46 protein-coding genes and 1 tRNA gene (1 of these 47 running past the window's edge) are annotated in these 57671 nt (G+C 32.8%); 27 read left to right on the top strand and 20 right to left on the bottom strand.

The annotated features are described in order from the left end of the window. Positions 1 to 2674: the 5' portion of an alpha-L-rhamnosidase gene (locus E1J38_RS04860; RefSeq protein ID WP_133356052.1), read on the bottom strand. 158 nt of this gene lie to the left of the window's left edge; the window shows 2674 of its 2832 coding nt (coding positions 1–2674); its start codon is at positions 2672 to 2674; its stop codon lies off the left edge, out of view. Between the two features lie 457 nt (positions 2675 to 3131). Between E1J38_RS04860 and E1J38_RS04855 the strand changes: the two genes are divergently transcribed. The 4 genes from E1J38_RS04855 to E1J38_RS04840 all read left to right on the top strand — a co-directional run bounded on the left by E1J38_RS04855 (position 3132) and on the right by E1J38_RS04840 (position 15846). Further along, entirely contained in the window at positions 3132 to 4664 is a 1533-nt protein-coding gene (locus E1J38_RS04855; protein WP_133356051.1) for a sulfatase, read from the top strand. A gap of 359 nt (positions 4665 to 5023) precedes the next feature. Next, on the top strand, positions 5024 to 6070 hold the full coding sequence (locus E1J38_RS04850) for a GntR family transcriptional regulator (protein WP_186525820.1): 1047 nt from the start codon (positions 5024 to 5026) through the stop codon (positions 6068 to 6070). A 303-nt stretch (positions 6071 to 6373) separates the two neighbouring features. Continuing rightward, positions 6374 to 10636 (top strand): hybrid sensor histidine kinase/response regulator transcription factor, encoded by a 4263-nt coding sequence (locus E1J38_RS04845; protein WP_133356050.1) that lies wholly within the window; start codon positions 6374 to 6376, stop codon positions 10634 to 10636. A gap of 287 nt (positions 10637 to 10923) precedes the next feature. After that, positions 10924 to 15846, top strand: a complete 4923-nt coding sequence (locus tag E1J38_RS04840; RefSeq protein WP_133356049.1) for a DUF8202 domain-containing protein — start codon at positions 10924 to 10926, stop codon at positions 15844 to 15846. Here E1J38_RS04840 and E1J38_RS04835 read toward each other — a convergent pair. Both E1J38_RS04835 and pruA read right to left on the bottom strand, forming a co-directional pair. Further along, a complete protein-coding gene (locus E1J38_RS04835) occupies positions 15843 to 16799 on the bottom strand; it encodes a tetratricopeptide repeat protein (protein ID WP_133356048.1) in 957 nt (318 codons plus the stop codon). The two genes, E1J38_RS04840 and E1J38_RS04835, sit on opposite strands and share 4 nt — an antisense overlap. A 131-nt stretch (positions 16800 to 16930) precedes the next feature. Next, positions 16931 to 18556: an L-glutamate gamma-semialdehyde dehydrogenase gene (pruA, locus tag E1J38_RS04830; protein ID WP_133356047.1), complete on the bottom strand. Its 1626-nt coding sequence runs from the start codon at positions 18554 to 18556 to the stop codon at positions 16931 to 16933. Between the two features lie 151 nt (positions 18557 to 18707). On the opposite strand from pruA, the gene E1J38_RS04825 reads away from it, so the two are divergent. Further along, complete coding sequence (locus E1J38_RS04825; RefSeq protein ID WP_133356046.1) at positions 18708 to 19433, top strand: NRDE family protein; 726 nt, start codon at positions 18708 to 18710, stop codon at positions 19431 to 19433. Continuing rightward, positions 19426 to 20418, top strand: a complete 993-nt coding sequence (locus E1J38_RS04820) for a DUF6695 family protein (protein WP_133356045.1) — start codon at positions 19426 to 19428, stop codon at positions 20416 to 20418. The genes E1J38_RS04825 and E1J38_RS04820 overlap by 8 nt, the downstream gene beginning before the upstream one ends. On the opposite strand, the gene apaG is transcribed toward E1J38_RS04820, so the two are convergent. Both apaG and E1J38_RS04810 read right to left on the bottom strand, forming a co-directional pair. After that, on the bottom strand, positions 20415 to 20801 hold the full coding sequence (gene apaG, locus E1J38_RS04815; RefSeq protein ID WP_133356044.1) for a Co2+/Mg2+ efflux facilitator ApaG/CorD: 387 nt from the start codon (positions 20799 to 20801) through the stop codon (positions 20415 to 20417). The genes E1J38_RS04820 and apaG overlap by 4 nt on opposite strands. An 86-nt stretch (positions 20802 to 20887) precedes the next feature. Then, positions 20888 to 22138, bottom strand: coding sequence for a type IX secretion system plug protein (locus E1J38_RS04810; protein WP_133356043.1), 1251 nt, complete (start codon positions 22136 to 22138; stop codon positions 20888 to 20890). A gap of 155 nt (positions 22139 to 22293) precedes the next feature. Here E1J38_RS04810 and E1J38_RS04805 point away from each other — a divergent pair, with 155 nt between their 5' ends. From E1J38_RS04805 to nqrF, 6 genes are all read left to right on the top strand, one after another. Beyond that, positions 22294 to 23649 carry a Na(+)-translocating NADH-quinone reductase subunit A gene (locus E1J38_RS04805; RefSeq protein WP_133356042.1) on the top strand — a complete coding sequence of 452 codons (1356 nt, stop codon included), beginning with the start codon at positions 22294 to 22296 and terminating at the stop codon, positions 23647 to 23649. A 36-nt stretch (positions 23650 to 23685) separates the two neighbouring features. Next, entirely contained in the window at positions 23686 to 24894 is a 1209-nt protein-coding gene (locus tag E1J38_RS04800; RefSeq protein ID WP_133356041.1) for an NADH:ubiquinone reductase (Na(+)-transporting) subunit B, read from the top strand. Between the two features lie 3 nt (positions 24895 to 24897). Beyond that, complete coding sequence (locus E1J38_RS04795) at positions 24898 to 25701, top strand: Na(+)-translocating NADH-quinone reductase subunit C (RefSeq protein ID WP_133356040.1); 804 nt, start codon at positions 24898 to 24900, stop codon at positions 25699 to 25701. A 3-nt stretch (positions 25702 to 25704) separates the two neighbouring features. Then, positions 25705 to 26352, top strand: a complete 648-nt coding sequence (locus tag E1J38_RS04790) for an NADH:ubiquinone reductase (Na(+)-transporting) subunit D (protein WP_133356039.1) — start codon at positions 25705 to 25707, stop codon at positions 26350 to 26352. A 72-nt stretch (positions 26353 to 26424) separates the two neighbouring features. Next, the gene (gene nqrE, locus E1J38_RS04785) at positions 26425 to 27177 is read left to right on the top strand and encodes an NADH:ubiquinone reductase (Na(+)-transporting) subunit E (RefSeq protein WP_133356038.1); all 753 of its coding nucleotides are present in this window, start codon (positions 26425 to 26427) and stop codon (positions 27175 to 27177) included. A 1-nt stretch (position 27178) separates the two neighbouring features. After that, entirely contained in the window at positions 27179 to 28489 is a 1311-nt protein-coding gene (nqrF, locus tag E1J38_RS04780) for an NADH:ubiquinone reductase (Na(+)-transporting) subunit F (protein WP_133356037.1), read from the top strand. Between the two features lie 154 nt (positions 28490 to 28643). Here nqrF and E1J38_RS04775 read toward each other — a convergent pair whose 3' ends face one another. Beyond that, positions 28644 to 29099: a Na(+)-translocating NADH-quinone reductase subunit F gene (locus E1J38_RS04775; RefSeq protein ID WP_133356036.1), complete on the bottom strand. Its 456-nt coding sequence runs from the start codon at positions 29097 to 29099 to the stop codon at positions 28644 to 28646. A 79-nt stretch (positions 29100 to 29178) separates the two neighbouring features. On the opposite strand from E1J38_RS04775, the gene E1J38_RS04770 reads away from it, so the two are divergent. Continuing rightward, positions 29179 to 29556, top strand: coding sequence for a DUF8840 domain-containing protein (locus E1J38_RS04770; RefSeq protein WP_133356035.1), 378 nt, complete (start codon positions 29179 to 29181; stop codon positions 29554 to 29556). 1 nt (position 29557) lies between these two features. Further along, positions 29558 to 30532, top strand: a complete 975-nt coding sequence (locus E1J38_RS04765) for an FAD:protein FMN transferase (protein WP_133356034.1) — start codon at positions 29558 to 29560, stop codon at positions 30530 to 30532. A 4-nt stretch (positions 30533 to 30536) separates the two neighbouring features. Here E1J38_RS04765 and E1J38_RS04760 read toward each other — a convergent pair whose 3' ends face one another. From E1J38_RS04760 to gpmI, 5 genes are all read right to left on the bottom strand, one after another. Continuing rightward, complete coding sequence (locus E1J38_RS04760; protein WP_133356033.1) at positions 30537 to 30902, bottom strand: DUF423 domain-containing protein; 366 nt, start codon at positions 30900 to 30902, stop codon at positions 30537 to 30539. A gap of 2 nt (positions 30903 to 30904) precedes the next feature. After that, positions 30905 to 31672: a class I SAM-dependent methyltransferase gene (locus tag E1J38_RS04755; protein ID WP_133356032.1), complete on the bottom strand. Its 768-nt coding sequence runs from the start codon at positions 31670 to 31672 to the stop codon at positions 30905 to 30907. Between the two features lie 5 nt (positions 31673 to 31677). Continuing rightward, entirely contained in the window at positions 31678 to 32496 is an 819-nt protein-coding gene (gene map, locus E1J38_RS04750) for a type I methionyl aminopeptidase (protein WP_133356031.1), read from the bottom strand. A gap of 65 nt (positions 32497 to 32561) precedes the next feature. Then, positions 32562 to 32966, bottom strand: a complete 405-nt coding sequence (locus tag E1J38_RS04745) for a BT0820 family HAD-type phosphatase (protein WP_133356030.1) — start codon at positions 32964 to 32966, stop codon at positions 32562 to 32564. Positions 32967 to 33118: 152 nt separating this feature from the next. Then, positions 33119 to 34636: a 2,3-bisphosphoglycerate-independent phosphoglycerate mutase gene (gene gpmI / locus E1J38_RS04740; protein WP_133356029.1), complete on the bottom strand. Its 1518-nt coding sequence runs from the start codon at positions 34634 to 34636 to the stop codon at positions 33119 to 33121. A gap of 251 nt (positions 34637 to 34887) precedes the next feature. Here gpmI and E1J38_RS04735 point away from each other — a divergent pair, with 251 nt between their 5' ends. Then, positions 34888 to 35292: an ankyrin repeat domain-containing protein gene (locus tag E1J38_RS04735; protein WP_133356028.1), complete on the top strand. Its 405-nt coding sequence runs from the start codon at positions 34888 to 34890 to the stop codon at positions 35290 to 35292. A gap of 150 nt (positions 35293 to 35442) precedes the next feature. Here the strand turns inward: E1J38_RS04735 and E1J38_RS04730 are convergent, their stop codons facing one another. Further along, positions 35443 to 35892: a GNAT family N-acetyltransferase gene (locus E1J38_RS04730; RefSeq protein ID WP_133356027.1), complete on the bottom strand. Its 450-nt coding sequence runs from the start codon at positions 35890 to 35892 to the stop codon at positions 35443 to 35445. Between the two features lie 73 nt (positions 35893 to 35965). On the opposite strand from E1J38_RS04730, the gene E1J38_RS04725 reads away from it, so the two are divergent. Both E1J38_RS04725 and E1J38_RS04720 read left to right on the top strand, forming a co-directional pair. Further along, a complete protein-coding gene (locus tag E1J38_RS04725) occupies positions 35966 to 36394 on the top strand; it encodes a GNAT family N-acetyltransferase (protein WP_133356026.1) in 429 nt (142 codons plus the stop codon). 49 nt (positions 36395 to 36443) lie between these two features. Continuing rightward, positions 36444 to 36516 (top strand) — tRNA-Gly (locus E1J38_RS04720). Positions 36517 to 36548: 32 nt separating this feature from the next. Here the strand turns inward: E1J38_RS04720 and pepE are convergent. Next, a complete protein-coding gene (gene pepE / locus E1J38_RS04715) occupies positions 36549 to 37256 on the bottom strand; it encodes a dipeptidase PepE (protein ID WP_133356025.1) in 708 nt (235 codons plus the stop codon). Between the two features lie 104 nt (positions 37257 to 37360). On the opposite strand from pepE, the gene E1J38_RS04710 reads away from it, so the two are divergent. The 4 genes from E1J38_RS04710 (at position 37361) to E1J38_RS04695 (ending at position 41669) form a co-directional block, all read left to right on the top strand. Further along, positions 37361 to 38200, top strand: a complete 840-nt coding sequence (locus E1J38_RS04710; protein ID WP_133356024.1) for a carboxypeptidase-like regulatory domain-containing protein — start codon at positions 37361 to 37363, stop codon at positions 38198 to 38200. 140 nt (positions 38201 to 38340) lie between these two features. Continuing rightward, a complete protein-coding gene (locus E1J38_RS04705) occupies positions 38341 to 38841 on the top strand; it encodes a DUF6702 family protein (RefSeq protein ID WP_133356023.1) in 501 nt (166 codons plus the stop codon). Between the two features lie 147 nt (positions 38842 to 38988). Beyond that, positions 38989 to 41295, top strand: a complete 2307-nt coding sequence (locus E1J38_RS04700; protein WP_133356022.1) for a M1 family metallopeptidase — start codon at positions 38989 to 38991, stop codon at positions 41293 to 41295. Between the two features lie 86 nt (positions 41296 to 41381). Then, positions 41382 to 41669, top strand: a complete 288-nt coding sequence (locus tag E1J38_RS04695; protein WP_133356021.1) for a Sec-independent protein translocase subunit TatA/TatB — start codon at positions 41382 to 41384, stop codon at positions 41667 to 41669. Here E1J38_RS04695 and E1J38_RS04690 read toward each other — a convergent pair whose 3' ends face one another. Continuing rightward, positions 41670 to 42314, bottom strand: a complete 645-nt coding sequence (locus E1J38_RS04690; protein WP_133356020.1) for an O-methyltransferase — start codon at positions 42312 to 42314, stop codon at positions 41670 to 41672. It lies immediately after the preceding gene. 138 nt (positions 42315 to 42452) lie between these two features. On the opposite strand from E1J38_RS04690, the gene E1J38_RS04685 reads away from it, so the two are divergent. After that, entirely contained in the window at positions 42453 to 45323 is a 2871-nt protein-coding gene (locus E1J38_RS04685) for a M16 family metallopeptidase (RefSeq protein ID WP_133356019.1), read from the top strand. Positions 45324 to 45385: 62 nt separating this feature from the next. Here the strand turns inward: E1J38_RS04685 and E1J38_RS04680 are convergent, their stop codons facing one another. The 5 genes from E1J38_RS04680 to kynU form a co-directional block, all read right to left on the bottom strand. Further along, positions 45386 to 46471 (bottom strand): amidohydrolase family protein, encoded by a 1086-nt coding sequence (locus tag E1J38_RS04680; protein ID WP_133356018.1) that lies wholly within the window; start codon positions 46469 to 46471, stop codon positions 45386 to 45388. Between the two features lie 79 nt (positions 46472 to 46550). Then, positions 46551 to 47081 (bottom strand): 3-hydroxyanthranilate 3,4-dioxygenase, encoded by a 531-nt coding sequence (locus tag E1J38_RS04675; RefSeq protein ID WP_133356017.1) that lies wholly within the window; start codon positions 47079 to 47081, stop codon positions 46551 to 46553. Between the two features lie 134 nt (positions 47082 to 47215). After that, positions 47216 to 47998 carry an SDR family oxidoreductase gene (locus E1J38_RS04670; RefSeq protein ID WP_133356016.1) on the bottom strand — a complete coding sequence of 261 codons (783 nt, stop codon included), beginning with the start codon at positions 47996 to 47998 and terminating at the stop codon, positions 47216 to 47218. A 5-nt stretch (positions 47999 to 48003) separates the two neighbouring features. Beyond that, a complete protein-coding gene (locus E1J38_RS04665) occupies positions 48004 to 49404 on the bottom strand; it encodes an FAD-dependent oxidoreductase (protein ID WP_133356015.1) in 1401 nt (466 codons plus the stop codon). A gap of 83 nt (positions 49405 to 49487) precedes the next feature. Next, positions 49488 to 50753, bottom strand: coding sequence for a kynureninase (gene kynU / locus E1J38_RS04660; RefSeq protein WP_133356014.1), 1266 nt, complete (start codon positions 50751 to 50753; stop codon positions 49488 to 49490). A 171-nt stretch (positions 50754 to 50924) separates the two neighbouring features. Between kynU and E1J38_RS04655 the strand changes: the two genes are divergently transcribed. Beyond that, the gene (locus tag E1J38_RS04655) at positions 50925 to 51344 is read left to right on the top strand and encodes a (4Fe-4S)-binding protein (protein ID WP_133356013.1); all 420 of its coding nucleotides are present in this window, start codon (positions 50925 to 50927) and stop codon (positions 51342 to 51344) included. Positions 51345 to 51562: 218 nt separating this feature from the next. Here E1J38_RS04655 and E1J38_RS04650 read toward each other — a convergent pair whose 3' ends face one another. After that, entirely contained in the window at positions 51563 to 53224 is a 1662-nt protein-coding gene (locus E1J38_RS04650) for a sodium/sugar symporter (protein WP_133356012.1), read from the bottom strand. Positions 53225 to 53371: 147 nt separating this feature from the next. On the opposite strand from E1J38_RS04650, the gene E1J38_RS04645 reads away from it, so the two are divergent. From E1J38_RS04645 to E1J38_RS04630, 4 genes are read left to right on the top strand one after another with little or no spacing between them, the layout of a single operon-like run. Beyond that, on the top strand, positions 53372 to 54364 hold the full coding sequence (locus E1J38_RS04645) for a GntR family transcriptional regulator (protein ID WP_133356011.1): 993 nt from the start codon (positions 53372 to 53374) through the stop codon (positions 54362 to 54364). Positions 54365 to 54372: 8 nt separating this feature from the next. Beyond that, the gene (locus E1J38_RS04640) at positions 54373 to 55257 is read left to right on the top strand and encodes an aldose 1-epimerase (protein WP_133356010.1); all 885 of its coding nucleotides are present in this window, start codon (positions 54373 to 54375) and stop codon (positions 55255 to 55257) included. A gap of 14 nt (positions 55258 to 55271) precedes the next feature. Then, positions 55272 to 56420, top strand: coding sequence for a galactokinase (galK, locus tag E1J38_RS04635; protein ID WP_133356009.1), 1149 nt, complete (start codon positions 55272 to 55274; stop codon positions 56418 to 56420). A gap of 21 nt (positions 56421 to 56441) precedes the next feature. Next, on the top strand, positions 56442 to 57461 hold the full coding sequence (locus E1J38_RS04630) for a UDP-glucose--hexose-1-phosphate uridylyltransferase (protein ID WP_133356008.1): 1020 nt from the start codon (positions 56442 to 56444) through the stop codon (positions 57459 to 57461). Positions 57462 to 57671: the final 210 nt, after the last annotated feature.

The raw sequence follows: 57671 nt of genomic DNA, 5'->3' as shown, positions 1-57671 counted from the left end.
TGTTTACTGGTATATCTAATTCTAGATTAAAACTTGAACCATCAATTGACCAAGAAGAAACAATATCCCCATTGATAGAAGCGTATTTAGCGTTAACACTTGTCAATGCCTTATTACCTAATTTTGGCTTTATTACTATGTTGCTAAAACCAGCATCTTTTGTATTGATTCCTGCTATATCACTAAATAAGAATTGAGAAAAAGCACCAAAAGCATAGTGATTAAAAGAGTTCATTTCGGCATTCATTTCTCCGTTAAAACCATTTTCTGGTGTGTAGCTATTCCATCGTTCCCAAATTGTTGTAGCGCCATTTTTTACTTGGAATCCCCAACTAGGATAATCCTTTTTTAACAGAATTTCATAAGCCAAATCAGAGCGTCCGATAGAGGATAACGCTGGTAATAATTGCCTGATCCCTAAAATACCTGAAGATGGCAGATTATTGTTTTTAGCTAATAAATCCACAAGATGTTTTCCTGCTTTTTCTTTTAGTTCTAGAGGTAATAAATCAAAATAAATAGCTGTTGCATACGCTGATTGTGTATGACCTGTAAAGCCTCTTTCTCCTTCAAAATAGCCTTTCGCTTTTCCGTAAACAGCTTCATCTATTTGAAACTTTCCATCTTCATCTATATAGTGCTTTATAAATGCGCTAACCGATTCGTTATATAAGGCCTCATAATAGTTTGCCTTTTCTTGCTTGCCAATAGCACCACTCATTTCAGACATAATCTTTAACGCATATTGATAATGCATAGATGCAAGTATATCATGTGAAAGGTGCTTGTCCGTCATAGACAACCAATCTCCAAAACCACCTTCAGGTTTTGCGTCTGCCCAAGAATGCTCTGGGTAAAACTTATGCGCTTTACTTTTTTCTATGTGATAATCCATGAATCGGGTCATAGATTCATAATGGCTTTCTATAATTTTTGTGTCATTGTAGAATTTATACGTGTTGTAAGGCACCATTACACCAGCTTCCATCCACCCTGGAGAATACCAAACCAACTTAGGGTATGGTCGAGGCGCAAAAACAGCATAAGGCCCATTATCATATTGCGCGTCACGAACATCTGCAAACCATTTTGTATTAAACGCACCTATGTTAGCATTGTAAAGTGCAGACCTAGAGAAGATTTGTACGTCTCCGAGCCACCCCAAACGCTCATCGCGTTGCGGACTATCTGTAGGTACTTCCATAAAATTAGAATGTTGTGTCCATACCACATTTTGATACATTTTATTTAAAACCTCATCAGAAGAAGTGAACGAACTTTCAAAAGGGATTGATGACCCAAAAGGGATACCTGTAATTGTTTTTTTACTAGGTTTTGTTTTAAGACCTGTAACTTCAACATATTGAAACCCATGATATGTAAATTTAGGCTCCCAAACTTCAGTGCCTTCGCCTTTTAAAATATAGGTGTCTGTAGCGCGCGCAAACCTTAAATTTTCGGTCATTAATCTACCATCATCATGTAACCTTTCTCCAAAACGGATAACTATGGTATCGTTTTTGTTTCCTTTAACTTGTAGTCTTGCATGTCCTGCAAAGTTTTGACCTAAATTAAAAATGTACGTGTCTTTTTTAGGCTCGGTAATTTCAATGGGTTCAATTTCATTATATACTTGTATGCTGTTCCCTGAGTAGGCCTGAATAACACCTTCTGTGCCTTTGTGGATGAACACAGGTTTCCAATCTTTATCATCGTAATTGGTAGTATTCCAATTTGGAAGTTCTAAATTAGCGTTATAGGCTACCCCCATAAGTAAATCGGCATAAATGAGAGGCCCTTCATTAGCTTTCCAACTTTCATCAGAAGTTATAATATCTTTTTCGCCATTATCGTATTCAATTTCTAGTTGTGAAAGCAATCCAGGATGCAAACCATATAACTCTCTGTTTCTAGGTTTAGATAATACTTTTGGACCTACATAACCAGCATACCAAGCATCTCCTAATATAGCACCTATGGTATTTTCTCCTTCGTTTAAATGAGAAGTTACGTTGTAAGTTTTATAATAAATACGTTTATTGTAGTCACTCCAACCAGGTGTTAAAAAATCTTCACCTATTTTTTTACCATTCAAAGACATCTCAAAAGCACCAAGTGCCGTTACGTAAAGCGTAGCATTTTTTAGGTTGGCTTTGGTGGTAAATGATTTTCGTAAATATGGCGGAGGCGGTAAATGTAAAGTGTCTTTTTTGTTTTTATCAGTTGTTTTATAACCAATCCATTTTGCTTTCCAATCAGACTTATTTAGTAATCCCATGGTCCATATACTTACTTCACTCCAAGATGAAGCAACATCATTTTCATCCCAAATTCTAACTTTAAAATAGCAATGTTGTCCAGATTGCAATTCTTTACCTGCATAGCGTACTTGTGAATTTTGTGCTGACACTAATTTCCCAGTATCCCAGAGTGTGTTGTCGTCAGTATTTAATGATTCCTTTAAACTTGCTACTTTAATTTGGTAGGCAGTTTGTTTTTTGTTTCTTCCGTTAGATGACATTGTCCAACTAATACTAGGATTTGGATCATCAATACCTATTGGACTTTCAAAATAATTAACAGTTATTTTGCTTATTGAAATGTTATCCTCTGCTTCTTTTGAACAAGAATGAAGCAGAATTATTGATAGAAATATGAGTGTGATTTTTTTCATTTATCTTTTTTAATTAATTACTAAAGAATTATTAAGAAATGATTTTAGTTCAACAAACTTATTACTAAAAATAGATTTTTGCATCCTGTCGTTTCTGTTGGAAATTCATATAAATAGGCGCTTTTTGATGCTAGGAGAAAGAAATTTTATTTCTATAAAACCTACAGAAAATAGATACTTTACAAAATATACACTAAAGATGAAATGGGGTATATCACTAAATTAAACTCAACAGGGATACCTATAAGTACTTTGTGAAACACTTAAGTTTTGATGTCAGTAAAAATCATGATTTAAGATTTCAAGATTAAATCTTTACCTAAACCAAAAAATAAAAAGACATGTTCTTCTCACAGAAGCAACAGGATGCTTTTTCATTTCATTTATATTAATATTGTTACAGCTAAATTGTAAAGATTAATGAATGGATTTAGTTGAGATTTTTAAAAATGACATAATGAAAAAACTATTTTTTTTACTTTTTGTATTCATCTTAACTGTAAATTCTAATGCACAAGATAAACCAAATGTTGTATTTATTTTAGCCGATGATTTAGGGTGGAGCGATGTAACCTTATACGGAAATACTAAATTCTACGAAACGCCAAATTTAGAACGATTAGCAGCAAGAGGCGTAACGTATACTAATGCCTATGCCGCAAGCCCTTTGTGTTCTCCAACTAGGTCTAGTATTTTAACAGGGCAAACACCTTTACGAACAGGTATTACCGCGCCAACAGCACACCTAGAAAAAGAATTGCTTAAGGCATCGCTTGAAGAAAACCCAAATAGTGAGAATAAGGCAGTAAATTGTATTTCGGTATCGCGATTAGATAATAAACTCCCCACTTTAGTAAAGCAATTTAAAAAGGCAGGCTATTCTACGGCACATTTTGGAAAGTGGCATTTAGGAAGAGAACCGTATTCTCCGTTGCAACATGGTTTTGATATTGATATACCGCATTGGCCAGGTCCTGGGCCTGCAGAGAGTTTTGTGGCTCCTTGGAAATACCCTAGTTTTAAAGAAAAATATGCCCAAGAACATATAGAGGATAGAATGGCAGAGGAAGCTGTTTCTTGGTTAAGAAATGTAGATAAGTCTAAACCTTTTTTTATGAACTACTGGCAATTTTCTGTACATGCCCCTTTTGATGCCAAAGAAACCTTAAAAAAATATTATAGTTCTAAAGTAGACCTAACAGATTTGCAACATTCTTCTACATATGCAGCTATGATACATTCTTTAGACCAAGCAGTAGGGAGATTGTTAGATGAGATTGACAGATTAGGTCTTGCAGATAATACCATTATTGTTTTTACAAGTGACAACGGTGGAAACATGTATAATGGCATCATTGATTTTTTACCCTCAGGAGAAAAATATATTACTCCACCAACAAGTAATAGGCCTTTACGAGGGGGGAAAGCAACCTTGTATGAGGGCGGTATTAGAGTACCAACTATAATATCTTGTCCAGGTGTAGCAACTCCTAGAACAAAATCAGATCAAATAATCCAATCTATAGATTTTTATCCAACACTTTTAAATCTAACAAATATACCTCTGCCCAAAGATCATATTGTTGATGGTATGGATATAACACCTACGTTAAAAGGAGAAACCATCGAAAGAGATGGGATTATTACATTTTTTCCTCATCAACCAAAGGTACCAGATTGGTTGCCGGCTTCAATTTCTGTTCGTTCAGGAGATTGGAAATTAATTCGAATCTTTCACTTAGGTAAAGATTTTAAACACGGTTATCGACTTTATAACTTAAAATGGGATATTGGCGAACAAAATGACCTTTCTGAGGTATACCCTGAAAAAATAATCGAACTAGATAAAATAATTGAAAATCGTATAGCTGAATCTAATGCTGTAATACCTATACCAAATAAGACATTTGACCCTTCCAAATTCGCTCTAGAAAGTATTGGTGTACAAGCAGGGGGTTATAAAGGTGTAAAAAAGATAGAACTTAATTAAAACATACTCTTTTTTAATCTATTTATTAGACTAATAAATAAACACTCAAGATTATTTAGATACTACAAACAACTAGCATTTCAGTCGTTAATTAAAGTCATAGAGAGAGATATTAGTTTCTTTATAAACCCTTCTAGATAGTTGATTTCTTAATCATAAAGGTTGCTAGACTTACACATTTACCCCCTAAATTAAAAACATATACCCCTGTAAAAGTAGCCATTTACCCCCTTATCAAAAACATATCTCCTTAAGGAAGCAGCAAGAACATTATAATATTGTAGTAAACATTTTTCACTAGAACGCAACATGTTTACCAACTAAATATTCTAACACTCTAACTTTTAAACTTTAATAAAATGGAAATAGCAGAATTTATTAAAATCGATGACCAATCAAGAGAATCTAAATATGAGCAAATTGTTAAATCTATAATTCATAATATTTCCGTTGGAAATTTAGTTATGGATCAAAAAATTCCATCAATCAATAGTTTTAGCGAAAATTTATTTGTGTCTCGTGACACCGTTGAAAAAGCATATAATATTTTAAAAGAGCGCAATGTCATTTCTTCTATAAGGGGCAAAGGTTTTTACATAGCAAGAACAGAACTTATATCTAAGATTAATATTTTATTTTTAATTAATAAGTTGAGTGCTTATAAAATGAAAATATATAATGCCTTTGCTGATTCTATTGGAGAAAATGCACATACAGATATCCATATTTATAATGGAGATGAAACACTATTTTTAAACCTACTGGACAAGCACAAATTGTCTTATGATTATTATGTGATTATGCCTCATTTTAAAACAGAGAATTTGGAGCACACTAGCATGACTCCAAAAGTTTCTAATGCTTTAAAGAAAATACCAGAGAACAAACTCATTTTAATGGATAATGCGTTAGAATCAAATCAAAACCAGATTATAACAGTATATCAAGATTTCGAGAAGGATATATACGGTGCATTGACAGAAGGGCTACACATATTAAAAAAATACCAAAAAATAATATTGGTATATCCCCAAGAATCAATTTACCCATATCCTAGAAGAATTTTTTATGGCTTTAGAAGGTTTTGTGACACACATCAATTTGATTTTGAGATAATAGACGAAGTATCTCTTGACATGAACATAAATAAAGGAGATTTATACATTATTATCGAAGAGTCGGAATTGGTTACTTTTGTAGAACAAGCGAGAGAGAAAGAATTTAAACTTGGAGAAGACATTGGTGTTATTTCTTATAACGATACACCTCTTAAAAATCTTTTTGGAATTTCAGTAGTATCTACAGACTTTAATGTTATGGGAGATATGGCGGCCAAAATGATTTTAAACAAGGAAAGAGGAAAATATAAAGTACCTTTCAATTTTATCCATAGAGCATCTGCATAAAATAGTTGTTTCAAATTTTTACTAAAAGATAAAACTTATTTATCATACTTTAATTGGGCATTAGGTTAGTTCTATTCTTTTACTTTTTAAAATCACATCTTAAGTTGTTTTTTGGAGCATTAACTTAAATCTAAATATATAGTTTTAGACACACGAATGATTGTTTTATGATTTTAGTTTATAAGCTCAGATTCAATATTTCAAATTAAAACGACTTGATAGAATTTGTGTTTTATCAAGGTAAATTAGAAATTGTTTATACTTATATTTAGCAAAGTATTTAACAAAGGTTTTTAACTATAAATGATTTTATCCATAAGAAAGTTTTACTTTACGGTCTTTTTTTTACTCATTTATACCTCTATGTTTTCGCAATGGCGGTTACATCAAACGGGTGCAGAAGAAGGGTTATCCCATAATAGGGTTACTAGCATTATTCAAGACAAGAACGGTTACTTGTGGTTTGCTACTTTAAATGGAGTTAATAAGTACGATGGCTATTCCATGAAGTTATATAACTATGGTGTAGACGATAAGGGTTTAAGTAGTAGTGTTATACTTAAGCTGTTTGAAGATAAAGATGGATATATATGGGTAGGAACCATAGCGGGTCTTAATAGAATAAATCCAGATACAGGAATTATTAATACTTATTTTGAGACAGGTGCTAACCCTGTATTTACTGGTAAAAACAGTATATATCAGTCTGAATCGGGAATTTTCTTTATTGATTCTCTAGATGGTATAAAGCTTTTTGAAATTGATGATCAAGGTAAATTAAAATATGAGTTTTTCTTGAATAAATATGGTGGGTTTAAACTAGATATTAAAAACATTAAACCATCTGCAAATGGTAAATTTTGGTTTTTAACACCATCTAAGACTGTTAAGCTACATCAAATTGACATTGTAAGAGATGGGACAACCCCAAAACTATCTATTGATGCTACAGATTATACAGAATCATTGTTTGATAGTGAACGTACTGCTCTTGATATCTTAGAATATCCGAATAATACGTTATGGATTATAAATGAAGACCTTGAGTTGTTAAAAATAAAATTAAACGACAATTTAAAAGTTATTGAATCCAAAACAATAAATCTTAAAAACAGTATAGCTCTTAACCAATTAAAAGAGCAACGGCTTGTTAATATGTCTGGTGATAAAGAAGGTAGAATATGGATAGCAGGAAACGGATTGCTTTTAAACTATAATGATGAATCTGGAGAAATTCAAAATTTATCAAAAAACAAACAATTAAAAAACCTAATAGATAATCAAGATATTCAAAAAATCTTCATTGACAACTCCAATGTGTTGTGGTTGTGCGCTTTAACTAATGGTTTGTTTAAAATGGATTTAGAAAGTCATTCTTTTTACAATTCAACCGAGTATTTAAGTACTGAGTATTCATCACAGTTATTTAAATCTCAAATAGTTACCCTCTGCGAAGATAAAAAGGGTAATTTTTGGTTTGGAACACAGAAAGGAATTATTGCAGGTCTAGATAAAAACATATTCAGAAATAATGTTTCCAGTACATCTGTTTCCCCAATAATATATTTAGATTCAATTAGTGACATAAAAAAAAATAAAGCCACATTTTTCCCAGAAGTAAAACGCTTAATAAGTGATAGAGAAGGTGCTATATGGGTGGGCGCTTTAAATGGTTTATTTAAAATAGATTACAATGAGACATCTAAAACATATAACATTAAAGAAATTGATGGTGTAAAAGATTATTTAGGAAATAAAATAGATAGTCGGGTTTTTGCTATTGAGGAAGACAGAAAAGGAAATATCTGGTTTGGGCCTTGGGAAAAAGGTTTAATAAAAATGAGTTTTAATAAGGAAACCAACTCCTACTACACCACTAATTACAATGCATCTTTAAGAGATTCTACAAGCTTGTCTAGCAATAACATAAGGGATATTTTAGAAGACCAACAAGGTAATATTTGGGTTGGAACAGTTGACGGCTTAAATAAATTAAACCGCTCCTCTACAGGGGAAGTGACTTTTGAAAAATTTTATAGCAACCCTGAGAATCAAAATACCTTAAGTAGTAGCCATATACTAGATATTCATCAAGCTAAAAATGGTGATTTATATTTTGGTACTTACGGGGGTGGGTTAAATTGCTTAAGTTATTCAAATAAAAATGATTTTAAATTTACAAATTATACAGTTGAAAATGGTTTGCCGAGTAATGTTGTCACTCAAGTAAAAGAAGATTTTAAAGGCAACATATGGTCTATTCATACAAGACAAATTTCTAAGTTAAACCCTAGTACTGGAAAAATAATATATTTTGAAAAAGAAGATGGGTTTGATGTGGATCAATTTGTAGATAATGCCATGGAATTCACAAAATCAGGAATGATGATATGTGGTGGTGTAGGTGGATTTACATTTTTTTACCCTAATAATTTAACTGTTAATTCTCAAAAGCCGCAGGTTACACTTACAGATTTCAAACTATTTAATAAACCTGTAGGGGTGAATGAAAAAGTAGATGGTAAAATCATATTAAATAAAGGGTTAAATGAAACAGAAAAAATTGTATTACCACATCATTTAAATTCTTTTGAATTTGAATTTTCAAGCATGCACTTTTCTAACCCCAAAAAAAACAGGTACAAATTTGTTTTAGAAGGTTTTGAGGAAAATTCGCACAACACAATAGGTCAAGAGCGTAAATTTGCATCTTATACAAACGTACCTCCCGGAGATTATATTTTTAAAGTATATGGTTCTAATAGTTCTTCTGTTTGGAGTGATGTTTCTAAGGAAATAATGATAACAATTACACCGCCTTGGTACCTAACAACTACTGCAATTGTATTTTTTGTTTTGCTTTTAGGAGTCATTGGTTTTATAGTAAATAGAGTAAGATGGAATCAAATAAAGCTAAAGAATCAAATAAAATTGGAAAGTGCCTTGCATGAAAAGTCTGAAGAGATGAATCAGATGAAATTAAGGTTTTTTACAAATATTTCTCATGAATTAAGAACACCATTAACCCTTATAATAGGACCTCTACAGCAGATTATGGAGGGAAGTAATGATGCAAAATATCTACAGCGCTTAAATGCTATAATGTATAAAAATTCAACACGTCTATTAAAGCTAATTAATCAATTATTAGACTTCAGAAGTGCTGAGTCTGGTAATGTAAATTTAATAGTAGAAGAAGGTAATCTTGTAAGTTTTCTAACTGAAATTTATAACGCCTTTAAGGAAATCGCTGCCGAAAGACAAATAAATTTCAAATTCAAGTCTACTAAAAACTCTATTCAGGCATGGTTTGACAATGATAAAATTGAAAAAGTGGTATACAATTTATTATCCAACGCTTTTAAGTTTACATCTCCTGGTAAAAGCATTACATTAATTTTAGATAAAGAAAATATTGATGGTAAAGAATGTGCCATTATAAAAGTTGTTGATGAAGGGATTGGAATAGCTAGTGATGATTTATCAAGTGTATTTGAAAGGTTTTATCAAATTAAAAAAGAAAGTAATAGTATACAAACTGGTTCTGGTTTAGGCTTGGCCTATACAAAACGACTGATTGAAATTCATAAAGGCAATATTTTCATGGATAGCACTGTAGGCAAAGGAACTACCTGTACCGTCTCATTTCCTATATCTAAGGGAGAATATGAAGATGATGCCATGCTTGAAATTCATCCAAAACAGTATAATTTTAGTTTCGTTAAAAAAGAAGTAAAAGATTTTAAAAGCGACTTAATAGAGCCTCCTAAAGCCAAAATAAAAGTTGAATACACTAAGGAAACTCCAACATTATTAATAGTTGAAGATAACACAGATTTAAGAGAGTATTTATCAAATTATTTTGAAAACTATTACAAAGTTATAAGTGCTAAAAACGGACAAGAAGGTTTAGATCTAGCATTAAAATTGGGACCAGATATCATCATATCAGATTTAATGATGCCTGTAATGAATGGTGTTGAGATGTGTAAAATAATTAAAAATGACATCAATACAAGTCACATACCGGTTATAATACTTACTGCAAAACTAGGATTGGAAAATGAGAAAGAAGGACTAGAAGCAGGTGCAGATGAATTTGTGTTAAAGCCTTTCAATATGGAGATTCTGAGGCTTAGAGTCAATAATATCTTAAAAACCAAACAGCAATGGGCCGAAAAATTCAAGACAAAATCTACACCCTCTAGTTGGAAAGAATTATCCAGTAAATTAGATAAAAACTTTTTAAAGAAATCTTTTAAATTTATTGATAAAAACATTGATAATTCTGATTATTCAGTAGAAAAATTTTCATTAGATATTGGTATGAGTCGTTCTGCACTTCACAAAAAAATAAAGTCTATTACTGGTCAATCTACTTCAGAATTTATTAGAACTATCCGAATAAAAAGAGCAGCTACACTTATTCGATCTGGTCAATATTCAATAACGGAAGTTGTTTTTATGGTTGGTTTTTCAGATACCAAGTATTTTAGAACCTGTTTTAAAAAACAATTTGGACAAACACCTAGTGAGTATGTAAAGGGTTTTAAAGTAAAAGATTAAAGTGCTATGTTTTATAATCTTTTATTTGATTATTGTTCCCGAAGACTTTTTTGAAACCAAGAAATTGGTGCACTTGCCACAGAAATTAAAAGGTTGATTTTTTTCTTAATATTAACGTAAAATCATAGATGAACGGTTAAATTATTTAAAATTTTTCAAATAAAAAGTAGGAAAAATTTGTTTATTTAATTTTTTTATATACTTTTTTCGATGAAAAACGCATTTAATCGTGTTTTTTTAAATTGCTAATCTCTCTAAAATAAAATTTAATTTTTAAGTTTTTAAAAATGAGAATAGCCCAATCCCTCAACTTAAAGTACTTTTGTAACCTAGTACTTTTTTTCTTTTTTTGCACAAATTTACAGTCTCAAAACATACAGATTGAAGTCATAGGTGGTGCTTCATTGTCCCAAAATGATGTTGTTTCTATTACCGCAGGTAATGCTATCAGTTTTAGAATTACCACTACAGCTAGTAGTTGTGCTAATTTACGGGTTCAAGATATTACACTTACCAACAGTAGTGCTTTTTCATTAAGTCATTCTGGTCTTCCTCAAAATATTAAACCAGATCATTGTAAGAATGGTGATAAGTATATGGACTTTACGGTTACTAATATAAGTGGAAACTGCGGCGCTTCAACAGGTGTAACTGTATCTAGTAACAGCGACCCTGACTTTTTATTTACATTTACAATTAGTGGTGCACCAGAAATAAATGTGTTAGGAGGGAGTCCGTCTGCGGATATTATTCATGGCTCCACAACTACCAGTGCTACCAATGGTACGTATTTTGGAGTTATAGAAGCGGGGGTTTCAGAAACAAGATATTATGTTATTGCAAATACGGGTAGTTGTCCTTTGGAAGTTCAGGGGGTAATAAGTTCTTCTTCAGAATTTGCGGTATTACCATATTTAATTATGCCAGATTTGGAAACTGCAGCTCCTTTTACTGCGAACATTGACCCAGGATCATATATGGTATTACCTGTAACTTTTACGGCACCACCACTTGGGTCTGGTACTTATACATCTACTATAAGTATTTCAAATTCTGATAATACTACATATACTTTTGATGTTAGCGCAGAAATGTTCAATTTTAATATTCCTGGGCCAGGTGGAGTTACGGCCGATTTTAGATTATGGTTAAAGTCTAATAGAGGTATAAATGTGGCTTCTGGGGCAAGTGTTTCAGACTGGTTAGATTTGGGTTCTAATGGAAAAGATGCTACAACGGTATCTGGAAAAGAGCCTACATTTCTTGATACTGCAACGGATAATATCAATTTTAATCCGGTTGTTAAGTTTGAGAATGATGGTGTTTCCAAAGAGCAATATATGTACAATAGTTCAAACGGGTTTTATAGTCAGGATATTTTTATTGTTATGATTCCCGATTCAACGGTGACAAATGCTTCATCGGGGAACACCATTTTTGCCGGAATATCATCGGGTAGTGCTGGTGATATGACAGGTGTAGGTTTTGGGGATTATTCATCAGAGTTTACCAATGAAATCTTGTCATATAATCAGAATATTCCTAGTGGAGGTAGTTATAATGGAGAGGCAGAAACTAGTACCAGTAAAACCTATTCAAACGCAGGGATTATTAATATTAGAAATAATGCTTTTTCCTCGCCTACAGGACAGGAGATTTTATATAATTCTAGTACGTTGACAACTACTTCTGTTAATGATATTTCTTTTGATAATGTTGGATTTGTAGATCCGGGTCCTCCAAGTGTTGTAAATGGAACTGAATATTGGATTGGAAGAAACTACGATGTTCAGGGAAGTTTAAATGGCCGCGTTGCAGAGATTTTTACATTTGCTGAACGCGTATCGGATGTGGATAGACAAAAAATAGAATCGTATTTAGCAATTAAATATGGAATCACTCTTGGGACTTCTACAGAGGCGGAAAAAGATTATATAAATTCTTTTGGAACATCAGTTTGGGATATTTCAGCTAATACTGGATATAATTATCATGTAGCAGGAATTGGAAGGGATTCTATTTCAGACTTAAACCAAAAACAGTCTAAAACTTTAAATATGCCTAACGAAGTTACTATTGGGTTGAACGGTATTTTTTCAACTAATGGTGCTAATATTAATGAGTTTAATAAGGATGGTGATTTCTTAGTTTGGGGAAGCAATAATGATATCTTTTCTGGTACAAATACAAATACGGTAACCATTGCAACAGGCATTACAACCTCATTGACAAGAATAAATAGAAAATGGAAGATTGTAGAATCTTTGGAAGATGGTAGCAGTGATGTTGGTAATGTGTTTGTTTCTATACCATCTGCTGCTTTTAGTAGTTTTGCTTTAGGAGTAGATGAGGAATATGCATTAATTGTGGCAGATAATGCCAATTTTGCTGATACAGATATCATTGATGTTATACCATTGAAATCTGATGAGGCTTCTAATCTTCAAACTTGGTACGATTTTGATGGGACTAAATTTTTTACGTTTGGAAAGGTTTCAAAACTTGAAGAAAATCATTCTGTAAATATTGCATCTGGAGACTATTTGGTTGGAGAGTATGATTTAAACCTCAATATTAATGATTTTACTATTTCTGCTTGGGTTAAAGCTAATTCAACACAAACAAGTACTAGAACAATCATGGCTAAGGGTAGTAAACTTCAACTAAGATTAAATAGTTCTCACCAAATTGAGGTTATGGTTGATGATGATGTAACACCAAGGTTTACTTCTACAATGGTTTTGAATGATGATAAATGGCATCAAGTAACTTTTGTTTATAATAGTGGAACGATATTTCTATATGTAGATGGGGTTTTAGACAAGTCAGAACAAAACGTGGTAGCACCATCTCCAAACTACAATAGATTTTCGGTTGGTGCTATTTATGTTGATAAGAATAATATAACAAACCCTTTTTTAGGAGACATAGATGAGATATATGTATGGGATCAGGGTTTAACCCAGTCTCAGATAAGATATTTAATGAACCAAGAAATAGAAAAGGGAACAGGAGATTTTGTGACCGGAAAGTCACTGCCTCAAGACGCCTCCAGTAACGAAGTAGCTTCAATTCCATGGAGTAAACTAAAAGCATATTATGATTTCAACGCATTTTACGGTTCAACTATTGAGGGTTTAACAGATGACAGAAACTTTTTAAGATTAAAATATTTAGATAAAGATAAAACATTAGTTGAAGACCAAACTATTCCGGTGCCTTATGTGTCTGTGGCAGGTGGAGAATGGGGAAATTCAGCAACATGGGCTAATAGCTCAGACCAGATAGCTCCAAACGCTTTAAGTTTAGATGGTAGTACTTATATAGATTGGAATATTGTTGAAATAGGACATGATATTACCTCGGGAGATAAGGATATAACTGTTTTAGGTTTAATACAAACAGTTGGAACATTAACAATTGCAGACCCTGTGGTTGTTTCCCCAATTGAGAATAACGATGGACAAAGCTTAAGAGTAACACATTATTTAGAGATTGATGGTGTTATAGACTTAGTGGGGGAGTCTCAATTAATACAAGATGAAGGAAGTGTGCTTGATGCTGATAGCGGTGGCTATATTGAAAGAGATCAACAAGGTACTGCTAATGCATATAATTATAATTATTGGTCGTCTTCAGTAGGGCCTATTTCTGGTAATACTAGCACAAGAGGTACTGGTATGGCACGAGAAAACCCAAATTATACTATTTCTGGTGTTCTTAATGATGGAACAGATTCTTCTTCTTATCAAAGTATTGATTTTGATAGTAGTTATAACGCAGCCGATTCTGATACACCGTCAATACCTAGAGTTGTAAGTACTTATTGGCTTTATAAGTTTTATGGGGCTGTTGGAGATATGAGTTCTTGGACTTCTTTAAATGAAAATTCGCCATTACTTCCGGGTGAGGGCTATACAATGAAAGGTACATCTGGGTCTGTGGCCGTTAGTAACAATCAAAATTATGTATTTAAAGGGTTGCCGAACAATGGTAATATTATATTAGAATTAGATAAGTCTTCAGGAGATGTTGAGAGATTAATAGGAAATCCATATCCATGTGCTATAGATGCTGACGAATTTATATTGGATAATATTAAATCTACCGAAACTATTAATGGTGAAATAGGTAGAAATACAGATAATGTTATAAATGGAGCATTATATTTTTGGCACCATTTTGGAGATGTTGATTCTCATTACATGAAAGATTATGTTGGGGGATATGCTACTTACACACTTATGGGTGGCACTGAGGCTTATGCTACTGATGATCTTATTGACAATTCGTTGCCAGAAGTTGGAGGAGGGAAAATACCTGAAAAGTATATCCCGGTTGGGCAAGGTTTTTTTGTTAGTACCGAACTTCCTTCGGGGTTAAGTGGTACTACCTCTACAGTAGAAGGAGGAACCATTACCTTTAAAAATAGTCAACGTGTTTTTGTTAGAGAAGGATATACAGGAATAAATGATGGGTCACTATTTTTTAAGTCTAATAATAAGTCAAAGCAAGTAGAAGTTGTAAAAAAAGACTCGAGGCCTAAAATTAGATTACAGTTTGTTTCATCTAAAGGATATAAAAGACAACTTTTAATTGGAGCAGATAATCATGCTACTGATAGTTTTGATCTTGGTTATGATGCCTTATTGGTAGATATTAATAAAGATGATATGTATTGGATATTAGATGGTCAAAAATTTGTGATTCAAGGTGTGTCAAGTTTTGATAGTACTAAAGAATATCCATTAGGGTTAAATATTGAAAATAGTGGTAATGTTTTAATAAAAGTAGACTCGTTTGAGAATTATAGTGGTAATGCCTACTTATTAGATAAAGAGACTAATGAAACTTTTTTGATTAATAGTGAGGGTTTTCAAGTATCATTAAGTTCGGGAGTGTATAGTGATAGATTCTCATTAGTATTTGAACCTTCTGACGGATTTATTAGTAAGGAATCGAACGCAATTAAAGTTTCTACACAATATAATATGTTAAATTCTGAACTTAAGTTAGAAACCAATTCAATTCAAAATAAGATAATTGGTGTTCAATTATTTGATTTTCAAGGAAATAAGGTTGTGTCTGATGATTTGCATTTAGAAAACTCATCTCATACTTTAAATATTAGACCAGGAATATATGTACTTGTAATAACGACCAAAAAAGGTGTTGTCAGCAATAAGGTTGTTTTAGGAAGTGATTTTTAGTGTTTAATTGAGGGTTTAATATTATTTATAAAAAAGTAATACTGATTTTGATACCAATAGGTATTCTCATATAAATCAATGGAATTTTCAACACCCTCGGGGTTCAAAATACTATTCACCTTTTTCAAATAAAGGTTTGCATTGGAAATATCATTTATTTTATGATAAGACAACGCTAATCCTAAAAGAGCATCAAAGTCCATAGAATCAAATGCTAAGGCATTGGTGAAATCGTCAATAGCTTTGTTATATTTTCCTGAAAGAAGATGAGCAGTGCCTCTATAAAAATAGGCAAACGTGTTATTGTCATTATAGCGAAGAGATTTGGTTAAATCTTTAATTGCTTTGGTATAATTATTTATCTCCAGATAAAATACACCACGGTTGTAATAGGTGTTAGCATTTGGTGATATATATATGGCTAATATATAATCTTTCAAGGCTGCTTTTGGCATTTCAAGCGCTTTGTATGATGCCGCTCTTAGCATATAAACTTCGGGAAAATTAGGGGCTACTTTCAAAATTTCATTAAAATCTTTGATAGCGTCTTTGTACTCTTCCAAGTCATATTTAACACAAGCTAAACTATATAAGGCATCAATAAAATTGGGGTCAAGTTCAAAGGCTTTAGCATAATCATTTTTAGCTCCAACAAAATCTTTTAAACTAAATCTAGAATTACCTCTATTAAAGTAGCTGTCTGCATCAGGTTTATTTAGAATAATTTTTGAATAATCAACAATAGCTCCATTAAAATCCCCTAGGTCATTTTTAGCTAAGGCCCTTTGAAAATAGGCATCAAGGTGGTTGGGATCTAAGGCAATAGCTTCATCAAGTAGCTTTATTTTTTCTTCAGAATCAATGGTTCTAAGGGCTTTTCTGTAGAATTTATTTGCTTGCCCAAAAGACAAAATGGGAAGTGTAAATAATAAAATAAGTAGGACTCTTTTCATATGCCAGTTAAAGCATCAAATAATATGCCGCAATTTTATTGGAAAGATAGTTAAATTTTCATTCAAAAAAACAAATAAAAGTAATCAGATTTTTCTGATTACTTTTTAATATCATTGTTGAAAGTTTAATACTAGCCCAAAAAAGGGTACCTGTAATCTTCAGGCGTGACAAATGTTTCTTTTATCAATCTTGGAGAAACCCATCTCAAAAGATTTTGTGCGCTACCAGCTTTATCATTGGTTCCAGAAGCTCTGGCACCACCAAATGGCTGTTGTCCAACTACGGCTCCGGTTGGTTTGTCATTTATATAAAAGTTACCAGCGCTATTTTGTAAAATATTTGTTGCTTCAACAATAGCGTATCTATCTCTAGATAAAATAGCTCCCGTTAAGGCGTATTCACTTGTTTCATCTACAAGTTTTAAGGTTTCGGAATAATCTTCATCTTTATAAACGTAGATGGTGATTACAGGTCCAAATAACTCTGTGCACATCGTAGCATATTTGGGGTTGGAAGTTACAATAACTGTTGGCTCAATAAAGTAGCCTTTACTTTTGTTATACCCACCGCCAACAACAATGTCTGCATCACTATCAGCTTCAGCTTGGTCAATGTACTTAGCAAGTTTGTCAAAAGACCCCTCATGAATTACTGCTGTAATGAAATTGCTCATATCTTCTGGAGACCCCATTTTAAAAGAGTTCACATCTTCAATGACATAGTTTTTTACATCCTCCCATAAACTTTCTGGTATGTATGCTCTTGAGGCGGCACTACATTTTTGTCCTTGAAATTCAAAAGCACCTCTAGAAATGGCTGTTGCTACCTGTTTTGGGTTGGCAGATTTATGTGCTATTATGAAGTCTTTACCCCCGGTTTCGCCAACAATTCTAGGGTAAGTCTTATAATTGTGAATATTGTTTCCTATTTGTTTCCAAAGCTCTTTGAATATAAAGGTAGAACCCGTAAAATGCAATCCAGAAAAATCTGGACTTTCTAAAACGGTATTGGTTATCATTACTGGGTCTCCAAAAATAACATTAATAACTCCTGCAGGAACGCCAGCTTCTTTAAATACATCCATTATAACTTTTGCAGAATATATTTGGCTGTCACTTGGTTTCCAAACCACTACATTACCCATAAGTGCCATACATGCGGGTAAATTCCCTGCAATAGCTGTAAAGTTGAAAGGTGTAACAGCATAGGTGAATCCCTCTAGAGGTCTATATTCTACTCGGTTCCATGCATCACTGGTGCTCTCGGGTTGTTCAGTATATATATCAGTCATGAATTGAACGTTGAATCTTAAGAAATCTATCAATTCACATGCAGAATCAATTTCAGCTTGATGGATTGTTTTAGATTGTGCTATCATAGTTGCTGCATTTATTTTGGCTCTATAAGGTCCTGCAATTAATTCAGCAGCACGTAAAAATATGGCAGCACGTTGTTCCCATGGCATTTGAGACCAAGTTTTTCTAGCTTCCAATGCGGTTGAGATAGCTTCTTTAACATGAATTTGTTTAGCTAAATGATATGTGCCTACAATATGTTGATGATCATGCGGGGGAGACATGGTTCTAGTATTTCCTGTTTTAATATCTTTTCCATTTATATATAAGGGTACATCAATTTTATTGTTAATCATCTCTTTGTAGGCATGTAAAACAGTGTTACGCTCTGGAGAACCAGGAGCATAACTTTTTACTGTTTCATTGACTGCAATTGGCACATTAAAAAATCCTTTTCCCATATTTAATCTATTTTTGTTAAAAATAATTCAGTGAATTGACTGCAAATTTACGAATAATTTAATTGTTTGTTAAGGTGAGAACTTCTTAAATTCAAGTTAATTTTTGTTTATTTTTTGTAAGTTGCTTCACGGTATTAAGACTACAACTTTTATGTGTACGGTTACTATTATTCCTCAAGGAACAAAGAATTTTATTTTAACATCTAATAGAGATGAAGCTCCCAATAGGGTTTCTTTATCACCCGAGTTTTATCATATACAAGGTGTGAAAACGTTATTTCCTAAAGATGAACTATCTGGAGGAACTTGGATAGGGGTGAGTGAAAAGAACCGACTGGTTTGTGTATTAAACGGAGGTTTTAAAATTCATGAACGTAAAGCCAGCTATAGAAAGAGTAGAGGAGTTGTTGCTAAAGATTTTTTGATTTTAGAAAATATAATTTCTACTATTGAGGCTTATAATTTGAATGACATTGAGCCTTTCACCATGGTGCTGGTAGATTGGAGTCAAAAGTTGAAATTTATGGAATTGGTTTGGGACGGCAATAAAAAGCATTTTGAAGAATTACCAATAGCTAGCAAATTATGGTCCTCATCAACATTGTATTCTGAAAATATGAAACTAGAGCGTCAACAATGGTTTAATGATTTTAAAGCTAATAATGAGTTGAATGCCGAATCTATTTTAAGTTTTCATAACAACGCAGCTAGTGATAACAAGGATTACGGTGTTGTAATGGATAGGGGGTTTGTTAAAACAACTAGTATAACCCAAGTAGAAAAACAAGGTGATACCATAGAGATGTCATATGAAAATCTGCAAAATGGAACCATTGCAAATAAAACGTTTAATTTACCACAAATAGTTAATGAATAACACTGGAATCATTTTAACATTAGCTTACCCCGAAACTATTGTTATGGTCTCAGAGGAGTGGTTTTCACCATTTTTACGCTATTTAGGTGTTGGTAAGAAAAATTATTTAAGGGCAGGTCATGCAGCATTGGTGTTAATTGAAAAGTCTACGGGTGTGCTAGAGTATCATGATTTTGGAAGATATATTACACCAGAACCCACAGGACGCGTACGTGGTAGAGATACAGATAATGAACTTCACTTACCTCTAAAAGCTCAGATTGAAAACAATCAAATTAAGAACTTAAATAACATTTTGAAGTTTTTGGGAACTAATCCCAGACTAACGCACGGTGATGGTAAATTGGTAGCTTCAGTATGTACCGCGGTGGATTATAAAATGGCTAAAGCCCATATTACCATGATGCAGGAAAAACATTTTATACGCTATGCCGCATTTATTAAGGATGCCTGTAATTGTGCGCGTTTTGTAACAGATAGTTTGATTGCAGGGCTTACCGATAATATAGTAAAAAAAAGACTCTTAAAATCAAAATGGTTTACACCAAGTACAATAGGTAACGTGCTATTGGCAGATACTGAAAACCAAGTTTATGAAGTGTCTGAAACCGGAATAGTTTCTGAATTTAAGGGCTCTCAAAAAAGTGAAAACCTACGATGTTTTTTGGATAGATTAAAAGATCACACTCCAAATTTCATTGGTACTTTAGAGCCAAAACATCATGATGAAGTTCATGAAAGTGGGCAGTGGCTTTCTGGTATTGCGGCTGGTGCATGGTTTGAACTTCACCAAACTAAAAGGGAGTTAGAATATCGATTTAGAAGATTATCTCCTTATGGACATGTTGATGTAGATGCTCTTTTTAAAGTAGAGAATAATAGATTCTCCTATCAAGAAAGTTTTGAGTTTGTACATTACTCTAACTGTAAATTCTTCCATATTAAACAGAATGGTGCTGTTTACAGGTTTGAAAGGATTTACTAGTTTATAGCAAAAGGAGCGCTTAATTTAAAAGTAGGAATATTTACTTGAAACTTTTTGGTTGTGGTAAAGTTTACCATGGTATAATATCCTTGCATAGCGCCAAAAGGGGAAGTTAATAAACAGCCAGATGTGTAGGTATGTGATTCTCCTGGTTTTAAAACAGGTTTCTTACCAATAACACCTTCACCATCAACGATTTCTTCATTGTTAAGGGCGTCTAAAATTTCCCAATGGCGTGATTGTAATTGAACAGAGTCCTTTCCCTGGTTTTCAATGGTAATTTTATAACCAAAAGCATATTGTATTTTATAGTTTCTATAAAATGAGCCTTCAAAAGTAGTTTCTACTGAAATTTTTATGCCTTTGGTTACTTGTTGTACCATGTTAAGTATTGATATACAATAGTTTTAATTAACAAAAATAATATTTTTTAAATCTTGAAATCAAAAAAATAGTTAAAATACCTGTTTTAGTTGCTAATATTAATGGAAGAGGCTTCTCCTAAGCCAATTATTTTATCGTAACGTGCACCTAAGTCTCTATAATAAACAAGCACTTTATAGTTGTTCTCGGTTTGATAAAAATTGCCACTTATAGCGCCTTCATTAAGAATATCATTTTCTATAGTCACATACTTGTAATTATAAAATCCTTGTTTCAATAACATAGCACCTGTATAGATGCCTCTTTTCGAATCAAAACTCATCCTGTTGCTTTCATTAAGGGCATAGTTGTTAAAATTACCGTAAATAAAAACAGATTTATTGGTGTCAAAATCAGGATTAGTCTTTAATGAGAAATGTATCCAAACATAATCTGATTCAATGCTGGGATCACCCCCATCAACATTAGTGATGAGGTAAGTTCCATTTATATCTGGGTTGTAAGTGTATGGATTATTACTGCGTTGTGTGTTTGTAAATAAATAACCGTGGTAGAGGTCTTGCAAATCTATATTTTGTACACCGTTGTTAGCGGCTCTAACATCTTTGTTTTCAAAATAAAAATACTCATTGCCTCCCCAAAAACTAGCTTGGGAATCATATTTAAAAATAAGTTGGTTTCCAACAGTGTATTGAGGCTTTAAATTAGAAATTGCTGTATATAAATTATTATTTTGCACTATAAGTGTTTTAACTGTTTGAATGGGGTTATTTAGCTGTATGTTTTTTGGTGCAATTATTATTTCAACACGTTGTTTTTCTTCTAAGTATTGAATATCCATAGAACGTTTTATGTTTAAACCAACATTGGCTTTATCTTCATAAATCATAAACTTTCTGGAAAACACTAATTCGTCATAGCTATTGTAAATACCAATTACATAGTTGCCAGACTTTTTTAATCTAGTTGTAAATTGATTGGGGATGGTTAACTTGTAATTTGAATAAATTTGAAGCGTATTGAAAGAGTTTTCATAGTTCCTAATACGTTGGTTGTCAAAACCATCCAAATATTCAGTTTTTGCTAAAATAGAAGGTGTCCAGTCAAAATCACAATGTTGTATTTTGTAGTAAAAATCATCTTCATTTCCGTTGAGCGCATCAAATTCAAGCGTTAATTGGTCTCCTAATTTTAAAACTGGTAATTGTACTTCTGGAGTGTTACCTTTAAAGTTGATGGTTTTAATGTAATCTGGTGGGGTAACCTCTTTTATTTGGCAAAACCCAATGGAAAAAATGAATAAAAACAGAAGAAATACCTTAAATTTCAATTGCATAAATGAATATGATTTATGTAAAGGTAAACAAATTTTATGCCCAAAAAGGGTTTTGTAATGAAGTTCATAAAAATCTATTAATTTTTAGGGAAACTGTATTATTAATTTGTATTTTTGCCCCGATTTTTAGACAACTAATTTCAATAAAAAAAAATATGTCAAACGACATTCGCATTAAAAAAGGTCTAGACATTAATCTTAAAGGTGCTGCCGAAAAAACTTTAGACACGGCAATTGTTAGCAATACTTGCACCATTAGACCTGAAGATTTTCACGGCGTTATTCCTAAATTGATTTTAAAAGTTGGAGCTAAGTTAAAAGCAGGTGAACCTGTTTTTTATGACAAGTCTAACGAAAATGTAAAATTTGTTTCTCCAGTTTCTGGTGAAATTACGGAAATTGTTCGCGGAGCAAAAAGAAGAATTTTAGCTATTAAAATTCAGGCCGATAAAAAACAAACCTTTCAGGATAACGGCAAACTTGACGTTGATGCCGCAACACAGGAAGAGGTGTTGGGCAAACTACTAAAATCTGGATGCTGGCCGTTTATAAAACAACGCCCTTATGATGTTATTGCAAATCCAGAGAAAGCACCCAAAGCCATTTTTGTGTCGGGTTACGCTAGTGCTCCGCTGGCAGCAGATTTAGATTTTGCGTTACAAGGTAAAGAAGCAGAACTACAAGCGGCAGTTACAGCTATTGGTAAGCTTACCGAAGGAACCGTTCATATATCTGTAGGTAAAAATTCAAATTCACCTTTATCATCTGTTTCAGGTGCAACTATTCACAAAGTGTCTGGTCCGCACCCCTCAGGTAATGTAGGAACTTTAATAAATAAAGTAGATCCTATTAACAAGGGTGAAGTAGTTTGGACGGTTAGCGCACAAGACTTAGTTATTATTGGCGAGTTGTTGCTAACTGGGAAATTTAATGCAGAACGTGTTGTTGCTTTAGCTGGTTCTTTGGTTGAAAAACCAAGATATTTTACTACTAAAATAGGTAGCGAAATAGCGACTATGATTTATGATAAGGGCATATCTGAAGAAGCCAATTCTAGAATTATTTCTGGTAATGTGTTGAGTGGAAAAGAAGTGAGACCAGATGGTGCTTTGGATTATTACAGTAATGTAATAACAGTAATTCCTGAAGGTGATGATTATGAATTATTTGGGTGGACTAAGCCTGTTTTTAATAAAGTGTCTACCTCAAGAGCACTAACATTTTCATGGTTAAACTCTAAAAAGGAATACAATCTAAATACAAACACTAATGGTGAACACAGGGCTTTTGTGGTAACTGGAGGCTATGAAGAGGTTTTTCCTTTAGATATCTATCCGTTACAAATCCTAAAGGCTTGTATGTATAAGGACTTAGATGAAATGGAGGCTCTAGGAATGTATGAAGTAGCCCCTGAAGATTTCGCTTTAACAGAATTTGTTTGTGTGTCTAAACAACCACATCAAAAGATAATAAGAGAAGGTTTAGACTTAATGCTTAAAGAAATTGGATAATTATTCATTGAGGAACAAAATGAAAAATATTACAAGATGAGTTTAAAAAGAAGATTGCATATTTTAAAGCGTAAGTACAGAGGGTCTAAAATGGCTCCTGCATTTAATGCTATTCATACGTTTTTATTCTTACCAGATGAGACTACTCATGGTGGTACACACATAAAAGCTGCAGACGATTTAAAGCGTACCATGAATACTGTTATCATGGCTATGGTACCCTGCTTGATTTTTGGAATGTTTAATGCTGGTTATCAGCATTATTTAGCATTGGGTGACATAGAAGCTGTTTCTGCGGGTTTTCTTAGTTCAGAATTTTGGACATTAGATAATTTCCTTGTTGGACTCATAAAGATACTGCCTTTAGTAGTAGTTTCTTATGGTGTAGGATTGGGTATAGAATTCTTATTTGCAATCATTAAAAAGCACGAAGTAGAAGAAGGTTATCTAGTTACAGGAATGTTGGTGCCTTTAATTGTTCCTGTAGACATTCCACTTTGGATGTTAGCTGTAGCCGTTGCTTTTGGTGTTGTAATTGGTAAAGAAGTATTTGGTGGTACCGGAATGAATATCTTAAATCCAGCCCTAACCATTAGAGCATTTTTATTCTTTGCATATCCAACCTGGATGAGTGGTGATAAGGTATGGGTTCATGGTGCTGTTGAACGCGCTGGAACTCCTGATGCTATTTCAGGTGAGACTATTTTAGGTAGTTTAGCACAAAATAATGAAGTGAGTTATAGTGTCATGGATATGTTCTTAGGATTTATTCCAGGTTCAGTTGGAGAGACTTCAGCATTGTTGATTTTAATAGGAGGTCTGTTCTTAATTTTTACCAAAATTGGAAGTTGGAGAATTATGTTGTCTTCTGTATTAGGAGCAATAGCCATGGGATTAATATTCAATTGGGTAGTTGATGCTGGTGTAATTGGTAGTGGTAGTAAATTTTACGGATTAATGAATACTGTTTGGTGGCACCACTTATTAATTGGTGGTTTTGCCTTTGGTACTGTGTTTATGGCTACAGATCCTGTTACAGCTTCACAAACCAATAAAGGAAAATGGATATATGGTTTTTTAGTTGGGTTTATCTCAATTATGATTCGCGTGTTCAACCCTGCTTATCCAGAAGGTGTGATGTTGGCAATACTGCTAATGAACGTATTCGCTCCAACAATAGATCACTATGTGGTTCAAGGAAATGTAAAGAAAAGAATGAAACGTTTAAAAGCTAAAACCGCTTAAGTAATGAGTAATAGAACAGATTCAAATGTATATACAGTACTATTTGCCGTATTAATGGTTGTAATAGTAGGTGGATTGTTAGCCTTTACTGCTTCTGCTTTAAGACCAAAAATAGATAATAACGAGCGTATTGAAAAGCAACAAAATATTCTATACGCTATGGGAATTAATGAAAATGAAGGAAGTAACGCTAACTTTGTAGCTACCACCGAGGCACCTGAACTTTTCACAAAAAATGTTGCTGAACAATTGGTTTTAGAATCTAAAGATGGTAAGGTTATAGGTACTATGACTCGCGAAGAGTTTATGAATTCTAATAATGGTAAAGAACCCTATTTAATCGATATTAAAAAGCAAAAGAGTAATTCTAAGAGTGGTACATCTAGATTACTTCCTTTATTTGTTGGGAATAACAAAGAAGGTAAAAAAGTTTATGTTGCACCTATTTATGGAAAAGGCCTTTGGGATGCTATATGGGGATATGTGGCACTAGATGAAAATATGGTAGTTCAGGGTGCTTACTTTGATCATAAAGGAGAAACCCCAGGTTTAGGAGCAAATATTAAGCAGCGTTTTTTTATGGATGATTTTGTAGGAGAGCATCTTTTAGCAGATAACGGTGATTTTAAAGGAATTACCATAGCAAAAGGGAACGCAGACCCTAAAAACGAAGATAAGACAGACAATGAAATAGATGCTATTGCAGGGGCAACAATAACTGGCGATGGCGTTACTGCCATGATAAAAACCGATTTAAAGTTGTATAAACCTTATTTCGATAGTTTAAAATCTCAAAAAACAAATTAATCTATGGGCTTACTTTCAAAAAAAGACACAAAGTTAATTACTGACCCATTAGCAGATAACAACCCAATTACTATTCAGGTACTTGGAATTTGTTCTGCATTGGCTATTACAGCAGAATTAAAGGCATCAATAGTTATGTCTATATCTGTATTGTTTGTTTTAGGGGTTGGAAACGTGGTAGTTTCTTTAATGAGAAACATTATACCTTCAAAAATTAGAATTATTGTGCAATTGGTAGTCGTAGCTGCATTAGTAATTATTGTAGACCAAGTGCTAAAAGCTTTTGCCTATGAATTAAGTAAAACGCTTTCAGTATTCGTAGGTTTAATAATCACTAATTGTATTATCATGGGGCGTTTTGAAGCCTTTGCTCTTGGAAATGGACCTTGGCGTTCTTTTTTAGATGGAATTGGAAACGCAGCAGGTTATGGAGCCATATTAATTATTGTTGGTTTTTTTAGAGAATTGCTAGGATCTGGTACATTACTTGGATTTAAGGTTTTAGGAGACCCCATTGAAAAAACAGGATTGTACGCCATCGGATATGAAAATAATGGATTCATGTTATTGTCTCCAATGGCATTAATTGTTGTTGGTGTTATTATTTGGGTGCAGCGTACTAGAAATAAAGCATTAGTAGAAGATCATTAATCAGTATACGGTTTGCAGTTACAGTAAGCAGTAATCTCTGTTAACTGAGGCTGAGACTGAAAATTCAAAAATATGGAACATATAGAATTATTTTTTAAATCGATATTTATAGATAACATGGTGTTTGCTACGTTCTTAGGAATGTGTTCTTACCTAGCAGTATCTAAAAAAGTATCAACAGCGGTTGGTCTTGGTGCAGCAGTTATCTTCGTATTAGTTGTTACGGTACCTTTAAACTGGTTATTAGATCAGTACATATTACAGCCAGGAGCTTTAGGAAAATGGTTAGGTGAAGATTATGCTTCTTATGATTTAAGTTTCTTATCATTCATCATGTTCATTGCAACCATTGCTACCATGGTACAATTGGTAGAAATCATAGTTGAAAAATTCGCACCAGCACTATATAACTCACTTGGAATCTTTTTACCGCTTATTGCTGTGAACTGTGCTATTTTAGGAGGTTCATTATTTATGCAATCTCGTGAGATTCCAACTATTGGTTTGGCTACCACCTACGGGTTAGGTTCAGGTATTGGATGGTTCTTAGCAATTTTAGCAATTGCAGCTATTCGTGAAAAGATAAGATATTCAAATGTTCCTCCTGCATTAAGAGGGTTGGGCATTACATTTATTATAACTGGCTTAATGGCTATCGGATTCATGAGTTTTGGAGGTATGTTAACTGGAGGTGATGAAGAATCAAAAAATGAAACTCCAGAAGTGGTAGAGAAAATTGAGCTAGAAAAAGAAGAGATTATAAAAGATACTGGTGCTGAGCATAGTCAAAGCATTGCTGATAACACAATAAAAGTAGTAGAGTAACATGATATTATTAGCTAGTACAATAGGAGTAATTGTAGCAACAGTGGCAGCGTTTTTAGTGTTAACACTTGCGTTGGTTGGCTTGTTATTATTTGTAAAACAAAAGTTGGCACCATCTGGACCTGTAAAAATTAAAATTAATGGTGAAAAGGAAATAGAAGTACCTTCTGGTGGTAGCTTGTTGTCTACTCTAGGAAACCAGAAAATATTTCTACCATCGGCTTGTGGTGGTGGTGGAACTTGTATTCAGTGTGAGTGTCATGTTCACGCTGGAGGCGGTGAAGCATTACCAACCGAGACACCTCATTTTACTCGTAAAGAGTTACAACATGGAGCCCGTTTAGCATGTCAGGTAAAGGTGAAGCAAGACATGGATATCAGTATTCCAGAGGAAATATTTGGTATCAAGAAATGGGAAGCAACAGTTGTTAGAAATTATAATGTAGCATCATTTATTAAAGAGTTTGTTGTTGAGATTCCTGAAGATATGGGTTACAAAGCAGGTGGTTACATTCAAATTGAAATTCCACCATGTGAAGTAAAATATTCTGATATGGATATTACGGCACATCCTGAAGAGCATGAAACACCAGATAAGTTTCAAGCAGAATGGGATAAGTTTGGTCTTTGGCCATTAGTAATGAAAAATACTGAAACAGTAGAGCGTGCTTATTCTATGGCTTCTTACCCAGCCGAGGGTAGAGAAATTATGCTTAATGTACGTATTGCAACCCCGCCATGGGACAGAGCTAAAAATGGCTGGATGGATGTAAACCCAGGTGTAGCATCTTCATATATCTTTAATTTAAAGAAAGGCGATAAGTGTACTATCTCTGGACCCTATGGTGAGTTCTTTATAAATGAAAGTGAAGCTGAAATGTTATACGTTGGAGGTGGTGCAGGTATGGCACCCATGCGTTCACATTTATACCATTTATTTAAAACCTTAAAAACGGGGAGAACAGTAACATATTGGTATGGTGGTCGTTCTAAGAGAGAGTTGTTTTATTTAGATCATTTTCAACAATTGGAAAAAGATTTCCCAAATTTTAAATTCTATTTAGCACTTTCTGAACCCTTACCAGAAGATAACTGGAAAGTAAAGAAAGATATTAATGATGAAGCAGGTGATGGATTTGTTGGATTCATTCATAATTGTGTGATTGATAATTATCTTAACCACCATGAAGCCCCAGAAGATATCGAATTATACTTCTGTGGACCTCCATTGATGAACAAAGCGGTTCAAAAAATGGGAGAAGATTTTGGTATCCCAGACGAGAATATCAGATTCGATGACTTCGGAGGATAGCCGATAATCGGCATTTAGCATTAGGTTGTTATTCCTGAATAGGCAGGAATCCTAAAAAACAAAAACCCACTCAAAAGAGTTGGTTTTTGTTTTTTGTCATTACTTTAAGTTATGTTGGGAGGGTGTTTTTCAAACTGCTAAGGAGCATCGTTCATCAAACCATAATTTCATTCGAAATTATAGTCTCTTTCTTAAACTCAAATAACCTCTTATATTCCATAACATTTGGAATGTTATCTAGTTTGCATAAAAGTTCAATCGTTTTAGAAAGTCCGTTAAAAAGTAAATCTTTATCAGTAGGGTTTTTAGGTTTTATGTTTTTATGATGAAGTGGTAATTGGTAGCCGCAAGCTTTTAAAAATGTATGTTCAATTTGAAGTAGTTCAAGAGGAGTATAGCCATTAAATGTTCTGCCTAGGGTTTGGTGTATTTTACCAACGTAATTTAATACTAAACTGCCATGGCTATCTGAAAGATACTTCCAGCTATCTCTGTTATCTAAAATATTGCCTACTGCACATTGTTGGCAGCATTCAGGATTTAAGGTATTGTTATGAAAAGCGGTGTACAACTTTTTTATGGCACTCTCAAAACGTGTTGTAGTTTTCATAGCACAAATTTTAAAATATTAACAACACTTTAAAGTTAAGCAATTTTTTAACATGTATTTTAAGTGCTATTTTTGCAGTATGAGTAAACCACTTACCGAACAAGAATTACATAATTTAGCTATGAACCATGTTGGAAAAGATTTGGAACAACGTGGTTTTGAATTTATTGCAGTTAACAGTAAGCTTAAAAAGCATCCACAATTTGTTTGTATAGACAAGACTAGCCAATACTATTTTGTTATTGTAAAGGCGGTTATATTACCTGATAATCCTAACAACTATGATGTAGTTTGGATGGAATCTTTTAAAAAGCATGCCAGAGAAAAAGATGCTAAAGTTTTATATGCAGGTGTTGGTTTAGGTAACCCTAATGGTGAAAATTTACCAGTTTATTTACATGAAGATTATTTATTAGAATATAATGGTATTCAGGTTTTAGACACTAACTTTAATTAGAATGAAGAAGTTTTTTATTTACTTAATTATCGGGGTTTCTTTACTAGGATGTGATCAAAAGACAAAGAATACTAAAGTTTCTGGAGTGGTTTTTGGTACTTCTTATAGTATTATTTACAATTCTAGAGATAATTACCAAAAGCAATTTGATAGCTTGTTTTATGTTATTAATAAATCAATGTCTACGTATCAAGTAGATTCTGATATTTCAAAATTGAATAGAAATGAAAGTACAACAGTTGATAGTCATTTCAAACGAGTATTAACAAAGTCTTTTGAAATATACAATGAAACTAATGGCGCTTTTGATCCAACTATTGGAGCTGTTGTAAACGCATGGAATTTTGGACCCGAAGAAAAAATTTCTGATTTAGATAGTTTGAAAATTGATAGTTTAATGCATTCGGTTGGTTTAAACAAAGTAAAGCGGGTTCATAATAATATTATTAAACCAAAAGGAACTTATATTGATTTTAATGCCATTGCTAAAGGTTATGGAGTAGATGTTATTGGTGAATTTTTAGAAAGTAAAAACGTTCATAATTATTTAGTTGAAATAGGTGGTGAAATAAGGGTTAAGGGAGAGAATCTGGATAAAAAATCTATGTGGACGGTTGGTGTTGAAGAGCCACACTTTGATGGCAATCAATCTATTTTAAAGGCTATTAAATTAAAAGATGCAGCTATGGCAACTTCAGGTACCTACAGAAAGTTTAAGATTGATACAAGCGGAAATCGTTATTCGCATATTATAGATACAGATACGGGGTATCCTAGTAAAACAAACTTGTTGAGTATATCTGTAATAGCTCAAGACTGTATGACTGCCGATGCCTACGCCACGGCTTTTAAAACAATGGGTATTGAAAAAATAAAATTATTTTTAGAAAATCACCCAGAATTAAAAGTTTTCTTAATTTTTGAAAATGAAAAGCGGGAGTTTGAGACTTTGTCTTTAAACAGATTTCCTGATTAACTTTCTAAAAAGCCTTTATTAAAAGTGAAATCCATCCAATAACGAAAAGTATTCCACCTAGTGGGGTTATTGGGCCCAAAAATTTCATTTTCTTTCCTTTTGCACTAGATATTACCAATCCGTAAATACTAAAAGAAAAAAATAATATACCCAAGGTAAAGCACCAATAAATTAGAACTGTGGCATATTTTGGGTTAAACCCAAGAAATAATAATACAACAGCGTGATACATTTGGTACTTCACACCAGTTTCAAAACTTTTAAGTTGTTCTTCTTTTAGCATCTTTTTTAAGGTATGGGCACCAAATGCTCCAAAGATTACAGATAATGCTCCAAATATAGCGGCAGTAATGATAATTTGTTGTTCCATAATTAAGGTTTAAATACCACAGGAATAATTTCACCTTTAGCTAAACAATACATGTCAATGTCTTCATCCGAAAAATTAGAGGTATAATCTACTTCATCAACTTTAAAACCAATACTCCTAAGTTTGTCAAAATAATCTCGTCCATAAACTCTAACATGATCATATTGTCCAAAAATTTTAGCCCGTTCCTTTTTGTCTGTGATGTTATTGTCCTCAAAAGTTTGATCTCTATTTAAATCTTGCGGAATTTGAAAAATGCCCCAGCCACCAGTTTTCATTACTCTGAATAATTCTTGCATGGCCTTAGTGTCATTAGGGATATGTTCTAAAACATGATTGCATAAAATTACATCAAACATATGGTCATCAAAAGGTAGATTACAAATATCTGCTTTCACATCGGCTAAGGGGGAATTTAAATCGGTGGTGACATAATCTAGATGTGTCATTTTCCTAAATTGTTTGTAAAAAGCTTGTTCAGGTGCAAAATGTAATAATTTTAGAGGACTTTTAAAGAAATTGGTTTCATTCTTCAAATATAACCACAACAATCTGTGGCGTTCTAATGAAAGTGTAGAAGGAGATAATACATTGTTTCTCTGGATGCCATACCCATAAGGTAAAAAAGCTTTAAATTTTTTACCGTCAATAGGGTCTGTAAATCTATTTCCTTTTAAAAAAAAAACTAAAACCGGACTAATAATATAACTTAACCTAATTAATAAAGGTCTTGGGATAACATTTAATACAATCTTGAAAAGTTGTTTCATTGTATTTAAAGCACAAGTGCTTCTTGACGAAATTCGGTTTCTTCATCACTCTCAATTCCCAATGCATCGTAGATATATGCGAAAGTAGAAAGCAATTCAGGTTTCCCATCTATAAGAGCAACATCATGTTCAAAATGAGCACTTGGTTTTTTATCTAAAGTAGTTATAGTCCAACCATCTCTGTGTTGTTTGATTCGGTGCGTACCCATATTAATCATAGGTTCTATAGCAACCACCATACCTTCAATAAATTTTTTGCCCTTACCACGTTTACCGTAATTTGGCATTTCGGGGTCTTCATGCATCTTTTTTCCAAGCCCATGACCAACTAATTCTCTTACAACACCATAACCATGAGCCTCACAATATTGTTGAATGGCATAGCCAACATCACCAACACGGTTATTAGCCTTGAACTCTCTAATACCAACATATAAAGATTCTTTGGTTACTTTTAATAGTTTTTCAACCTCAGGGCTAATATTTCCGATAGCAAATGTGTATGCATGATCACCATAAAAGCCATTTTTAAAAGCACCACAATCTATAGAAATTATGTCACCTTCTTCCAGAGGAGTATCATTGGGAATCCCGTGAACTACTTGTTCATTAGGACTCATACAAAGAGTATTAGGGAAATCATATAATCCTAAAAAACCTGGTTCTGCGCCATGATCTCTAATATGTTCCTCTGCAATTTTATCTAATTGCAGTGTTGTAATACCTGGTTTGATTTCCTTTGCTAATACTCCTAACGTTTTAGATACAATTAGAGCACTTTCTCGCATTAATTCAATTTCAGCTCTGGTTTTTATTTCTATCATGTTTAAAAAATAAGGGCAAAGATAAATAAAAATAAGCGTTTTGTAATTTAAGAGCTTGGTAAAGCTTACCTAAAAAGTTTGAAAAAACCTTTTCTCTTTTCAATTTTTGGTGGAGTAGAATTGGTTATTTCTTGGTATATTTCACCCCAACCAGGAAAGCCACCAAAGTTACGATCGTCTATGAATATATCAGCATTAATTTTTCTACTGACGTCATATAGGAATTGTTCCTCTGGAAAACTACTATTTACCGCATAAAAATGAATACCATTTTCTTTACAAAAAGCAACAGCTTCATGAAGTTTAAGGCCATGTCTGTATGTCCATAAAATTAATCTGTGTCCATCTTCTTGTAGCTTTTTTAAGGTTTCGAAAGCAAACATTTTAGGTTTACCAATTTTTGGGTAGGCATCTTCTACAATGGTACCATCAAAATCTATTGCAATAATTAGGTGTTTATTAAGTTTCATTTAATAATAGACTTGAGTTTGTGCAAAAGTACAATATTTTTTAAAGAGGCTTTTTTATACTCTTTATTATACATTAATGATTAAATGTAATCTTTCAAAAAATAAAACCCCGCTAATTCAAGCAGGGTTTGAGCAGTATTTGTTTTTATGTTTTATACTAGTGAATGTTGGGTCATAGACTCTGGTTGTTCAACTCCCATGAGGTCTAAAATGGTTGGTGCCATATCCCCTAAAATACCATCTTTGATTTCTGTTAATTCATTGTCAATTAGAATTACTGGAACAGGGTTAGTGGTGTGCGCTGTATTAGGAGATCCATCAGGATTAATCATGGTTTCGCAATTTCCGTGATCTGCAATTAACAATGTAGTATAATTGTTCTCAAGCGCTGCAGTAACAACGTCTTTTACACATTCGTCAACAGTTTCACAGGCTTTTATGGCTGCTTCCATAACACCTGTATGCCCAACCATATCACCATTGGCAAAATTTAAACATACAAAATCAACGTCTCCTTTTTGTAGCTCAGGAATTAAAGCATCTCGCAATTCGTAAGCACTCATTTCAGGTTTTAAATCGTATGTAGCTACTTTTGGTGAATTTCTCAAAATACGCTGTTCTCCTTTAAATGGTTCTTCTCGTCCTCCAGAAAAGAAAAAAGTCACATGGGGATACTTTTCTGTCTCAGCTATTCTTATCTGTTTTTTATTGTTCTTTTCTAAAACTTCACCTAAAGTTTCGTTTAGGTTTTCTTTATTGAAAATTACTTTAACGTTCTGGTAAGTATCATCATAGTTTGTAAGGGTTACATAATGGAGATTTAATTTCTTCATGTCATACTCTGGAAAATCTACTTGCGATAAAACTTCTGTTAGCTCACGACCTCTATCTGTTCTAAAGTTAAAGAAAATGATTACATCGTCTTCTTTTATTGTGGCGATAGGAGTGTTGTTTTCACTAGTTACAACAATTGGTTTAATAAACTCATCTGTAATATCATTTGAGTAATTTGCTTTAATTGAAGCAACAATATCATTTGAGGTTTCTCCTTTTCCATTCACTAGCGCGTCATAAACTAATTTAATACGTTCCCAACGCTTATCTCTATCCATGGCGTAGTAACGCCCTGAAATACTTGCAATTTTTGTGTTTGTATTTTTAATGTAATCTTGTAATTGTTTTACAAAACCAACTCCAGATTTAGGGTCAACATCTCTACCATCAGTAAATCCATGGACATAAGAGTTAGCTACACCATATTCGTTAGCGGCATCAACCAAGCCCAATAGGTGGTTAATATGAGAGTGAACACCACCATTACTAAGTAAACCTAAAAAATGAACATCCTTATTGTTTTCTTTAGCATATTTAAATGCATCAACAAGTACTTTTTCGTTATTAAGCGTTTTATTTTCAACAGCTAAATTAACTTTAACTAAATCCTGATATACAATTCTACCAGCCCCTAGATTCATATGTCCCACTTCGCTATTTCCCATTTGGCCTTCCGGTAGACCAACATGAAGTCCGTCTGTTCTTAGAGTGGCATAAGGGTATTTTGTGTAAAGAGAATCTATAAAAGGTGTATTAGCGTGGTCTATGGCAGAAACTTTAGGGTCAGGGGAATTACCCCAGCCGTCTAGTATCATTAATATAACTTTTTTATTCATTTTTTGTTAATTTTTTTAGCTAAGCAAAGATACAGAAGTAAAACAAAATATCTGGTGTAAAAAACCTCGAAAACCTTAGTTTTTATAGCTTTTTCAAGAATTTTTTAAAGAAAACGTTTGCGTTAATACTTTGTGAAATAAACGTTAAAAATCTGTTATATGTGTTTTTTTGTGTAACAGAGTAAAAAAAAAATCGTCTCTTTAGTATATCAAAAAACGAATCAATATAATCAAACTTAAATTCTTTCATCATGAAAAAAACAATCATTACCACTGTATTAGCAGTTTGTATTGCCGTAGTATCGGTCAATGCATCCTCAACCACTTCAACTATTGATACTAATAGTTATTATGAGTATTTCTTTAAAGTAAATTCATTTTGTGTATCTATTGCTAAAGGTGACTTTGATACGGTAAAGAAATTAATTGAAAGGGGAGCTGATGTAAACGAGCGCTCCAATGGAATGACACCAGCCATGTACGCAGCCAAGTTTAACAGAACTGAAATTTTAAAACTTTTAATTGATAAGGGTGCTAATTTAAAATTGAGAAGTACTAATAAAAACTATACGGCAGCAAAATATGCTGAGCTACATGGAGCACATGAAGCTGCAGCCTTAATTAAAAAAAATTTAAAGAAAAAAAAGAAAAAGTAATTACAGCACTCATTAAGTAATTATTTTGAGTTAGTCAGAAAAAAACGTCTCGCATTACGAGACGTTTTTTTTATTGATTTCTATACTTCCATAGCTTGTTTTTAACACAATAGTAATCTTAAATATTCACACACTAATTAAATTAAAATCTTACCTAGGTTCAAATAGTTTGTACATAACATAATGCAATCCTATTTCAGGGATAGTAAAAGCTTCTCCAATAATCTTAAAACCGTTGCGCTCATAAAAATTTACAGCAATTTCTCTAGCATTACACCAAAGGATTTCCATGTTTTGAGTTTTTAGAAATTCCTCACCATGTATAATTAAATGATTCCCTAAACCTCTACCTTGAAACTTTTTTAAAATAGCCATCCCGCGCAACTGATATTGGTTTTTAAAATGTAATAATTCATGGTTGTTTTTCATAAATGTAACAACCCCAGCTAATTTAGAATCAAGAAATAATCCAAAATGAATTGTTGTTTCTAAATAATCACCTTCAAAATCACAAGAATCAATAGGTTTGCCAGGACGAAGTATTGGATGCCTTACTGTATGAGTTTCTTTGGCAGTAATTTGTTGAATATAATAATTCATTTTTTCTTGATAATTTCGTTAATTACAGTGATAATCAAAGTTAAACGATATAACTTAAAGTTTTTATATAGCTATGGCATTCATTTTTAAAATTATTGATAACAAAGACATTGAAAGTGTTATTCCATTAGTGGAAAAGTTAAATAACTACCAAATTTCTTATGAAACTCTGAAACGACGTTTTTCTGAAATGATTGCTCAAAATAATTATGAGTGTGCCGTTATATATAATGGAGAACGACTAATAGGTGTAAGTGGGCTCTGGTATTGTACGCGTCATTACTCTGGCAGAAGTGTAGAGCCAGATCATGTTTACATTGATGAAGCTTACAGAAATAAGGGATTAGGAAAGCAATTTTTTAATTGGATTTATAATTATGTTAAAGAAAAAGGTTATGAGGCAGTAGAGTTAAATACCTATGTATCAAATGCGCCATCTCATAAGTTTTATTTTAACGAGGGCTTTAAAATTTTAGGCTTTCATTTTTTAAAAAAGTTATAAGTTTTTCTTGTTAATGACAAGGTAGTTTATATATATTTGCACCGCAAAGGCGGGAGTAGCTCAGTTGGTAGAGCGTCAGCCTTCCAAGCTGAATGTCGCCGGTTCGAACCCGGTCTCCCGCTCTAGAAGCTTCATCAGAAAAGGTGGAGCTTTTTTATTTTAAATGGCTTATATCAATCTCAGGATCAATTTCATACGGAGTTTTATTAACTTCAAAAATTCTTGCCGTTAAATTTCCTCTAAGGGTAATAGCATCACTTTTAACGTGTAGCCAACTGCCTTCTCTTAAACCAACTACGGGTTGTGTATTAAACTTATGAAATTCTTTTATTCTGGTTTCCCTACTTTCACCCATATGTTTGCTATTACTTTCGGGCTCTAAAAAATGTGGATTTATATTAAACGGAACCAATTTTAAGGCATCAAAACTTGGTGGGTAAACAATAGGCATGTCATTAGTTGTTTTAATATTGAGTCCGCAAATATTACTACCTGCACTGGTACCTAAGTATGGGGTTCCGTTTGTTACCGTTTTGTTTAAAACACCTATTAAGCCGTTTTTGTAAAGCATGTGGATTAAAACAAATGTGTTACCTCCTCCCACAAATATACCTTTAGCTTTTTCAATAGCAATAACAGGGTTTTCATAGGTATGAATACCATTAACCTTTTTGTTTATTTTAGAAAAAGCAGTTTGAGCCGTTTTTGTATAATTATCATGACTTATGCCACTAGGTCTAGCATAAGGGATAAATAAAATTTCTTGCGTATCTTTAAAAAACATTGCAAGTTCATCTAAAATATATTCTAAATATCCACTACCATGAATTGTTGAAGTACTAGCAATAAGGATGTTTTTCATTTTGTTAAAAATAGGGAAAGTAATAATTACATTAAATGTGTAAAATTAGTTAAATGAATCTTTTAACAAAAGTTTAGAATATTTTTCAATGTAATAAGGATTTTATGAGCGAAATTTATAATAAAATAATTGCTGTAACTATGAGACGATTTTTTCTTTTTTTCAGCCTTTTGTATTTTGTTTTTAATGCTGAGGCACAAATAGTAAATAGGATAGAGGTAGAAGGTGTAATTTATGCCGATGCCAATGATGTTGAGGGGATTACAGTTTATAATTCGTCTTCAAATGTGGGAACAATTACTAATGAAAAAGGGGAGTTCAGAATAGCAGTTGCTGTAAATGACATCATTCAAATTTCTGCTTTGCAGTTCAAGGCTCTTTCAATAACAGTGCAAGAAGAGGCTATAAAATCAAGGAAATTAGGAATTCATTTGGTAGAACAAATTCATAAATTAGATGCTGTTTTGTTGTCATCTGGTCTAACTGGAAATATTACAACCGATATAGAAAACGTTTCCTATTTAAAACCAGTTATATTAAATATGGGAAGCATGAATGTTGATTATGAATATAATGATGATAAGGCTTTTGATGCAGAGATTGTTCAGAAAGACTTAAAATCTAGAATTAATAAAGGGGAGTTGTATAACGGGTTTGATGTTAAGAAAATTTCTAAACTCATTTTTGGTAAAAGAAATAAGGAATATATTAAACCAGATTATGTAGTGGTTGAAAAGCCTCTAGAATTATTTGATGTTTATTCTCCAGAATATATAAGTGAGATGTTTGAAATTCCACTAGAGGATGTTAATGATTTTATAGCTTATGTAGACACCAAAGATTTAGATAGAGAATTGCTTAAAAAAGACCATGAAATTGAATGCCTTCAGTTTTTATATGAAGTAAGTAAAGAGTATTTAAAAGATAAACATACAAAAAAGTAGTTTTGTCTGTTTTTTTATTTAATATTCTTAATCAAATATATATTCACTTAATAACTATAAACCAAACGCAAAATCTACTCAAGACTATTATATTTTGGAATAGTTATTGAAATTCTTTATCAACATTCGCAAAAAAACAAATGTATTTATCAAAAACATTATTAGTTCTATTCATAATACCACTTTTTACCTTATTTAGTATACATAAATACTACATCAGTGTTACTCAAATAGAATATGTGCAGGATAAACAATCAGTTCAAATAATAACTAGAGTTTTCTTAGACGATTTTGAAAACGTTCTTAGAGAACGTTATGATGAATCTATCACATTAGATAAAACTAATGGGGCTAATGTAAATTTATACATTGAACGGTACTTGAATAATAAAATTAAAATAAAAATTAACGGCACAGCTGCAAGTTTTGCTTTTATTGGTAAAGAGTATGATCTTGACATTATGAAATGTTATCTTGAAATTGAAGGTGTTGAGAGTATAGAATCTTTTGAAATTACTAATACGGTCTTATTTGATATGTTTGAAGACCAACAAAATATTATTAAAACAAAAATAAACTCCAAACAAAAAAGCTTTATCCTAGTTGCTCAAAACGATAATGCCGTGTTAAATTTTAATTAAAAGTAAGTTAAACCACTCTTGAAATAGTTATTTTTGTTCGATTTTTTTAAGAAAAAAACTGCTTATTATTTCAATTTATAAGTAATAATAAGTTAAAATTCAAAATTCAAAATTCAAAATTCAAAATTCAAAATTCAAAATTTGAAAATGAAAATCTTAAAGTATTATTTCCTCTTTGTAATTTTGGTGTCAGCTTCTGTTTTTGCCCAAGAACAGAAAGCAGAACAAGTAAAAAATGGTCATATTAACAATAACAAATTTAAACAACTCTATGATGAGTTTTCAACCCCTAATATGTATAGGGCTGCATCTGGAGCCCCTGGGCCTGCTTATTATCAGCAGCAAGCAGATTATAAAATGGATATTGTTCTAGATGACAAAAATGCTAAATTATCTGGTTTTGAAACAATTACTTACACTAACAACTCTCCAGACGTTTTAAAATACCTTTGGGTACAATTAGATCAGAACAAAAGAGCAGAAGATTCTAAATCTCCTTTAATAGAAGAAAGCCGTTTACAACCAGTTATGAGTCCAAGTGAATTTAGCCTAAAATTCATGAAAAAACCTTTGGAAAGAGGTTTTAATATTGAAATGGTAACAGATATTAATGGCAAACCTTTACAATATATGATTAACCGTACCATGATGCGTATAGAGTTGCCAAAACCAATGACTACTGGAGATACGTTTTCTTTTTCAATAAAATGGTGGTATAATATTAATAATCATGTTGAAGAGGATGGACGTTCTGGATACGAATATTTTCCTGAAGATGGTAACAAAGCTTATGTTATTGCTCAGTTTTATCCCAGAATGGCTGTTTATAACGACGTTGAAGGTTGGCAAAACTCTCAGTTTTGGGGGCGTGATGAATTTGCGTTACCATTTGGTAATTTTGAGGTAAATATTACAGTACCAGCAGATCATATTTTGGAAGCTACAGGAAAGCTTTTAAACCGTAAGGAAGTTTATTCTAAAGAAATGTTGAAACGTTACGAGTTGGCGACTCAATCTTTTAATGAACCTGTATTAATAGTTACTCAAGAAGAAGCTGAAAAGGCCGAAAAAAGTTTTTCTGAAAATACTAAAACATGGAAACTATATGCCGAAAACGTAAGAGATTTTGGTTTTGCTACATCTAGAAAATTTATTTTAGACATGATGGCTGTTAAAATAGGCAACAAAGATGTTATGGCGGTATCATTATATCCCAAAGAAGGGAATCCACTTTGGGAGGAATGGTCAACCAAGGCTGTAGCTAGTACTTTAGAGTCTTATTCCAGAATGACCTTTGATTACCCATACCACAAAGCAATTTCTGTTCATGCCAAACAACAAGGTATGGAATATCCTATGATTTGTTGGAATTACGGAAGACCAAAAAATGACGGTACCTACAGTGATAGGGTAAAGTATGGTATGATGAGTGTGATTATTCATGAAGTTGGGCATAATTTCTTTCCAATGATTGTAAATAGTGATGAGCGCCAATGGACCTGGATGGATGAAGGATTGAATTCTTTCCTGCAGCATGTAGCGGAAGTTGACTTTGGAGAAAAATATCCAGAAGCGTTATCTCCTGATGATAAAGTGTATCCTTCCAGAAGAGGACCAGCTCATAAAATTATACCATACATGAGTGGTAATCAAGATTATATTGCCCCAATTATGACCAAAGGCTTAAATACTTATCAGTTTGGTAATAATGCCTACGGAAAGCCAGCTACTGCATTAAATATTTTGCGAGAAACCGTTATGGGACGTGAGTTATTCGATTATGCTTTTAAGGAGTATTCGAGACGATGGATGTTTAAACATCCAACACCAGAAGACTTCTTTAGAACCATGGAAGATGCTTCTGCTTTTGATTTAGACTGGTTCTGGAGAGGATGGTTTTATACCACAGATTGGGTAGATATTGGAATTAAAGACGTGAAAAAATTTTATATATCCTCTTCACCAAATAAACTTGTGAGAGATGAAGCACGAGAAAGAGGTTTTAAATTAAAAGATTTGCCCCCATTGGTGTATTTAGTTGAAGAAGAAAGTGAAGATTTTAAAGAAGACATGAAAAGTGCTACGCTTTTTGAAAATTCATTACCAGTTAAAGAGTTTGTTATGGATAATTTTACTCCAGAAGAACAAAAAAATATGAAGTCACCAAACTTTTTTTACAATATTACTTTTGAAAAACCAGGAGGTTTGGTAATGCCAATTATTGTAGAGTTTACATATGCTGATGGAACTAAGAGAGAAGAAACCTATCCAGCTCAAATTTGGAGGTTTAATGATAATGAAGTGACCAAAGCTATTGCCTCAGATAAAGAAATAGTTAGTATTGTTGTAGACCCAAACCTTGAAACAGCTGATATTGATACCAGTAATAACTCATGGCCAAGGGAAGTTCGGGAAAATGATTTTGAAAAGTTTAAAAACAAAGTAAATGGTTAAAAAGCCTTTTTAAAAATATAATGAGGTTGGTTTTAATACCAACCTTTTTTGTTTACATAATAAAAACAACTCCCTATATTTGTATCGTGATTTATCAACCTACATTTTTATTTATAAGCGGTGCAGAAATAGCATTTATTCTGTTTATTGTTATAATGGTATTTGGAGCCGATAAGCTACCCGAAATTGCTCGTGGTTTGGGTAAAGGTATGCGTACGCTTAAAGATGCAACGAACGATATTAAACACGAAATAACTAAAAGTGCCGAAAACCATGGCATTGATACCAGTATTACAAAAGATGTTAAGAAGGAACTGGATAAAGTAAAAGATGATTTAGAAGATTTTACGGGTTCTGTAAAGCGTAAGTTTTAATTATTCCAATTTTCTACTAATAGTTAAACCATCTCTAATTGGTAATATAACTGTTTCAATTCTTGTGTCTTCCTTTAGCATTTTATTGTATTGAATTAGAGCTTTAGTATCTACATCATCGAGTTTTAATTCTTCAATCACTTTGCCGCTCCATAATACGTTATCAGATAAAATAATCCCTCCCGGATTTAGTTTATCAATAATTAATTCATAGTAATTTGGGTAATTGCCTTTATCAGCATCAATAAAAACAAGATCGAAGGTTATATTTAGTAGGGGAATGATTTCTAAAGCATTTCCTAAATGTTGAATCATTTGACTTCCATAACCAGATTTATCAAAATATTTTCGTTGAAAATCATACAATTCCTCATTAATATCAATCGTATGTAACTTGCCTGAAGTTTGCATGCCTTCAGCTAAACACAGCGCAGAATATCCAGTATAAGTACCAATCTCTAAAATGTTTTTTGGTTTAACCAATTTAGAAATCATGCTTAATAAACGCCCTTGGTAATGTCCACTAAGCATCCGTGGTTGTAGTATTTTTTGACAGGTTTCTCTGTTTAATTGTTGTAGTAACTCGGGCTCATTTTCAGAATGCGAAACTACATAATTATCTAATTTGTCAGGAATAAAGTGCATAATTGTTTTGTTCTTAAATTCAAATGTATCGTTTTTACTAAAAAAATGAAATTATATGTTAAAAATGCTTGTTTGTGTAACTTTTTCTACAAAACAAATGCTAACTTGTGAACTACTATGCAAACAACTTAATTATTTATGAAATACCTTTTTGCTTTTTTGTTATTTTTCATTTCAACAGTAGCGCTTTCTCAAGAAAACACTACAATCACTTATGATTTAGAAAGCGAAATCCCTAAAGACACCACTGCCACTCGTGGAGAATTATCAAACGGACTTAAATACTACATTAAAGAAAATGATAGACCCAAGGACGTTGTTAACATGCGTTTGGTTGTTAAGGTGGGACATCTTCAAGAAGATGACAAGCAGCAGGGTTTGGCACATTTGTTAGAACATATGGGCTTTAATGGTACCAAGAATTTTAAGAAGGATAAACTGGTTAAGTATCTTGAAAGTATAGGTATGACTTTTGGAGCTGATTTGAATGCTCACACAAATTCATACGAAACAGTTTATAAACTAAAAGTACCAAGTTCAAATTTAAAGAAAGTAGATAAGGCATTTCAAATCCTAGAAGATTGGGCTCATAATATGAGTTTGAAGGATGACGCGATTGATGATGAAAAACCTGTAGTCTTAGAAGAGTTTAGGGCAAGACTAGGAAGTGGTAATAGAGTTGGTACTCAGGTTGTGAAATTTATGTATGAAGGGATGCCACAATTAAGGTATTTTTCCGATGAGAAACTTGAAAATATTCAAAACTTTGAGTCGAGGCATTTACATCGTTTTTATAAAGATTGGTATCGTCCTAATTTAATGGGGATTATTGTTGCTGGAGATATAGACCCCAGTTATGTAGAAAAGAAAATAAAAAAGCACTTTTCTAAATTGGTTAATCCAGAGCATGAGAAGCCTTTGTTTAGTTACGATAGTGTGCCATACCATAAGGAAACAAGGGTGAAAATTATTACTGATCCTGAAAAAACAACAACATCGTTATCTCTGGATTTTATCAATATTAATCCAATAAAGCGAGATAAAATTTTAATGAAACATCAAAAAGAGAGCTTTTTGATAGGAATGATGACTGCAATGCTAAATAAAAGATTAGTAGAATTATCCAATAGTTCAAAACCTCCTTTTATTGCAGCTGGTGCAGGGGTAAGAGGTACATTAAGTAAATATCATGGTAAGTTTTCTATAAATGCATCTTCAAGTGAAGAGGGGGTTCTTGAAGCTTTAAATGCTATAGTAGTTGAATTAGAGCGTGTAAAACGTTTTGGTTTTACCAAAAATGAGCTAGATGAGATAAAAAAAAATATGCTTGCTAGTAACGAAACATTTTTAGAAAATAAAGATGATTGGTATTCTTCCAGTTATTTAAGCCTTTTAGAACAAGAGTTTAAAAATGATTGGGTGTTGTACTTAAAAGAATGGAGATATAACTTTACCAAAACAGTTTTAACCCAAATTACGATAGATGAAGTAAACGCAATGTTCAATTTTTATTATCATGAAGATAATCGTGTTTTAATACTTACAGCGCCTGAAAAGAAAGATTTAATATTACCAACCGAAGAAAATTTGTTAAGTACAATTAAGCAAGCAGAGCTCAATACTGATATCGAAAAATATGTAACTAAAGAACTCGATAATCAATTAATTAAAGAATTGAGACCTAAAGGAAGCATCGTATCAGAAGAAAATCATCTTTATGAGATCAAAGAATTAGTTTTAAGCAACGGTGCAAAAGTGTATTACAAGAAAACTGATTTTGATAAAGAATCAATTAGGTTTAAAGCATTTAGTTATGGTGGTAATTCCTTGCTTTCTGATCAAGATTATATAGCCGTTGGTCAATTAGTACCTTTAGCTAGTGTAACAGGTATTGGTGGTTATAAGAGTCATGAATTACCAAAAGTGCTTGCTGGAAAAAAAGTAAATGTCTCCTCTTATGTATCCATTTATGATGAAGGTTTAAACGGTTCTGTTCGAGGAAAAGACCTTGAAACACTTTTCAAACTTATTTACTTAAACTTTACTAGTATTAATAAAGATGAGGAAACGTATTTGTCAATTGTAGATAAAATAAAGGCGTCAACTAAAAATAGAAAGTTAAGTCCTTCAAATTTATTTTACACTGAGATTAATAAGGTCACCCAAAAAGGAAATCCAAGATATATCAACATGAATGAGAATGATAATCTAGAGCGTTTATTAGATTCTGTTCCTTATGTGGATATTTATGAAAGTTATACTGAAAGATTTAAAAACGCTGGAGATTTTAAGTTTTTCTTCATAGGTGATTTTGACGAAGATATTTTAAAAAATTATACTGAAGTATATTTGGCATCTTTGCCAAGTACAGATGAAAAGGAAGAATATAAAAAATCTACCTACAAAAATGTAATTTCAGGTAAACGTATTGAAGTTCACAAAGGCTTAGAAGAAAAAGCAACCCTTTTAATCAGCTTTGAAAAAGAAGCCGAATATCTAAAAAAAGAACATGAAGCTTTAAGAATGTTTGGTCAAATTTTTAGAACCAGATTACGTAATAAAATTAGAGAGGAAAAAGGTGGTGTGTATACAGTAAATGCTAGTTTGAAACATGTAGGAAGACCCTTTTCTAAATATACCGCTTCAATAAATTTTAACTGTTTACCAGAAAATATAAATGTTCTTGAAGAAGAAAGTTTAAAAGTATTAAGGGAGTTTATTAAAGAAGGGCCAACAAAAAAAGAAGTAGCGGCTGTTAAAGAAAGTTGGATTTTAAATAGAAAAAAAGCGTTGGAAACTAATGGATTCTGGCTTAATCATATGTATAATAAAGTGTATTGGAAACATTCATTTAAAGGAATCAATGATTATGAAGATAAACTATCTGAAATATCTCATAAATACATAAAAAAAACAGCAAAAAAATATATTGATAAGCCAAGTTTTATTGCTAAGCTGTTGCCAGAATTAAAGGCAGAAACTAATGCTAATAAGGAAATTGAAAAATAACATTATAGATTAATTATACTATTAAAAGCCCTTTCTTATAAAAAAGAAAGGACTTTTGGTTTTTAACTTAAAATTCTATGAATCAATTTTTCCTTGGCAGAGGCATCATCTCCACAGAGCCATCTTATCACATTATCTTCACAAATGGCATCATATTCTGTTTGGCTAATAATATCTCTTTTCATGGCCAGGTCCAATATTTTTCCTGGGTATGAAGACTGCTTGTCGCTTTCCATTTCTCCAAGCGGGTAGGGGTCATCTAATCCCATAATCACTTGTTTAAAACCATGATTTTTAATAAGAAGTTCTAAGCCTCCCGTATCATGAACCAGCGTATCAAAAAAAATGTTTTTATGACCAACCGCTTTTCTAGGGTGGTGTTTACCTTCAAATAAATCTGGTCTGCCATCAAACCCTTGAATACGCCTACCTAAATTTATTTGCGCTAGTTGTCCGCCATGAGCAAAACACGTACGCATATTCGGATATTTTTCTTGATAACCGTTTAGAGTTAAGAAATGATATGCATCAGCACATTGTGCTAACATCCATATTAAATGAAATCTCCAAGAGGTGTTTTCTAACATAATGAATTTTTCACCATCATACGGATGAATTTCTACTGCTAAATTGTATTTATTGGCCAATTCAAAAAGTGGCTCGTTTTCTTCGTCATAAATACAACGCCAAGTGCCAATGGTGTCCATGTAATGGGTTGGTAAACAAAGAAGTTGCAACCCGTGTTCTTCTACGCAGCGTTCAATTTCCCAACAGGCACTCCTTAAAAATCCTGGATGAACCACAAAACCACAGGTAAATTTGCTTGGGTGTTCATGCTGAATTCTTGCATTAAAATCGTTTTGAAAACGTAAAGCTTTTTTCATTTCCTCAACTCTAAGTCCATTACCATACAGTTGCGAAAGATTTAAAACAACGGCGTGATCTATTTGGTAGCGCTCCATCCATTCTAGTTTCTCATTTAAGAAAAAACTGGAATCTGTAACAGGGCGCTTCCAATCTTTTTGAAGCATAAACTTTTTTTCTTTGTCTACCCAAAAAATCCCTTTTTCTCTCATAAATTCGGGTATTTCCTCAGGGTAAGGAAGCAGGTGTGAGTGACCGTTTATTCTAAGTTTACGTTTTTCCACTTTAAAAGGAAGCTGTTTTTATATTCGTTTTCCTCGCTTGACTAAAGAATAATACGAATTAAATGAAAGGACATATTTACTATGAGTCATTCTTTTTTGGAGGAGCCATTACATTACCACATTTTTTACAGGTACGTTTTTTTTCACTACTATAAAACTTATCAAAAATTACAGGCATATCGGTTTCTATATCATCTAATTTAAATTTTTTTCTATATAGGAGGTTATCACAGTTTTCACAATACCACTCTAAAGCATCTTTCATTTTTTTAGATCGTGGATATTCAATAACCAAACCAACTGTATTAGCCTTTCTCTGAGGAGAATGTGGGATTTTTGAGGGTAACAAATATATATCACCTTCTTTTATATGAACATCTTCAGGCTTTCCTTTATTAAATATTTTTAGCACCATATCGCCTTCTATCTGATAAAAAAACTCGGGTGTTTCATTATAGTGGTAGTCCTTTCTGTTATTAGGGCCGCCAACAACCATTACAATATATTCCCCATCCTTCCAAACACATTTGTTACCTACCGGTGGCTTTAATAAATGACGGTTTTCTTCAATCCAATCCTTAAAATTTAAAGGAGAAACTAATTTACTCATAGAATGCCTCTCTTAAACTCCCCAACAAGGAGAGAAACCCAAATTTGGTGTTTGAGTTTTTTAATTATAAATGTTCTATATAAAGATAGTATATCTTTTGCAATTCTTTCTTATTTAGGAGGTGTAGAGTGTTTTTATAAACTTTTTGTTCTACCTCCATCAACAGGAATATTAATTCCGTTAATATAACTAGCACAATCACTAGATAAGAAAACTACAGCATTAGCAACCTCTTCAGGGCTAGCAAAACGTTTAGCAGGTGTGTAGTTTTTCATGATTTGAGCCATTTCTTCAGGTGTTCTATCTTCAATGTTGGCTTTTATATTTATAATCTCTTTTAGTCGTTCGGTTTCAGTAAAACCTGGTAGAACGTTGTTTACAGTTATGCCAAAAGGGGCTACTTCTATAGATAAGGTTTTACTCCAATTTCCAACAGCCCCTCTAATAGTATTACTAACACCTAACATAGGTATGGGTTCTTTTACCGAAGTAGATATAATATTTACAATCCTTCCAAATCCTGATTCTTTCATAAAGGGAATAGTGGCTTGAGCTAATACATGACTACATTTAATATGCATGGTGAAGGCATTTTCAAACTCATCTAAACTTGCATTTAAAATATCTCCGCTTCTAGGACCTCCAGTATTGTTAACAACAATATGAAAACCATGATTGCTGTCAATAAATTTAATAACCTGCTCTTGTAATTCTCTAGGATTTAAAAAATCTGCCACAATGTAATTATGACTTCCTTGTTGAGGTAATTCTGCCAAAACAGCTTTTAGTTTTTCCCTATTTCTGGCAACCAATGTTACATTGACTCCTTCAGCTGCAAGTAATATGGCAGTTGCTTTACCAATACCCTTTGTGCTGCCACAAACTAATGCGTTTTTGTTGTTTAAGTTTAGGTTCATATTCTTTATTTTAATTTGGCAACTTTATCTTCTTCTAGAATTTCTTGCGTTTCTTTTGTGATTATCTTTAGAATTGATTTTAAATCATCTTTACTATTAATTTTTCCTTCAGCTAGCATATTTAAAATTGCTTTATCTTGGGCCCTTCCTTTTAACATGGCATCGTGGTAACCTAAATCTTCATTAAATGTAACCAAAGAATATTTTGATGCATATTCATTAGGGAATGCCTTCTCTAAATCCATTTCTAATTTACGTTTTTCCTGAAAAATTGGGTTAGCAACATGGTCACGCATTTCATAAAAATTGTCAATGGCTAAATCAGCAATAGCATCGGTGTTCTTTTTTCTAGAACTTTCATAGGCTTTAAAGGTAGCTTCCCAATTTTCTAAATTCTCATCTAGAACCTTGTCAAACTCAACTACATCTTCAAAACTTGCATTCATACCTTGTCCATAAAACGGTACAATGGCATGAGCAGCATCACCCATTAAAAGGGTGTTACCCTTATAAAACCAGGGAGAGCATTTAACCGTTCCTAAAGGAGATGTAGGATTGTTGTTAAAATCTTCTAATAAATTAGGCATATGTGCCAGAGCATCAGGAAATTCTTTTTTGAAGAACTCTAACACTTTTTCATCGGTATTCAAGTTGCTAAAATTGAATTCACCTTCATTGTAACTCAAGAAAAGCGTCACTGTAAAACTACCATCTAAATTTGGTAATGCAATAAGCATAAAATTACCTCGGGGCCAAATATGAAGTGCATTTTTAAAGATTTTAAAGTTATTTTTTCCCTCAGGAAGAATAATCAATTCTTTATATCCATGCGTTAGGTAATCTTGCGAAAAGCTAAATAGAAACTTTTTTCCTAAATAATAACTTTTGCGTAGAGCTGAACCTGCACCATCGGTTCCAATAATAGCATCGGCATCTTCAATAAATTGGGTGTTAGTCTGGTAATCTTTGAAAAGTGCAGTGGTTTTTTCAAAGTCAACCGACTCACATTTTTTGTTAAAATGAATAGTCACATTTTCATGCTTTTCTGCTTCAGTTAACAAAAGTGCATTTAAATCACCCCTTGAAATAGAGTTGATGTATTCATAGTCACGTCCGCTATAAGGCGATAAAAAAGTGTTTCCTTTTTCATCATGAATCATACGCCCATTCATGGGGATACAAAGTTGTTTTACTTTGTTTTCTAACCCAACCAATTTCATGGCTTTAATACCTCGATTTGAAAAAGCAAGGTTTATAGACCTACCGGCGTTAATATTTACTTTTCTTAAGTCTGGACGTTTTTCATAAACAGTAACATTAAACCCGCGTTGCCCCAACCTTAAAGCCAATAGTGAGCCGCAGAGTCCTGCACCAATGATGAGTATATTTTGTTTCTTTTCTTTCATTTTGTTTATCTGAATTTGTTTCAGAATCTCATGATAGTTTTAATTTAAATGGATTAGTGTCTATTTAAGAAGATTGAGCTATTTTATAAGACATCTTTCAATCGTTCCACCAAATTATAAACATCTTTAAAAGAATTATAAAGTGGCACGGGAGCACAACGAATAACATCTGGTTCTCTCCAATCTGTAACCACGCCAGCTTCTGTTAGCTTATGATGTAACTTTTTATCAGCATTAATTACTTGAATAGACAATTGGCAACCACGTTCATTAGAGTTTCTTGGGGTTATAATCTTTACGACATTTTCTCCCAATGCATTTAATAAAAATTCTAGATAACCCGTTAATTTTTTTGACTTTTCAACTAAAGCATCCATACCAACCTCATTAAAAATATCTAATGAAGCTTTTATAGCGGCCATAGACAGAATAGGTGGGTTACTTAATTGCCAACCCTCGGCTCCTGGCAATTGATCAAACTCATCGCGCATATTAAATCGTGTAGTTTTATTATGGCTCCACCAACCGGTAAATCTGTTTAAATCCTTTCTATTTGCATGGCGTTCATGTACAAAACATCCTGCCAAACTTCCTGGACCTGAATTGAGATATTTATAACTGCACCAAATGGCAAAATCAGCTCCTGAGTTGTGTAGATTTAACTTAACATTGCCAGCACCATGAGCACAATCAAATCCTACTAGACATCCGTGTGTATGACCTAATTCTGTAATGCGTTTTAAATCAAAATACTGTCCGGTGTAGTAATTAACTCCACCAATAAGGATTAGCGCAATTTCATTACTTTGATTTTTAAGGATTTCTTCTAAATCTTCATAAGCTAATAATGTTTCTCCCTGTTTTGGTTTCCAGAGAATTATACCTTCTTTAGGGCTAAATCCATGATGTTGTAATTGCGATTCTACTGCAAATCTATCGGAAGGGAATGCATCACTCTCAATTAGTATTTTGTACCTTGTTTTTGAAGGTTTATAGAATGACACCATCATTAAATGTAAGTTAACTGTTAGGGTGTTCATTACAATGACCTCAATGGGTTTTGCGCCTACTATATCAGCCATTTGTTTAGTTAAAAACTCATGATAGTGTAACCAAGGGTTTTTGGCTTTAAAATGACCTTCAACGCCTAAATTTGCCCAATCTTCAAGTTCTTGATCAATATGTTTTTTAGTTGACTTTGGTTGAAGTCCTAATGAGTTTCCTGTCATGTAAATTAGGTCATTTCCATTAGTGTCTTTGGGGATATAAAATTGTTGGCGATATTTTGCCAAGTCATCTTTTTTATCTAATTCTAAAGCAAAATCTAATCCTAATTTGTATGTATCCAATTTAAGTTTTTTACTGGTCTCTAACAAAAGTACGTGAATTTTTTCATTTGAAAATTAATAAAAACCAACTAGAAAAGTTAATGAAACCAATAAAATAATGACTCAAGTGAATCAAAACCTAAAGTAGTTTATGGCTGATTATTTTTTGTATATTTAAAAAAAATCAAAGCTATGGCAAAGACAAAAGAATATTCAAACGGAGAGTTAACTGTAGTTTGGCAGGCAGAAAAGTGTATTCATTCTGGTATATGTGCAAAAGGGTTACCCAATGTTTTTAGACCAAAATTAAGACCTTGGGTAAAGGTTGATACTGAATCTGCTGAAGCTATAGTTTCACAGGTAAAACAGTGTCCCTCTGGGGCTTTGAGTTATTATATGAATGATGAAGAAGAGGAAACAACAGAGGATACAAAAACTAAAGTAGAGGTATTAGAAAATGGACCTTTATTGGTTTATGGTACAATTACAGTCACAAATAAAGATGGTTTATCTGAAGAAAAAAATAAAACTACAGCGTTTTGTAGATGTGGTTTTTCAAGTAACAAGCCATATTGTGATGGTACACATATAAAAAAAGGTTTTAAAGGTTAATATTGGCTAGAAATTAAAAAAGTAAAAGCACCTTAAATTATTAACTAAAGTGCTTTTCATATATATAGACGCCAATGCGGAAGATTATATTATAGTTATATATATTCACAGTCGCATTTAAGTTTTTCGCCTTACACTTCGCAGTGATATCTTAAAAATTTCAAATGAGAAAGCGTCATATTTCTATGACGCTTTAAACTATATGTTGGAACAATATTTTACCAGAAAATTGCGTATAGTACGGCCAAAATAACCATTACCACAAACGAGCCTATATTAAACAAAGGTGTTGTTTTGAACAATTCTTTTGTAAGAGGAATACCTTTAGAGTCATCAGTACCTTTGCCTTCAGCATTACTTAAAATCATAATAATACCCATAGATAATAGTGTTGCTAACCCCATTTGGTGCATCCAAGGTGCTAACCAGTCAAAAGCTTCTAACTGTTTTGGTAATACTTTCAAAGCTAATGCCACAGGAATTGATAAAATAGCTCCCCAAATAGCAGCTTTGTTGGTTGTTTTCCTCCAGAATAATCCTAATAAGAACACCGCCAAAATACCTGGACTTACTAGTCCTGTATATTCCTGAATATATTGAAAAGCTTGATCTAAACCATCTAAAAGAGGCGCTACTAATACAGCAATTACCAATGCCACCGCCGCAGTAATTCGACCTACATTTACTGTTTTCTTATCACCAGCTTCTTTATTAAAATACTGTTTATAAATATCCATTGTAAAGATGGTAGATGTAGAATTTAACATTGATGCTAAAGATGATACGATAGCTGCTGCCAAGGCTGCAAAAGCAACACCTTTAAGTCCCGTTGGTAAGAATTGAAGTAGCCATGGATACGCTTTATCTGCCTGCTCTAATGACGGTTTATTCAACTGGCCTACTTCACCTAAAGTAGCCATAATCTCGGGGTCGTTTACCATAACGTAAGCTGCAATACCTGGAACAACAACAATTAATGGAATCAATAGTTTTAAGAAAGCTGCCAATAAAATACCTTTTTGAGATTCTTTCAAAGATTTCGCCGCCAACGTTCTTTGGATAATGTATTGATTGAATCCCCAATAATACAGATTAGCCACCCATAAACCACCTATCAATACCCAAATACCAGGTAAATCCAAATAGTTGCTATTTACGCTACCATCACTATTAAACTCTTCTAGCACCATATGAAACTTTTCAGGAGCGGCATCCCATACCTTATGAAACCCTACCATAACACCTTCGCCACCAGAAACAGTATTTAATGCTAAATATGTAGTTACCAGTCCACCTAGAACCAAGAAGATTACTTGAATAACATCTGTCCAAGCTACAGCAGATAAACCACCATAGAGAGAGTAAGCAGCAGCAAATAATGCTAAACCAACAATGGCATACATCATATCTACCCCCATAATGGTTTCAATGGCTAAACCACCTAAATACAATACGGACGTTAGGTTAACAAATACGTATAACCCCAACCAAAACACAGCTAGAATGGTTTTTAAATTCGTGGAGAATCGTTTTTCAACAAACTCAGGTATTGTATATAAGCCTTTTTCAATGAAAATTGGTAAAAAATACTTCCCTACAATAATTAGGGTTAATGCTGCCATCCACTCATAAGAGGCTATAGCCAATCCTAAAGCAAATCCAGAACCAGACATCCCAATGAATTGTTCTGCAGAGATATTTGCCGCTATTAGAGAAGCACCAATAGCCCACCACGGTAGTGATTTACTGGCTAAAAAATAATCTTCTGCATTTTTTTGATGTCCCTTTTTATCTCTAGACACCCATAATCCTACACCTAAAATCAAAATAGCGTAAGCAATGAAAACTACATAGTCCCACGTATCAAATCCTGCTGTCATAGTAAAATATTTAGTTTGGTTAGTATATTTAAAGACTCAAATATAGAAATTTAAATCTTAAAAATAGTGTTCTATAAAAGAATAAAAACAAACTGGTAGGGTCTAGTAGGTTTTTATTTGATTTTTTGTATATTTGCATAGTATAATATGATACGTGTAAAAAGTAAAATAGGAATACCAAAGTATAAACAAATCATTAATTCTATTGAAGAAATGATTGCTTCTGGTGTACTTCAAAGAGGAGACCAAATACCTTCTATAAACAAGATAAAAAATGACCATAATTTATCTAGGGACACTGTACTTATGGCATTTAATGAACTCAAAAACAGAGGTATCATTCAATCTGTAGTTGGTAAAGGTTACTATGTTTCAAGTGAAAACATAAATATTACTCAAAAGATATTTTTGCTTTTTGATGAGTTAAATTCTTTTAAAGAAGACTTGTATAATTCTTTCTTGGAGAATCTAGGAAGTAACACACAAGTAGAAATATACTTTCATCATTTCAATAAGGATATTTTTGATAAACTTATTTTAGATAATGCGGGAGACTATAATTTTTACATCATTATGCCTGCAAACTTAGAGAATACCCATGAAATTATACAGAATCTTCCAGAGGACAAGGTTTATATCTTAGATCAAATTCCTAAAGACCTGTCTAAATACCCTGGAGTTTATCAAAATTTTGAAAAAGCACTTTATAACAACTTAAAAGAGGCTAAAAATCTTATAACTAAGTATGAAAAATTAATCTTAGTTAATTCTGAACAAAAACAGCCCCAGGGCATGCTAGATGGTTTTTCTAAATTTTGCAAAGACAATAACTTAAAATCTGTCATTCTTAATTCATTAAAAGATACCATCCCCAAGTCTGGAGATTTATATATCATTCCAGATGATAAAAATTTATTGAGAATCATTAAAAAGATGAAAGAGCTGGAATTGTTTTTGGCAAAGGACATAGGAGTTATTTCATATAATGATACCTTGCTTAAAGAGATTGTAGAAGGAGGTATTACAACGATATCTACCGACTTTAACACTATGGGTAAACGTTTAGCGGAAATGATTTTAAATAAAGAACATAAACAAATAGAAAACCCAAACCAACTAATATTAAGAAATTCATTATAACTAAATAAATGTACACTATTAAAAATGACCAAAAATTAGGTGTTTTAGAAATTAAAAACGCTGATACTTATGCCAAAATCTATTTGAATAAAGGCGCTAGTCTACAGGAATTAACATTAAATGACCATGAAATAATTAAAGATTTATCACCATTAAGTTATGCAGACACCTATGCGTCATCCATTCTTTTCCCGTTTGCCAATAGAATTAAAGATGGAAAATATACGTTTGAAGGGGAGGATTTTCAGTTTGAACCCAACCAAAAAGAAGAAAATAACGCTTTGCACGGGCTGGTTTACAATAAAACTTTTGAAGTAATTGATATTAGTTCAAGTGAAAATGAGGCGTCTCTAACTTTGGAATATAATGAAGCTAATAAATATATTGGGTTTCCATACACTTATTCAATTCAATTGAAATATATCTTTAGAAAAGAAAATTTAGAATTGAACATTAAAGTAAAAAATACAGATGTAAAAACATTCCCATTTACTTTAGGATGGCACCCTTACTTTACAAGTGATAATTTATTTGAAAGCTCTCTTCAATTTGATAGTACAGAGAAAGTAATTTTAGGAGACCGAAATATTACTATAGGCACTGATAATATTGATACAACCGAAACTTTTAAAATAGCAGGTCAGCAGTTTGATGATTGCTGGATATTAAATTCTGACCAAATCATTTTTAGAACCCCAGAGTATGATTTAAAATTTAATGCCACCGGAAACAATAACTTTTTACAAGTTTATACACCTCCAAAAGAAAACACTATAGCCATAGAGCCTACAACAGGAATTTCAGATAGTTTTAATAATGGTATTGGTTTAGAAACATTAAAACCTGGAGACTCATATAGTTTAACATGGAGTTTACATATTAATAGCAACTAAACAAAAAATATATAATGAATGAACAACTAATTAAAGATGTAAAAGATATTTACATTGAAGAATTTGGTGAAGACCCTATTTTGATTTTTTCACCAGGTAGAATCAACATTATAGGAGAACATACCGATTATAACGATGGGTTTGTATTTCCTGCAGCAGTGGATAAAGGTATTGCAGCTGCCATTCAAAAAAGTGATTCTGGTGTTTCTACAGCCTATGCTTTAGATATGCATAGTAAAGTGGAATTTGAATTAGATAAGCTAAAGCCATTAAAAGAAGGTAGCTGGGAAAACTATGTTTTTGGGGTTATTGCAGAGATTCAAAACAGAAACAAAGTTGTGGGAAATTTTAATATTGTTTTTAAAGGTGATATTCCCGGAGGTGCAGGTATGTCGTCTTCTGCAGCCTTAGAAAACAGTGTAGTTTATGGCCTTAATGAACTTTTCAAATTAGGATTAACTAAAGAGGAAATGATTTTTATTTCACAAAAAGCTGAGCATAATTATGTGGGGGTAAATTGTGGTATTATGGATCAATATGCTAGCATGTTTGGTATTAAAGACCATGCTTTATTGCTAGATTGTAGAACCATAAAAGCAAAACCTTTTAAGATTGATTTTGAAAATCACGAATTACTTTTAATAAATACTAACGTAAAGCACAGTTTATCAGATAGTGCATATAACGATAGGCGTTCTGCTTGTGAAAACATTGCAAAAATGCTAAAAGTAACAGCTTTAAGAGATGCCACCGAAGATGATTTAGCAACTATTAAAAATGAGGTGACTCCCGAAAATTATCAAAAGGCATTATATGTCATTCAAGAAAACAACAGGGCTAGACAAGCTTCTAAAGCTATGGAGGAAGGTGATTTAGACAAGCTAGGAAGCCTGATATATGGTTCTCATGAAGGACTTTCTAAACAATATAATGTAAGCTGTGAGGAGCTTGATTTTCTAGTAGAAAAAGCTCAGGAAAGTGGTTATGTTATTGGCGCAAGAATGATGGGCGGTGGTTTTGGTGGCTGTACCATTAACCTTATTGAAAAAGGTAAGGCAAAGGATTTTGAAAACTTAGTTTCTAGGCCTTATAGAGATACATTCGGAAAAGATTGCTCTGTGTATTCAGTAGCATTATCAGATGGAACACACGTAGTAAACTAATCACATTAAATAAATTATTAAATGAGTACGCTATTAGATGATTATTCACATAAACGCTTTAATATTTTAACAGGCGAATGGATATTGGTTTCTCCACATAGAGCGAAAAGACCTTGGCAGGGACAAAACGAAGCTGTCAATAATGAAAAAAGACCCAGTTATGATGAAAATTGTTATCTCTGTCCTGGAAATACCCGAATTAATGGAGAGAATAACCCAGACTACGAAGATGTTTATATTTTTACGAATGATTTTGCAGCCCTTCAAAGTGACTCTCCAGATTTTGAAGTAAACGATGGACTCTTAATTGCAAAAAGTGAAAAAGGTATTTGTAAAGTGGTGTGCTTTAGTCCAGACCATTCTAAAAGTTTAGCAGATATGGAGCCAAGCGAAATTCAAAAAGTGGTTTTCGCGTGGCAAAAAGAATACGAAGAACTAGGAAGTAACCCCTTGATTAATTACGTACAAATATTTGAAAACAAAGGAGCTGTTATGGGATGTAGTAATCCGCATCCACACGGACAAATTTGGAGTCAATCTACATTACCAAATGAGGTGGACAAAAAAGACACCCAACAGCTAAACTATTATAAAACAAATGGTACCAGTCTATTAGGAGATTATTTAGCTCAGGAATTAGAAAAAAAAGAACGAATCATTTTTGAAAATAATGCTTTTGTAGTATTGGTTCCTTTTTGGGCTGTATGGCCTTTTGAGGCAATGATTGTACCTAAAGCTCATAAATCCAATATTTTAGAGTTGAATGATGAGGAAGCATACTTATATGCCGAAGCTATTTCGGTATTAACCAAAGCATATGACAAGGTTTTTAATACCTCCTTTCCTTATTCAAGTGGTATTCATCAAGCACCAACCAACGGAAAAGATAACAACCATTGGCATTGGCATATGAGTTTTTATCCACCTTTATTAAGAAGTGCTACTGTTAAAAAATTTATGGTTGGTTATGAAATGTTTGGCTCACCACAACGTGATATTACAGCTGAAAAGGCTGCAAAAATGATAAGAGATTTAGTTTAGTATGATCTCTAAGTATTAATAGCTGAGTCGTCCTAAAATAGGTTGACCGATTATTGAATAAAATTAGTATTAATATTTGAACCATCAAAAGCTAGCTTTTGATGGTTTTTCTTTGTCCATTTTTTAAGTTTTATGTTCTGCTGTTTATGTGCTTGACTAGGAGTTAGCATTTTGATTGACAGATGGGGTCTTAAGTTATTATAAAGTAAT

The organism is Seonamhaeicola sediminis (genome assembly GCF_004358095.2).
Taxonomy (GTDB): Bacteria; Bacteroidota; Bacteroidia; order Flavobacteriales; family Flavobacteriaceae; genus Seonamhaeicola; species Seonamhaeicola sediminis.
The sequence above is the reverse complement of the archived record's forward strand: the minus strand, read 5'-3'. Positions and strand labels throughout refer to the sequence as shown.

Bases quoted from the DNA above. Each gene is read 5' to 3' on its own strand.
- E1J38_RS04855 (WP_133356051.1), top strand. From the start codon at position 3,132: ATGAAAAAACTATTTTTTTTACTTTTTGTATTCATCTTAACTGTAAAT.
- E1J38_RS04850 (WP_186525820.1), top strand. From the start codon at position 5,024: ATGGAAATAGCAGAATTTATTAAAATCGATGACCAATCAAGAGAATCT.
- E1J38_RS04845 (WP_133356050.1), top strand. From the start codon at position 6,374: ATGATTTTATCCATAAGAAAGTTTTACTTTACGGTCTTTTTTTTACTC.
- E1J38_RS04840 (WP_133356049.1), top strand. From the start codon at position 10,924: ATGAGAATAGCCCAATCCCTCAACTTAAAGTACTTTTGTAACCTAGTA.
- E1J38_RS04835 (WP_133356048.1), bottom strand. From the start codon at position 16,799: ATGAAAAGAGTCCTACTTATTTTATTATTTACACTTCCCATTTTGTCT.
- pruA (WP_133356047.1), bottom strand. From the start codon at position 18,556: ATGGGAAAAGGATTTTTTAATGTGCCAATTGCAGTCAATGAAACAGTA.
- E1J38_RS04825 (WP_133356046.1), top strand. From the start codon at position 18,708: ATGTGTACGGTTACTATTATTCCTCAAGGAACAAAGAATTTTATTTTA.
- E1J38_RS04820 (WP_133356045.1), top strand. From the start codon at position 19,426: ATGAATAACACTGGAATCATTTTAACATTAGCTTACCCCGAAACTATT.
- apaG (WP_133356044.1), bottom strand. From the start codon at position 20,801: ATGGTACAACAAGTAACCAAAGGCATAAAAATTTCAGTAGAAACTACT.
- E1J38_RS04810 (WP_133356043.1), bottom strand. From the start codon at position 22,138: ATGCAATTGAAATTTAAGGTATTTCTTCTGTTTTTATTCATTTTTTCC.
- E1J38_RS04805 (WP_133356042.1), top strand. From the start codon at position 22,294: ATGTCAAACGACATTCGCATTAAAAAAGGTCTAGACATTAATCTTAAA.
- E1J38_RS04800 (WP_133356041.1), top strand. From the start codon at position 23,686: ATGAGTTTAAAAAGAAGATTGCATATTTTAAAGCGTAAGTACAGAGGG.
- E1J38_RS04795 (WP_133356040.1), top strand. From the start codon at position 24,898: ATGAGTAATAGAACAGATTCAAATGTATATACAGTACTATTTGCCGTA.
- E1J38_RS04790 (WP_133356039.1), top strand. From the start codon at position 25,705: ATGGGCTTACTTTCAAAAAAAGACACAAAGTTAATTACTGACCCATTA.
- nqrE (WP_133356038.1), top strand. From the start codon at position 26,425: ATGGAACATATAGAATTATTTTTTAAATCGATATTTATAGATAACATG.
- nqrF (WP_133356037.1), top strand. From the start codon at position 27,179: ATGATATTATTAGCTAGTACAATAGGAGTAATTGTAGCAACAGTGGCA.
- E1J38_RS04775 (WP_133356036.1), bottom strand. From the start codon at position 29,099: ATGAAAACTACAACACGTTTTGAGAGTGCCATAAAAAAGTTGTACACC.
- E1J38_RS04770 (WP_133356035.1), top strand. From the start codon at position 29,179: ATGAGTAAACCACTTACCGAACAAGAATTACATAATTTAGCTATGAAC.
- E1J38_RS04765 (WP_133356034.1), top strand. From the start codon at position 29,558: ATGAAGAAGTTTTTTATTTACTTAATTATCGGGGTTTCTTTACTAGGA.
- E1J38_RS04760 (WP_133356033.1), bottom strand. From the start codon at position 30,902: ATGGAACAACAAATTATCATTACTGCCGCTATATTTGGAGCATTATCT.
- E1J38_RS04755 (WP_133356032.1), bottom strand. From the start codon at position 31,672: ATGAAACAACTTTTCAAGATTGTATTAAATGTTATCCCAAGACCTTTA.
- map (WP_133356031.1), bottom strand. From the start codon at position 32,496: ATGATAGAAATAAAAACCAGAGCTGAAATTGAATTAATGCGAGAAAGT.
- E1J38_RS04745 (WP_133356030.1), bottom strand. From the start codon at position 32,966: ATGAAACTTAATAAACACCTAATTATTGCAATAGATTTTGATGGTACC.
- gpmI (WP_133356029.1), bottom strand. From the start codon at position 34,636: ATGAATAAAAAAGTTATATTAATGATACTAGACGGCTGGGGTAATTCC.
- E1J38_RS04735 (WP_133356028.1), top strand. From the start codon at position 34,888: ATGAAAAAAACAATCATTACCACTGTATTAGCAGTTTGTATTGCCGTA.
- E1J38_RS04730 (WP_133356027.1), bottom strand. From the start codon at position 35,892: ATGAATTATTATATTCAACAAATTACTGCCAAAGAAACTCATACAGTA.
- E1J38_RS04725 (WP_133356026.1), top strand. From the start codon at position 35,966: ATGGCATTCATTTTTAAAATTATTGATAACAAAGACATTGAAAGTGTT.
- pepE (WP_133356025.1), bottom strand. From the start codon at position 37,256: ATGAAAAACATCCTTATTGCTAGTACTTCAACAATTCATGGTAGTGGA.
- E1J38_RS04710 (WP_133356024.1), top strand. From the start codon at position 37,361: ATGAGCGAAATTTATAATAAAATAATTGCTGTAACTATGAGACGATTT.
- E1J38_RS04705 (WP_133356023.1), top strand. From the start codon at position 38,341: ATGTATTTATCAAAAACATTATTAGTTCTATTCATAATACCACTTTTT.
- E1J38_RS04700 (WP_133356022.1), top strand. From the start codon at position 38,989: ATGAAAATCTTAAAGTATTATTTCCTCTTTGTAATTTTGGTGTCAGCT.
- E1J38_RS04690 (WP_133356020.1), bottom strand. From the start codon at position 42,314: ATGCACTTTATTCCTGACAAATTAGATAATTATGTAGTTTCGCATTCT.
- E1J38_RS04685 (WP_133356019.1), top strand. From the start codon at position 42,453: ATGAAATACCTTTTTGCTTTTTTGTTATTTTTCATTTCAACAGTAGCG.
- E1J38_RS04675 (WP_133356017.1), bottom strand. From the start codon at position 47,081: ATGAGTAAATTAGTTTCTCCTTTAAATTTTAAGGATTGGATTGAAGAA.
- E1J38_RS04670 (WP_133356016.1), bottom strand. From the start codon at position 47,998: ATGAACCTAAACTTAAACAACAAAAACGCATTAGTTTGTGGCAGCACA.
- E1J38_RS04665 (WP_133356015.1), bottom strand. From the start codon at position 49,404: ATGAAAGAAAAGAAACAAAATATACTCATCATTGGTGCAGGACTCTGC.
- E1J38_RS04655 (WP_133356013.1), top strand. From the start codon at position 50,925: ATGGCAAAGACAAAAGAATATTCAAACGGAGAGTTAACTGTAGTTTGG.
- E1J38_RS04650 (WP_133356012.1), bottom strand. From the start codon at position 53,224: ATGACAGCAGGATTTGATACGTGGGACTATGTAGTTTTCATTGCTTAC.
- E1J38_RS04645 (WP_133356011.1), top strand. From the start codon at position 53,372: ATGATACGTGTAAAAAGTAAAATAGGAATACCAAAGTATAAACAAATC.
- E1J38_RS04640 (WP_133356010.1), top strand. From the start codon at position 54,373: ATGTACACTATTAAAAATGACCAAAAATTAGGTGTTTTAGAAATTAAA.
- galK (WP_133356009.1), top strand. From the start codon at position 55,272: ATGAATGAACAACTAATTAAAGATGTAAAAGATATTTACATTGAAGAA.
- E1J38_RS04630 (WP_133356008.1), top strand. From the start codon at position 56,442: ATGAGTACGCTATTAGATGATTATTCACATAAACGCTTTAATATTTTA.